This window comes from Cellulomonas chitinilytica, from assembly GCF_016862675.1.
Classification (GTDB): domain Bacteria; phylum Actinomycetota; class Actinomycetes; order Actinomycetales; family Cellulomonadaceae; genus Cellulomonas; species Cellulomonas chitinilytica.
Window position 1 is genome coordinate 114,675 of the sequence record NZ_BONK01000008.1, and the last position, 57,223, is coordinate 171,897.

55 protein-coding genes (2 of these 55 only partly in view) are annotated in these 57,223 nt (G+C 73.8%); 44 read left to right on the forward strand and 11 right to left on the reverse strand.

What is annotated here, in order from left to right:
* The 5 genes from cofD to Cch01nite_RS12685 all read right to left on the reverse strand — a co-directional run.
* Positions 1-265: the 5' portion of a 2-phospho-L-lactate transferase gene (cofD, locus tag Cch01nite_RS12665; protein WP_203754785.1), read on the reverse strand. 695 nt of this gene lie to the left of the window's left edge; 265 of the gene's 960 nt are visible here — the first part of the coding sequence; its start codon is at positions 263-265; its stop codon lies beyond the left edge, outside the window.
* Positions 262-1,041, reverse strand: coding sequence for a putative F420-0 ABC transporter ATP-binding protein (locus tag Cch01nite_RS12670; protein WP_203754801.1), 780 nt, complete (start codon positions 1,039-1,041; stop codon positions 262-264). Before Cch01nite_RS12670 ends, cofD begins: the two co-directional genes overlap by 4 nt.
* Complete coding sequence (locus tag Cch01nite_RS12675; RefSeq protein ID WP_203754805.1) at positions 1,032-2,114, reverse strand: putative F420-0 ABC transporter permease subunit; 1,083 nt, start codon at positions 2,112-2,114, stop codon at positions 1,032-1,034. The genes Cch01nite_RS12670 and Cch01nite_RS12675 overlap by 10 nt, the downstream gene beginning before the upstream one ends.
* Positions 2,111-3,112 (reverse strand): putative F420-0 ABC transporter substrate-binding protein, encoded by a 1,002-nt coding sequence (locus Cch01nite_RS12680; RefSeq protein WP_203754808.1) that lies wholly within the window; start codon positions 3,110-3,112, stop codon positions 2,111-2,113. Before Cch01nite_RS12680 ends, Cch01nite_RS12675 begins: the two co-directional genes overlap by 4 nt.
* A 193-nt stretch (positions 3,113-3,305) precedes the next feature.
* The gene (locus Cch01nite_RS12685; RefSeq protein ID WP_203754812.1) at positions 3,306-4,097 is read right to left on the reverse strand and encodes a PhzF family phenazine biosynthesis protein; all 792 of its coding nucleotides are present in this window, start codon (positions 4,095-4,097) and stop codon (positions 3,306-3,308) included.
* 93 nt (positions 4,098-4,190) lie between these two features.
* Between Cch01nite_RS12685 and Cch01nite_RS12690 the strand changes: the two genes are divergently transcribed.
* Genes Cch01nite_RS12690 through Cch01nite_RS12700 form a run of 3 tightly spaced genes read left to right on the forward strand, consistent with a single transcriptional unit; the run spans position 4,191 to position 8,722 of the window.
* Positions 4,191-4,952, forward strand: a complete 762-nt coding sequence (locus Cch01nite_RS12690; protein ID WP_203754816.1) for an SDR family NAD(P)-dependent oxidoreductase — start codon at positions 4,191-4,193, stop codon at positions 4,950-4,952.
* Positions 4,953-5,009: 57 nt separating this feature from the next.
* Positions 5,010-6,911 carry an ABC transporter ATP-binding protein gene (locus Cch01nite_RS12695; protein ID WP_373309930.1) on the forward strand — a complete coding sequence of 634 codons (1,902 nt, stop codon included), beginning with the start codon at positions 5,010-5,012 and terminating at the stop codon, positions 6,909-6,911.
* On the forward strand, positions 6,908-8,722 hold the full coding sequence (locus tag Cch01nite_RS12700; protein ID WP_203754819.1) for an ABC transporter ATP-binding protein: 1,815 nt from the start codon (positions 6,908-6,910) through the stop codon (positions 8,720-8,722). Before Cch01nite_RS12695 ends, Cch01nite_RS12700 begins: the two co-directional genes overlap by 4 nt.
* Before the next feature lie 96 nt (positions 8,723-8,818).
* Here the strand turns inward: Cch01nite_RS12700 and Cch01nite_RS12705 are convergent, their stop codons facing one another.
* Both Cch01nite_RS12705 and Cch01nite_RS12710 read right to left on the reverse strand, forming a co-directional pair.
* Positions 8,819-9,574 carry a MerR family transcriptional regulator gene (locus Cch01nite_RS12705; RefSeq protein WP_203754822.1) on the reverse strand — a complete coding sequence of 252 codons (756 nt, stop codon included), beginning with the start codon at positions 9,572-9,574 and terminating at the stop codon, positions 8,819-8,821.
* Positions 9,575-9,629: 55 nt separating this feature from the next.
* Positions 9,630-10,295 carry an HAD hydrolase-like protein gene (locus Cch01nite_RS12710; protein ID WP_203754824.1) on the reverse strand — a complete coding sequence of 222 codons (666 nt, stop codon included), beginning with the start codon at positions 10,293-10,295 and terminating at the stop codon, positions 9,630-9,632.
* Between the two features lie 89 nt (positions 10,296-10,384).
* On the opposite strand from Cch01nite_RS12710, the gene Cch01nite_RS12715 reads away from it, so the two are divergent.
* The 34 genes from Cch01nite_RS12715 (at position 10,385) to whiG (ending at position 47,761) form a co-directional block, all read left to right on the forward strand.
* Complete coding sequence (locus Cch01nite_RS12715; protein WP_203754827.1) at positions 10,385-10,942, forward strand: phosphoribosyltransferase; 558 nt, start codon at positions 10,385-10,387, stop codon at positions 10,940-10,942.
* Between the two features lie 138 nt (positions 10,943-11,080).
* Positions 11,081-13,171 (forward strand): pectate lyase family protein, encoded by a 2,091-nt coding sequence (locus Cch01nite_RS12720; protein ID WP_203754830.1) that lies wholly within the window; start codon positions 11,081-11,083, stop codon positions 13,169-13,171.
* A gap of 285 nt (positions 13,172-13,456) precedes the next feature.
* Entirely contained in the window at positions 13,457-16,726 is a 3,270-nt protein-coding gene (ileS, locus tag Cch01nite_RS12725; RefSeq protein ID WP_203754843.1) for an isoleucine--tRNA ligase, read from the forward strand.
* Entirely contained in the window at positions 16,723-18,108 is a 1,386-nt protein-coding gene (locus Cch01nite_RS12730; protein WP_203754845.1) for a bifunctional folylpolyglutamate synthase/dihydrofolate synthase, read from the forward strand. The genes ileS and Cch01nite_RS12730 overlap by 4 nt, the downstream gene beginning before the upstream one ends.
* Before the next feature lie 146 nt (positions 18,109-18,254).
* Positions 18,255-19,250, forward strand: coding sequence for a dihydroxyacetone kinase subunit DhaK (gene dhaK, locus Cch01nite_RS12735; protein WP_203754847.1), 996 nt, complete (start codon positions 18,255-18,257; stop codon positions 19,248-19,250).
* Between the two features lie 49 nt (positions 19,251-19,299).
* A complete protein-coding gene (dhaL, locus tag Cch01nite_RS12740) occupies positions 19,300-19,932 on the forward strand; it encodes a dihydroxyacetone kinase subunit DhaL (protein WP_203754850.1) in 633 nt (210 codons plus the stop codon).
* Complete coding sequence (gene dhaM / locus Cch01nite_RS12745; protein WP_203754853.1) at positions 19,929-20,642, forward strand: dihydroxyacetone kinase phosphoryl donor subunit DhaM; 714 nt, start codon at positions 19,929-19,931, stop codon at positions 20,640-20,642. The genes dhaL and dhaM overlap by 4 nt, the downstream gene beginning before the upstream one ends.
* Positions 20,643-20,681: 39 nt before the next feature.
* Complete coding sequence (locus Cch01nite_RS12750; protein WP_373309932.1) at positions 20,682-21,176, forward strand: GNAT family N-acetyltransferase; 495 nt, start codon at positions 20,682-20,684, stop codon at positions 21,174-21,176.
* Between the two features lie 80 nt (positions 21,177-21,256).
* Positions 21,257-21,913, forward strand: coding sequence for a TetR/AcrR family transcriptional regulator (locus tag Cch01nite_RS12755; RefSeq protein ID WP_239070433.1), 657 nt, complete (start codon positions 21,257-21,259; stop codon positions 21,911-21,913).
* Between the two features lie 58 nt (positions 21,914-21,971).
* Positions 21,972-23,759 carry an MDR family MFS transporter gene (locus tag Cch01nite_RS12760; protein ID WP_203754875.1) on the forward strand — a complete coding sequence of 596 codons (1,788 nt, stop codon included), beginning with the start codon at positions 21,972-21,974 and terminating at the stop codon, positions 23,757-23,759.
* Between the two features lie 9 nt (positions 23,760-23,768).
* Positions 23,769-24,161 carry a DUF4233 domain-containing protein gene (locus tag Cch01nite_RS12765; RefSeq protein ID WP_203754878.1) on the forward strand — a complete coding sequence of 131 codons (393 nt, stop codon included), beginning with the start codon at positions 23,769-23,771 and terminating at the stop codon, positions 24,159-24,161.
* A gap of 65 nt (positions 24,162-24,226) precedes the next feature.
* Positions 24,227-24,661, forward strand: coding sequence for a nucleoside-diphosphate kinase (gene ndk / locus Cch01nite_RS12770; protein ID WP_203754881.1), 435 nt, complete (start codon positions 24,227-24,229; stop codon positions 24,659-24,661).
* Between the two features lie 4 nt (positions 24,662-24,665).
* Positions 24,666-25,223, forward strand: coding sequence for a HEAT repeat domain-containing protein (locus tag Cch01nite_RS12775; protein ID WP_203754884.1), 558 nt, complete (start codon positions 24,666-24,668; stop codon positions 25,221-25,223).
* 62 nt (positions 25,224-25,285) lie between these two features.
* Complete coding sequence (gene smc, locus Cch01nite_RS12780) at positions 25,286-28,849, forward strand: chromosome segregation protein SMC (protein ID WP_203754904.1); 3,564 nt, start codon at positions 25,286-25,288, stop codon at positions 28,847-28,849.
* 95 nt (positions 28,850-28,944) lie between these two features.
* Positions 28,945-29,277, forward strand: coding sequence for a hypothetical protein (locus tag Cch01nite_RS12785; protein ID WP_203754907.1), 333 nt, complete (start codon positions 28,945-28,947; stop codon positions 29,275-29,277).
* Positions 29,278-29,419: 142 nt separating this feature from the next.
* Positions 29,420-30,682 (forward strand): signal recognition particle-docking protein FtsY, encoded by a 1,263-nt coding sequence (gene ftsY / locus Cch01nite_RS12790; RefSeq protein ID WP_203754909.1) that lies wholly within the window; start codon positions 29,420-29,422, stop codon positions 30,680-30,682.
* A gap of 181 nt (positions 30,683-30,863) precedes the next feature.
* Positions 30,864-32,180, forward strand: a complete 1,317-nt coding sequence (locus Cch01nite_RS12795) for an ammonium transporter (protein WP_203754912.1) — start codon at positions 30,864-30,866, stop codon at positions 32,178-32,180.
* A complete protein-coding gene (locus Cch01nite_RS12800) occupies positions 32,180-32,521 on the forward strand; it encodes a P-II family nitrogen regulator (RefSeq protein ID WP_203754917.1) in 342 nt (113 codons plus the stop codon). Before Cch01nite_RS12795 ends, Cch01nite_RS12800 begins: the two co-directional genes overlap by 1 nt.
* Before the next feature lie 22 nt (positions 32,522-32,543).
* Positions 32,544-34,343 (forward strand): [protein-PII] uridylyltransferase, encoded by a 1,800-nt coding sequence (locus Cch01nite_RS12805; RefSeq protein ID WP_203754920.1) that lies wholly within the window; start codon positions 32,544-32,546, stop codon positions 34,341-34,343.
* A 24-nt stretch (positions 34,344-34,367) separates the two neighbouring features.
* Positions 34,368-35,972 (forward strand): signal recognition particle protein, encoded by a 1,605-nt coding sequence (gene ffh / locus Cch01nite_RS12810; RefSeq protein WP_203754923.1) that lies wholly within the window; start codon positions 34,368-34,370, stop codon positions 35,970-35,972.
* 3 nt (positions 35,973-35,975) lie between these two features.
* Positions 35,976-37,073 carry an amidohydrolase family protein gene (locus Cch01nite_RS12815; RefSeq protein ID WP_203754936.1) on the forward strand — a complete coding sequence of 366 codons (1,098 nt, stop codon included), beginning with the start codon at positions 35,976-35,978 and terminating at the stop codon, positions 37,071-37,073.
* Between the two features lie 182 nt (positions 37,074-37,255).
* The gene (gene rpsP, locus Cch01nite_RS12820) at positions 37,256-37,702 is read left to right on the forward strand and encodes a 30S ribosomal protein S16 (RefSeq protein WP_203754938.1); all 447 of its coding nucleotides are present in this window, start codon (positions 37,256-37,258) and stop codon (positions 37,700-37,702) included.
* Entirely contained in the window at positions 37,702-37,941 is a 240-nt protein-coding gene (locus Cch01nite_RS12825) for an RNA-binding protein (protein ID WP_203754940.1), read from the forward strand. Before rpsP ends, Cch01nite_RS12825 begins: the two co-directional genes overlap by 1 nt.
* A 91-nt stretch (positions 37,942-38,032) precedes the next feature.
* Positions 38,033-38,602 (forward strand): ribosome maturation factor RimM, encoded by a 570-nt coding sequence (gene rimM, locus Cch01nite_RS12830; RefSeq protein WP_203754942.1) that lies wholly within the window; start codon positions 38,033-38,035, stop codon positions 38,600-38,602.
* Between the two features lies 1 nt (position 38,603).
* Positions 38,604-39,380 (forward strand): tRNA (guanosine(37)-N1)-methyltransferase TrmD, encoded by a 777-nt coding sequence (trmD, locus tag Cch01nite_RS12835; protein ID WP_203754944.1) that lies wholly within the window; start codon positions 38,604-38,606, stop codon positions 39,378-39,380.
* Positions 39,381-39,643: 263 nt separating this feature from the next.
* On the forward strand, positions 39,644-40,009 hold the full coding sequence (gene rplS, locus Cch01nite_RS12840) for a 50S ribosomal protein L19 (protein WP_203754946.1): 366 nt from the start codon (positions 39,644-39,646) through the stop codon (positions 40,007-40,009).
* Positions 40,010-40,141: 132 nt separating this feature from the next.
* Positions 40,142-41,017, forward strand: coding sequence for a signal peptidase I (gene lepB / locus Cch01nite_RS12845; protein WP_239070435.1), 876 nt, complete (start codon positions 40,142-40,144; stop codon positions 41,015-41,017).
* A complete protein-coding gene (gene rnhB, locus Cch01nite_RS12850; protein ID WP_203754948.1) occupies positions 41,014-41,898 on the forward strand; it encodes a ribonuclease HII in 885 nt (294 codons plus the stop codon). The genes lepB and rnhB overlap by 4 nt, the downstream gene beginning before the upstream one ends.
* A 61-nt stretch (positions 41,899-41,959) precedes the next feature.
* Positions 41,960-42,283 (forward strand): DUF2469 domain-containing protein, encoded by a 324-nt coding sequence (locus Cch01nite_RS12855; RefSeq protein ID WP_203754951.1) that lies wholly within the window; start codon positions 41,960-41,962, stop codon positions 42,281-42,283.
* A gap of 120 nt (positions 42,284-42,403) precedes the next feature.
* Positions 42,404-42,760, forward strand: coding sequence for a YraN family protein (locus Cch01nite_RS12860; protein WP_203754954.1), 357 nt, complete (start codon positions 42,404-42,406; stop codon positions 42,758-42,760).
* Positions 42,761-44,281, forward strand: coding sequence for a YifB family Mg chelatase-like AAA ATPase (locus tag Cch01nite_RS12865; RefSeq protein WP_203754957.1), 1,521 nt, complete (start codon positions 42,761-42,763; stop codon positions 44,279-44,281).
* A gap of 185 nt (positions 44,282-44,466) precedes the next feature.
* Entirely contained in the window at positions 44,467-45,705 is a 1,239-nt protein-coding gene (gene dprA / locus Cch01nite_RS12870) for a DNA-processing protein DprA (RefSeq protein WP_239070444.1), read from the forward strand.
* A gap of 143 nt (positions 45,706-45,848) precedes the next feature.
* Positions 45,849-46,781: a tyrosine recombinase XerC gene (locus tag Cch01nite_RS12875; RefSeq protein WP_308439251.1), complete on the forward strand. Its 933-nt coding sequence runs from the start codon at positions 45,849-45,851 to the stop codon at positions 46,779-46,781.
* A gap of 20 nt (positions 46,782-46,801) precedes the next feature.
* A complete protein-coding gene (gene whiG / locus Cch01nite_RS12880; RefSeq protein WP_239070447.1) occupies positions 46,802-47,761 on the forward strand; it encodes an RNA polymerase sigma factor WhiG in 960 nt (319 codons plus the stop codon).
* 55 nt (positions 47,762-47,816) lie between these two features.
* On the opposite strand, the gene Cch01nite_RS12885 is transcribed toward whiG, so the two are convergent.
* A complete protein-coding gene (locus Cch01nite_RS12885) occupies positions 47,817-48,683 on the reverse strand; it encodes a M23 family metallopeptidase (RefSeq protein WP_203754975.1) in 867 nt (288 codons plus the stop codon).
* Between the two features lie 392 nt (positions 48,684-49,075).
* On the opposite strand from Cch01nite_RS12885, the gene rpsB reads away from it, so the two are divergent.
* The 7 genes from rpsB (at position 49,076) to Cch01nite_RS12920 (ending at position 54,957) form a co-directional block, all read left to right on the forward strand.
* Entirely contained in the window at positions 49,076-50,035 is a 960-nt protein-coding gene (gene rpsB / locus Cch01nite_RS12890; RefSeq protein ID WP_203754978.1) for a 30S ribosomal protein S2, read from the forward strand.
* Positions 50,036-50,079: 44 nt separating this feature from the next.
* Positions 50,080-50,925, forward strand: a complete 846-nt coding sequence (gene tsf / locus Cch01nite_RS12895) for a translation elongation factor Ts (protein ID WP_203754981.1) — start codon at positions 50,080-50,082, stop codon at positions 50,923-50,925.
* Between the two features lie 127 nt (positions 50,926-51,052).
* Complete coding sequence (gene pyrH, locus Cch01nite_RS12900) at positions 51,053-51,796, forward strand: UMP kinase (RefSeq protein ID WP_203754984.1); 744 nt, start codon at positions 51,053-51,055, stop codon at positions 51,794-51,796.
* Between the two features lie 54 nt (positions 51,797-51,850).
* Entirely contained in the window at positions 51,851-52,408 is a 558-nt protein-coding gene (gene frr / locus Cch01nite_RS12905; RefSeq protein ID WP_203754987.1) for a ribosome recycling factor, read from the forward strand.
* On the forward strand, positions 52,408-53,253 hold the full coding sequence (locus Cch01nite_RS12910) for a phosphatidate cytidylyltransferase (RefSeq protein WP_203754990.1): 846 nt from the start codon (positions 52,408-52,410) through the stop codon (positions 53,251-53,253). The genes frr and Cch01nite_RS12910 overlap by 1 nt, the downstream gene beginning before the upstream one ends.
* Before the next feature lie 25 nt (positions 53,254-53,278).
* Positions 53,279-54,406, forward strand: a complete 1,128-nt coding sequence (gene rlmN, locus Cch01nite_RS12915) for a dual-specificity RNA methyltransferase RlmN (RefSeq protein ID WP_203754993.1) — start codon at positions 53,279-53,281, stop codon at positions 54,404-54,406.
* Positions 54,403-54,957 carry a DivIVA domain-containing protein gene (locus Cch01nite_RS12920; RefSeq protein ID WP_203754996.1) on the forward strand — a complete coding sequence of 185 codons (555 nt, stop codon included), beginning with the start codon at positions 54,403-54,405 and terminating at the stop codon, positions 54,955-54,957. Before rlmN ends, Cch01nite_RS12920 begins: the two co-directional genes overlap by 4 nt.
* Positions 54,958-55,026: 69 nt before the next feature.
* Here Cch01nite_RS12920 and Cch01nite_RS12925 read toward each other — a convergent pair whose 3' ends face one another.
* From Cch01nite_RS12925 to Cch01nite_RS12935, 3 genes are all read right to left on the reverse strand, one after another.
* Positions 55,027-55,848 (reverse strand): ABC transporter permease, encoded by an 822-nt coding sequence (locus tag Cch01nite_RS12925; RefSeq protein WP_203754998.1) that lies wholly within the window; start codon positions 55,846-55,848, stop codon positions 55,027-55,029.
* The gene (locus tag Cch01nite_RS12930) at positions 55,845-56,840 is read right to left on the reverse strand and encodes an ATP-binding cassette domain-containing protein (RefSeq protein ID WP_203755016.1); all 996 of its coding nucleotides are present in this window, start codon (positions 56,838-56,840) and stop codon (positions 55,845-55,847) included. The genes Cch01nite_RS12925 and Cch01nite_RS12930 overlap by 4 nt, the downstream gene beginning before the upstream one ends.
* Positions 56,841-56,948: 108 nt before the next feature.
* A protein-coding gene (locus tag Cch01nite_RS12935; protein ID WP_203755019.1) for a PadR family transcriptional regulator crosses the window boundary here: on the reverse strand, positions 56,949-57,223 show its 3' portion. The gene runs 424 nt beyond the window's last position; 275 of the gene's 699 nt are visible here — the last part of the coding sequence; the start codon falls outside the window, past its right edge — the gene reads right to left on this strand; it ends in the stop codon at positions 56,949-56,951.

A 57,223-nucleotide genomic window follows, 5' to 3' on the forward strand; every position in this document is an offset into this window, starting at 1 on the left:
ACTCCCAGCCGAGCCCGTAGGCGGCCAGGTCGTCGGACACGCGCCGCGACTCGTCGCGCCGCCCCCAGCCCTGGTCCTCGTGCACGGCGCCGCCGAGCGTGTACATGAGCGTGTCGAGGTCGGGGCAGACCCGCACGCCGTGCAGCCACAGGTCGTCGCCGGTGTTCGCCACGACCGTGACCTCCGCGGACGGCGCGAGCAGCGCGAGCAGACCGCGGGTGAACCGGGCGCCGCCGACACCACCGGACAGGACGGTGACCTTCATGCAGACACACCTCTCGCAGGTTCGTGGAACGCGATCACGGGCCGCCCCGTGCGCGGGTGCTCGAGCACGTCGGCCTCGACGCCGTAGACCTCCCGCAGGAGCGGCGGCCGCAGCACCTCGCGTGGGTGCCCGGCCGCCGCGAGCCGCCCCTGCGACAGCACGAGCACGTGCTCGCAGAACGCCGCCGCCAGGTTGAGGTCGTGCAGGGCGGCGACCGTCGTGGTGCCCAGGTCGCGGACGAACGCGAGCAGGCTCAGCTGGGCGCTGACGTCGAGGTGGTTGGTGGGCTCGTCGAGCAGCAGCAGGTCGGGCTCCTGGGCGAGCGCCCGCGCGACGTGCACCCGTTGCCGCTCACCCCCCGACAGCGTGGACCACGCGCGGTCGGCCAGCTCGGCGGCCTGCGCGGAGGCCAGGGCACGGTCGACCGCGCCGTCGTCCTCGTCGCGGCCCCACAGCGTGCGGTACGGGATGCGTCCGAGCGCGACGACCTCGCGGACCGTGAGGGGCGCGGTGCTCGTCGACTCCTGCTCGAGCAGGGCGATCCGGCGGGCGCGCGTGCGCCGTGGCAGGTCGTGCACGGCGGTGCCGTCGTCGACGAGGACCGCACCGCGCTCGGGGCTCAGCACGCCCGCGACGAGCCGGAGCAGGGTCGTCTTGCCGGCGCCGTTGGGGCCGAGGAGGCCCGTGAGACGCCCGGCGGGCGGGGTCGCGTCGATCCCGTCGACGACCCAGCGTCCGCCCAGGCGTGCGCTCAGGCGGTCCAGGGTCAGCTCCATGCGGCACCCCGTCCCCGGCGCAGCAGCACCGCGAAGACCGGCACCCCGACGAGGGCGGTGACGATGCCGACGGGCAGCTCGCGCGGGTCGAACAGGGTGCGCGCCAGGGTGTCCGCCCACACCAGGAACGTCGCGCCGACGAGGGCCGCGACGGGCAGCAGCCGCCGGTGCGCGGGACCGGTGAGCACCGACACGGCGTGGGGGAGCACGAGCCCGACGAACCCGATCGCGCCGCTGACGGCGACCATCGCACCGGTGAGCAGCGCGACCGCGGTCATCAGCCCCCACCGCGTGCGGTCCACGTCGACGCCGAGCGCCGCGGCGGCCGTGTCGCCGAACGTGAACGCGTCGAGCCGGCGAGCGCTCGCGAGCACGACGGCCCCGACGACGACCAGCGCGACCCCGGCGATCGCGACGGTCTGCCAGGTGGCGCCGGCGAGCGAGCCCAGCAGCCAGCTGAGGATCTCGCGGTAGGAGTCGCCCGTCGCCGTCCAGAAGATGACGAACGACGTCCCCGCCGCGCACAGCTGCGACACGGCGAGCCCGGCGAGCACGGTCCGCGCGGGGGTGAGCGAGCCGCCCGTGCGGGCCAGGGCGAGCGTCGCGACCAGGGCCGCGAGCGCCCCGGCGAACGCCGCCACCGGCAGCAGCAGGCCGACGCCGACGACGAGCACCGCGACCGCGCCGAGCGACGCGCCCGACGAGAGCCCGAGCAGGTACGGGTCGGCCAGCGGGTTGCGCGTGAGGGACTGCATGACCGCGCCTGCGAGCGCGAGGCCCGCGCCGACCGCGGCGGCGGTCAGGACCCGCGGCAGGCGCAGCTCCCAGACGATCGCGTCGTGCAGCCGGGGGACCGGCGTCACGTCCAGGCCGAGGTGGTGGGCGATGCTGCGGGCCACCTCGGTGACGGCGAGGTCGGCGGGACCGATCGTGACCGCGACGAGCACGGTCGCGACGAGGAGCGCGCCGCCGGCCGCCACGAGGATCGCGAGGGGGGCGCGGCGGCGTCCCGGAGGCGTGGCCGGGTCGGCGTCGCGCGCGGTGCCCCGCGTCGCGGGGAGCGAGGTGGTCACCCGCCGAGCTCGGCGAGCTGCTCGTCGAGCCGCACCACGGCCTCCGCGTTGCGGACCCCGGCCTCGGACGCGGCGAACGGCACCGTGAGGTACCGGTGCTCGCGCACGGCGGTGAGCTGGGACGTCGCCGGGTTGCCCTCGAGCAGCGCGATCTTCGAGTCCGCGGTGTTCCACGTGGCGTCGACCAGCACGATGACGTCGGGGTCGGCGGCGACGACCTGCTCCCAGCCGGTCGACGTCCAGGTGTCGTGCACGTCCGCGAACACGTTCGTGAGCCCGGCGGCGTCCATGATCATCTGCGGTGCCCCGATGCCGGCGCCGACGTAGGGCTGGTCGCCGCCCGAGCTGTACCAGAGCGCGGTCGTCGGCCGAGCGGGCTGCTGCGCCGACGCCAGCAGGTCGCGCTGGTCGGCGACGAGCGCCTCGGCCCGGTCGGTCACCCCGAAGATCGCGGCGACCTCACGGATCTCGTCGAACACGTCGTCGAACGTGAGCCGGTCCGGCATGTACCCCTTCTCCTTGCACGCCGCGGGCGAGACGTACGAGGCGATGCCCCGGTCGGCGAGGGTCGGCCGGTCACCCGCGCCGTCGGCGGAGAAGTTCGACTCCCACCCGCCGTAGACGAGGTCGGGGCCGAGGGCGAGCACCGCCTCCTGGCCGGGCACCTTGTCGGACACGACGGGGACCGACCGGTACGCCGCGGCGTACTCGTCGGGCACGGGTCCGTCGGCGAACGCCGTGCCGACCATCCGGTCCTGCAGGCCGAGCGCGAGCAGCATCTCCGTGGCGGTCGACTTGATGGTCACGACCCGCTCGGGCGGCGCGTCGACGGTGACCGGCGTGCCGCAGTTGTCGAGCGTGACGGGCGCGAACGTCGCGGACGCAGGTGCGCTCACCGCCGCGGTGGCCGTCGAGCCGTCGTCGGGCGCGCAGCCGGCGAGCGCCAGCACGGCGGCACCGGCGAGGACGGACACGGCAGGACGGACGCGGAAGGGCATGCGTGGGCTCCGGGGGTCGGCACCCGGACGGGACCGGGCGCTCGGACGGGGACGGCGCGGCCTACGCGCACGAACGGGGGCGGGTGCACGTCGCACCCCGGAGGACCGCCCACGTCCGGGCGGCACGACCACGGCCACGTCCGGCCGGGTTCCGTGGCACAGCGTAGGTCGCGGCCGGCCGGATCGGAACCCGTCAGACCTCGGCGTGGCCCTCGGAGTAGAAGACGACGGCCCCTTCGAGCTCCACACGCTCGCCGACGAGGGTGCAGGTCAGCGACCCGCCGCGCGCCGAGGCCTGGTAGGCCGAGAAGCGCGTGCCGCCCGTGCGGGTGGCCCAGTAGGGCGTGAGCGTGCAGTGCGCGCCGCCGGTCACCGGGTCCTCGGGGATGCCCTTGGCCGGGGCGAAGTAGCGGCTCACGAAGTCGTACCCCTCGTCGCCCGGGGCGGTGACGACGAGCCCTGTCGTGCCAGGCGTCAGCCTGCGGACGGCGCCGTGGTCCGGCACCATCGCCCGGACCGTCGAGGCGTCCTCGAACACGGCGAGCAGGTTGGACGCGTTCCGCCACACCTCGACGGGCGCCGCACCCAGCGCGTCGGCCAGCCCGGGCGGCTCCTCGACACGCGTGCTGCGGTGGGCGGGGAAGTCCATGACGTAGCCGCCGTCGGTGCGGCGGACCGTGAGCGGACCGCTCGCCGTGCGGAACACGACGCTCTGCCGCCCCGGCTCGAGCCGCTCCATGACGACCGCCGCGCTCGCGAGCGTCGCGTGCCCGCACAGGGGGACCTCGACGGTCGGCGTGAACCAGCGCATCAGGTAGCCGTCCCCGTCGGGGACGAGGAACGCCGTCTCCGAGAGGTTGTTCTCGGCGGCGAGCGCACGCATGACGTCGTCGGCGGGGAACGAGCCCACCGGCATGACGGCGGCCGGGTTGCCGGCGAACCGCGTCGTCGTGAAGGAGTCGAGCTGGAACAGGGGGATGCGCACGCGTCGGTCTCCTCGTCTGCTGGTCGTCGTCCACCGTAGGGGTCACGTCGAGGAATGATGGGCCCCCCGCCCCTCCGGACCCCAGGAGCCCGCATGACCACCGCCACCCGCCCTCGCCGCGCCGTCGTCACCGGGGCCTCGTCGGGCATCGGTGCCGCGACCGTCCGCAGCCTGCGGGCGCAGGGGTGGGACGTCGTCGCGACGGCCCGCCGTGGCGACCGGCTGGCCGCGCTCGCGGGCGAGACCGGCGCGGACACCGTGGTCGCGGACGTCACCGTGCCCGCGGACGTGGCCCGGCTCGCGGCGCACGTGCGCGACACCGGGGGTGCGGACGCCCTCGTGAACAACGCCGGCGGCGCCTTCGGCCTCGACCCGGTGGAGTCGGGCGACGTGGAGCAGTGGCGGGCGATGTACGAGCTCAACGTGCTGGGCACGCTCCAGGTCACGCAGGCGCTGCTGCCGGTGCTGCGGGAGCGCGACGAGGCGGACGTCGTGGTCGTCACGTCGACCGCCGCGTTCGGCCCGTACGAGGGTGGAGCGGGCTACACGGGCGTGAAGGCCGCCGAGCAGATGCTCGCGACGACGCTGCGCTGGGAGATCGTCGGCGAGCCGATCCGCGTCATCGAGATCGCGCCGGGTGCGGTCGCGACGGACGAGTTCGCGCTCGTCCGCTTCGGCGGGGACGCCGAGCGGGCGGCCGCCGTGTACGCCGGGTACCAGCCGCTGGTGGCGGAGGACATCGCCGACGCGATCGTGTGGACCCTGACGCGCCCGTCGCACGTCAACATCGACACCCTCGTGGTGCGGCCGCGCGCACAGGCGAGCAACACCAAGACGGCGCGCACGGGGGTCTGAGGGTCGCATCGCGGACACCCGCGGGCGAGCGGCGAAATCATTACGTAGGGTAACGGTGTGCCTTCAGCGTCGCCCGCACGCCCTGTCCCGCCCCCACCCCTCACCCGCCGCGACGGCGAGTCGACCACGCGCGTCCTGCTCCGCCTCGTCGCGTGGGCGCGACCTGCCCTCCCGCGCGTGCTCGTCGGCGGTCTGACCGCCCTCGCCGCGAGCCTGCTCGCTCTCGCGGTGCCGCAGGTGCTGCGCGCGATCGTCAACGGTCCGCTGCTGAGCGACGGGTCCCGGCAGGGCGTCGTCCTCGGTGCGCTCCTGGTGCTCGTCCTCGGCGTGCTCGAGGCGTTCTTCGTGTGGTGCCGCCGTGCGCTGATCGCCACGCCCGGCACGACCGTCGAGCGCGAGATGCGGACGTCGCTGTTCCGTCACCTGCTCGACCTGCCCGTCGAGTTCCACGACCGCTGGTCCGGCGGGCAGCTGCTGTCCCGGGCGATGGGCGACCTCGGCACGATCCGCCGGTGGACGGTGTTCGGGCTGGTCATGCTGGTGGTCAGCGCCGTCACCGTGGTCGTCGGCACCGTCCTGATGTTTCTCACGAGCTGGCAGCTCGGGCTCGTCTACCTCGTCGGCGCCGTGCCCATGGTGTGGCTCGGGTTCCGGTTCCGCGAGGACTACAAGGTCGTCGCGCGGCGGGCACGCGAGCAGGCGGGCGACCTCGCGACCGCCGTCGAGGAGTCGGTGCACGGGATCCGCGTGCTCAAGGCGTTCGGGCGCGGCGAGGACGCGCTCGACGACTTCTCCCGGCAGGCGTCCGAGCTGCGCGAGACGGAGGTGCACAAGGCCCGCACCCTGTCGCGCGTGTCGTTCGCGCTCGGGGCGATCCCGGAGGCCGTGCTCGCGGTCGCGCTCGCGATCGGGGTGTCGCTCGCGGCGCGGGGTGAGCTCAGCGTCGGCGCGCTCGTCGCGTTCTTCGCCACGGCGGCGTCCGTCAACAACCCCGTGGAGCGGCTCGGCCAGCTGCTCGCGATGACGTTCGACGCGAAGGCCGCGACCGACCGGTTCCTGCAGGTCGTGGACACCGGGTCCACGGTCCGCGACCCGGCGGTGCCCGCAACCCTGCCGGCCGCCGACCCCGCGGGCTCGCGCGTCGAGCTCGCAGGCGTGCGGTTCCGTCACCCCGCGGTCGTCGCGGGTCGCCCCGTCCCCGAGCAGGGCCGCGTGGACGACGTGCTCGCCGGCGTCGACCTCACGCTCGAGCCGGGGGAGACGATTGCGCTCGTCGGGCTCACCGGCAGCGGCAAGACGACGCTCCTGCAGCTCGTGCCCCGGCTGTACGACGTCACCGCCGGGTCGGTCCGCATCGACGGCGTCGACGTGCGGGACCTCGCACGGACCGACCTGCGCCGGGCGGTGGCGGTCGCGTTCGAGGAGCCGATCCTGTTCTCGGCGTCGGTCCGCGAGAACGTGCTGATGGGCGTCGACGAGCCCGGCGACGCCGACGCCGTCGTGACGCAGGCCCTCGAGGTCGCCAGCGCGGGGTTCGTGCACGCGCTGCCCGACGGGCTCGACACCGTGATCGGCGAGGAGGGTCTCAGCCTGTCCGGCGGGCAGCGGCAGCGCGTCGCGCTCGCCCGCGCGATCGCCGTGCGGCCCCGGGTGCTGCTGCTCGACGACCCGCTGTCCGCGCTCGACGTCGCGACGGAGGCCGCCGTGACGGCCCGGCTGCGCGAGGTGCTCACCGGCACCACCACGCTCGTCGTCGCGCACCGCCCCTCGACCGTCGCGCTCGCCGACCGGGTCGCGGTCCTCGAGGACGGCCGGATCACCGGCGTCGGCCGGCACCAGGACCTGCTCGCGGAGCACCCTCACTACCGGTACGTCCTCACCGCGATGCGCTCGCCGCGGGACGCGTCCGACGAGGACGTCGACGTGCTGCACGGGATCGGCACGGAGGTGGCCCGATGACCGCCCAGACCGAGCTGCCCACCGAGCGGCCCGACGTCCCCCGCGAGGAGTCGCGGCGGATCCGGCGGCGGTCGCTCGCCCTGCTCCGCTCGCTGCTGCGGCCGGTCTCCCGGCCGACGTGGTGGACCGTGGCGCTCGTCGTCGGGTCGCAGCTCGCGGCCGTGGCCGGTCCCGCGTTCGTCGCGTACGGCATCGACCACGCCCTGCCCGCCCTGACCGACGGCGACGCGGTGCCGATCACGCTCGCCTCGGGCGCGTACCTGGTCACCGCGCTGCTCGGCGGCCTGCTCACCGCCGCGGCCGTGCGCTCGACGGCCCGGGTCAGCCAGACGATCCTGCTCGACCTGCGCCGACGGGTGTTCCGGCACACGCAGCGCCTGAGCCTGGAGTTCCACGAGCGGTACACGTCGGGCCGCATCATCAGCCGCCAGACGTCCGACCTCGACGCGCTGCGCGAGCTGCTCGACGGCGGGGTCACGACCCTGGCGAGCAGCGCGCTCGCGATGGTGCTCACGGCCGTGTCGCTCGCGCTGCTCGACTGGCGCAGCGGCCTCCTGCTGCTCGCGGCGCTCCTGCCCGGGCTGGTCGTGACCCGCTGGTTCCAGGTCCGCTCCCAGGTGCAGTACCGCCGGCAGCGCACCGCGGCGGCGCGGCTCATCGTGCGGTTCGTGGAGACGATGACCGGCATCCGCGCGGTGCAGGCGTTCCGCCGCGAGACGCAGGTGGCCGCGACGTACGACGACCTCTCCGAGGACTACCGCGGCATCAACGCCGAGGCGATCCGCGTCAACGGCGTGTTCGACACGAGCCTGACGCTCATCGGCAACGTCACCGTCGCGGCGGTGCTGCTGGTCGGCGGCCTGCGGGCGCTCGACGGCGGTCTCGACGTCGGGGTGCTCGTCGCGGCCGTGCTGTACGCCAAGCGGTTCTTCAACCCGTTGTCCCAGATCGGCATGTTCTACAACGCGTTCCAGTCGGCCACGGCCGCGCTGGAGAAGCTCGCCGCGCTGCTCGCCGAGGAGCCCACCGTCCCGGACCCGGAGCGGCCCGTCCGGCTCGCGCGGCCGCGTGGCGACGTGCGGTTCGACGGCGTCGAGTTCGGCTACGGCTCGGGCCCGACCGTGCTGCCCCGGTTCGACCTGCACCTGCCCGCCGGTCGGACGGTCGCCCTCGTCGGTGAGACCGGCGCGGGCAAGTCGACGGTCGCGAAGCTGCTCGCCCGGTTCTACGACGTGCGCGCGGGGGCGGTGCTGCTCGACGGCGTCGACCTGCGGGACGTGGACCCGGTCGACCTGCGTCGCGCGGTCGTCATGGTGACCCAGGAGGCGTACCTGTTCTCGGGGTCGGTGGGCGCGAACATCGCGCTCGGTCGACCGGGTGCGTCGGCCGCGCAGATCGAGGCGGCGGCGCGGGCCGTCGGCGTGCACGACCTCATCGCGTCGATGCCGGACGGGTACGACACCGAGGTCGACAAGCGCGGCGTGCGGCTGTCGGCGGGGCAGCGCCAGCTCGTGTCGTTCGCGCGGGCGTTCCTTGCGGACCCCACGCTGCTCATCCTCGACGAGGCGACGAGCTCGCTCGACGTCCCGGGCGAGGCGCTCGTGCAGGAGGGCCTGCGCACGCTGCTCGCCGGCCGGACGGCGGTGGTCATCGCGCACCGGCTGTCGACCGTCATGGGCTCGGACCGGGTGCTCGTGGTCGACGGCGGCCGCGTCGTCGAGGACGGGTCGCCGGCCGAGCTGGTCGCGGGGGGTGGCCGCTTCGCGGACCTGCACGAGGAGTGGCAGCGGTCGCTGCACCGGGACGGGTGACCCGCGCCGACGGGCCTGCGCCGACGGCCCGCGCCGACGGGCCCGCGCCGACGGGCCTGCGCCGCCCGACCCTGCCCGGGCCGGGCGGCGGTCACCTCACAGGTGCCGGGCGGCGTACTCGTGCAGCGTGTCGCGGACGAACGTGGCGCCCTGCTCGCCGCCGTACGACGCGACGAAGCGGGCGTCGGAGACGTACATGTCGGCGAGCCCCTCGATGTACTCCCGGACCGGCGTCGACCCGTGCCCGGGCGTGCCGGGGATCGACGACAGCCACGCGACGTGCCGTCGGGCGAGGTCCTGGGCGTGCTCGGACCCGGGGTCGGTCCCGGCCTGCGCCGCCTGCGCCCACTGGGCGGACAGCTCCGCGGTCCGGGCCTTCCACGCGGCGCGCTCCTCGTCGCTCATCCCGCGCCACCAGGCGTCCGACGCGGCGTACGTGTCGGGTCCCCAGCGTTCCTCGACCTCCGCCTTGTACTGCGTGTGGTCGAACCCGTCGAACATGTCCTCGGCCATGAGCCGACCTCCTTCTTCTCGTGCGATGAGGGTGCGCTCCACGGAGGCGACCTGGCGGGCCAGCCGGTGCTGCTCGCTGCGCAGCCAGTCGAGGTGGCGGCGCAGCGCCGCCGACTCGTCCTGCTCGCGGTCGAGCACGCGGCCGATCTCGGGCAGCCCGAGGCCGAGCCCGCGCAGCAGCAGGATGCGCTGCAGGCGCACGAGCGAGCGCTCGTCGTACCAGCGGTAGCCGTTGTCGCCGACCCGGCTGGGCTCGAGGAGCCCGATCGCGTCGTAGTGCCGCAGCGTGCGGCTCGTGGTGCCCGTGAGCCGGGCGACCTCCTGGATCGAGGCCTCCATCCGCGCCCTCCCTTTCCGTGTGACCTCCACGGTAGGAGTTGACGCAGCGTCAACGTCAAGCGGCGAGCCGCTCCAGGCTCGCGAGCACCTCGGCGGCGAGGTCGGCCGGCTGGTCGACGAGCCCGACGGCCCCGGCGGCGGTCAGCTCGCCCGGCGCCGCGTACCCCCACGCGACGCCGAGGCAGTCGATGCCGTGCGCCCGGGCGCCGTGCACGTCGTGCTCGCGGTCGCCGACCATGAGGGTGCGTCTCGGGACGCCGCCGTGACCGTCGAGCGCCCGACGGACGACGGCGGCCTTTGAGGACCGCGTCCCGTCGAGGGACGCGCCCGCGAGGCCGTCGAGCAGCGGGGACAGGCCGAGGTGGTCGCAGAGCGTCGAGGCGTAGGCCTCCGGCTTGGCGGTCGCCACCACGAGCCGCAGGCCCGCGTGGCGCAGGCCGGCGAGCGCGTCGGGGATCCCGTCGAACACCGTGGCGCCGAGCATCGCCCCGCCGACGTAGACCCGGCGGTACGCCGCGACCGCGTCCGCGACCCTCGCCGGCGGGACGCCGTGCGCACGGAAGACGTCGGCGAGCGGCGGGCCGACGAACGACCGGAGGAGCGCCGGTGCCGGCACCGGCAGCCCGAGCTCGTCGTACGCAGCCGCGACCGACGCCGTGATGGTCGGCCCCGAGTCGATCAGCGTGCCGTCGAGGTCGAGCAGGACGAGTGGGGGCGTCATGCGGACGAGTGTCGCGGGTTACGTCGTCGGTCGTGGCCGGTGTCCGCCCCGCAACGCGTCGGCAACCTTCGCGACGTAGCCTGCCGACCATGGCGACGATGGAGACCGGCCCGGACCAGGAGCTCCCCGACGACCGCGAGGTGCTGGGCTGGGACCTGTTCGGCGTCGCGATCCAGGAGCTCGCGCAGTCGGTCGCCGACTCGGGGTTCGTGCCGGACGTGGTGGTCGCGGTGGCGCGCGGGGGACTGCCGCCGGGTGGCGCGCTCGCGTACGCGCTGGACACCAAGGCCGTCGGCACGCTCAACGTCGAGTTCTACACCGGCGTCGACGAGCGGCTGCCTGATCCGGTGGTGCTGCCGCCGCTGCTCGACACGGACGCGCTGACCGGCCTGCGGGCGCTCGTGGTCGACGACGTGGCGGACACCGGCGAGACGCTCGCGCTCGTGCAGGAGCTCATGGCGGAGCACTGCGCGGAGGTGCGGACGGCGGTGCTGTACGCGAAGGCGCGGTCGATCGTCGACCCGACGTACGTGTGGCGGCGCACCGACCGGTGGATCACGTTCCCGTGGTCGGCCCTGCCGCCCGTGACGGCCGCGGCGGAGGTCGGAGTGGTCGGCCGGCCGGCCGTCGTGGATCCGGTGGGCTGACCCGCCCTTCCGTCGGGATTGCGCTTTCCCCCTGGAGTCTGCGAGGCTGATCCCCGACCGGTGAGAAACCGGTTTCTCAGGTCAGGCACCGCGGGCCGACGACGACGGCGAGCCCGGCGGCAGGGACGAGGGAGTTCCATGCGCTCGACGATCCGCCACCACCCCGACCGCACGCCCGGGCTGCGGCGCCGGCACCGACGGGTCGGGACGGCGGCGCTCGCGCTGCTCGCCGCCGCGACCGTCGCCGCCGGTGCGGGGGCCGACCCCGCCGCCGCCGCGCCGCCTCTCACGGCCGGGAGCACCGGGAGCCACGAGGCGCCCGCGCGCGCCGTCGACCTCGGCCGCGAGGTCGTCGCCTCCGGCGACGGGTGGGCCTCCTGGTCCGGGCCGACCCGCCCCGAGGGCGTGCTCCGTCAGGCCACGTCCACCACGGGCGGGTCGGCGGCCGACGCCGCCCACGTGGACGTCGTGCGCACCTGGCAGGAGCTGCGCGACGTGCTCGCCGGCCGCCCGGGCGGCACCCAGACGGACGCCCGGACGAGCACCGTGCCGCGCATCGTCTACGTGGTCGGCACGCTCGACCCGTGGGTGCGGCCCGACGGCACCCGGCTCACGTGCCACGACCTCGAGCAGCAGGTCACCGTGCCGGGCACGGGGGTGCCGTTCTCGATGGCGGACTACGTCGCGGCCTTCGGACCGGGCGTCGACCCGAGCGGGCCGCTCGAGCAGGCCCGGGTCGCGGCGGCCGCCCTGCAGGCCGAGCGCACGCTCCAGCACGTCGGCTCCAACGTCACCCTCGTCGGGGTCGGCGACGACGCGACCGTGGTCGGCGCGTCCCTGCGGATCCGGGACGCGTCGAACGTCGTCGTCCGCAACCTCACCCTGCGCGACGCCTACGACTGCTTCCCGCAGTGGGACGCGAACGACTCGGGCGGCAACTGGAACTCCGCGTACGACAACCTGTCCGTCTGGACGTCGACGAGCGTGTGGGTCGACCACAGCACGTTCGACGACGGCGAGCACCCGCCTGCGAGCCTCGAGACGGTGTACGGGCGGCCGTTCGAGGTGCACGACGGCCTGCTCGACGTGACGCACGGCGCGGACCTCGTGACGATCTCGTACAACCACTTCGACCAGCACGACAAGACGGACCTCATCGGCTCGTCGGACTCGCGCACGCAGGACCGTGGCCAGCACCGCGTCACGCTGCACCACAACCGGTGGACCGACATCGGGCAGCGGGCGCCACGCGTACGGTTCGGCGACGTCCACGTGTACAACAACCTGTACGAGCAGGTCCGGGCCGAGCTGTACGCGCCGGACGAGGCGTTCTTCCAGTACTACCTGGGCGCCGGCAAGGAGAGCAGCATCGTCGCGGAGAACAACGCGTTCGAGCTGCTCGACGGCTCGGACCCGGCGACGGTGGTCGCCGGCTGGGGCGGCACCCAGCTGCGCGAGACCGGCTCGCTGGTGAACGGGGAGCCCGTCGACCTGCTCGCGGCGTTCAACGCGACGACGACGGCGCCCCTGTCGCCGGACGTCCGCTGGGACCCCGCCGACGCCTACGCCTACACGCTCGACGCCACCGCCGACGTGGCCGCGACTGTCCGGGCCGAGGCCGGTGCGGGCGTCCTCGACTCGGGCACGCCCGTCGCGTCCGGCCCACCCGGGACGCCCGTGGTCCGCGACGACGACGGCTGGGACACCGGCCTGCGCGACGGGGACTACACGGTGTCGGCCGACCTGTGGTGGGGGCAGAACGGCACGGTCGCGAAGCTGTACGAGAACGGCGTGCTCGTCGCCGCGCAGCGCCTCACCGGCACGTCGCCCGCGCCGCAGCACGTCGCGTTCCCCGTGACGGGCCGCGTCGACGGGACCTACGAGTACGTCGTCGAACTGCTCAACCCGTACGGCGAGACCCGGTCCCGCCCGCACACGGTCGTCGTGCGCGACGCGGCCCCCGGGCGCGCCGTCGTGTCCGCGACGCGGTCCGGCGCCGGCCTCGTCGTCACCACCACGCTCTGGTGGGGCACGAACGGCGACGAGTACGTGCTCACGCTCGACGGCGTCGAGGTCGACCGGCAGGCGCTCGTGCCCGCGACGCCCGGTCGCCAGACGGTCCGCTCGACCCTCACCGACGTCGCCCCGGGGACGCACGTGCTGGTCGCCGAGCTGCGCAACGCCGCCGGGTCGACCCCGACCGCGCCGGTCACGGTGACCGTCCGGTGACCCGCGGGGTGCCGCCCGGCCCGAGGTCCGGGCGGCACCCGTGCGTTACCCTGGGCCGCACAGGCGTCGACCCGGCCATCACCGGCGAGCCTCCGGAAGAACGGGCCGCGCTCGCGGCCTCAGTAGAACCGGACGGGGCAGGCCCGTCACAGCCGTCGAAGAGTGGTCGACGACCCGGGATCGAGCATCCGGGGGAGCCGGCAAGCGAGGTGGTACCGCGGTGGTCCCCTGACCGGGGGGCGATCGTCCTCGCGGCCGTGAGCGACATCGACCAGGAGACCCTCGGTGACTCCCGCCGCCAAGTACCCGCTGCACAACCCCGACTCGCCCGTCCCGGCGTCGCCGGACCTGCCGAACCTCGAGCGCGACGTCCTGAAGTTCTGGGAGCTGGACGGTACGTTCCAGGCCTCGATCGACCAGCGCGCCGCGGGCGAGCACGGCAGCAACGAGTACGTCTTCTACGACGGCCCGCCCTTCGCGAACGGCCTGCCGCACTACGGGCACCTGCTCACCGGGTACGCGAAGGACGTCGTGCCCCGCTACCAGACGATGCGCGGGCACCGGGTCGAGCGGCGGTTCGGCTGGGACACCCACGGCCTTCCGGCCGAGCTCGAGGCGCAGCGCGTGCTCGGCATCACCGAGAAGGCGCAGATCGAGGACCTCGGCATCGCGAGGTTCAACGACGCGTGCCGCGCGTCGGTGCTCAAGTACACCGGCGAGTGGCGCGAGTACGTGACGCGGCAGGCGCGCTGGGTGGACTTCGACCACGACTACAAGACGCTCGACACCACGTTCATGGAGTCGGCGCTGTGGGCGTTCAAGCAGCTGTACGACAGGGGCCTGGCCTACGAGGGCTACCGGGTGCTGCCGTACTGCTGGGTCGACGAGACCCCGCTGTCGAACCACGAGCTGCGCATGGACGACGACGTCTACGCCTCCCGGCAGGACCCGGCGCTCACCGTCGGCCTGCGCCTGGAGACCGGCGAGCTCGCCCTCATCTGGACCACCACGCCCTGGACGCTCCCCAGCAACCTTGCGATCGCGGTGGGTCCGGACGTCGAGTACGTCGTCGTCGAGCCCGCGCCCGACTCGCCGTTCGCCCAGGCCAACCCCGGCGAGCGCGTCGTGCTCGCCCACGCACGGCTCGCCGCGTACGCCCGCGAGCTCGGCGAGGCCACGGTCGTCGAGACCGTCCTCGGCGCCGACCTCGCGGGTCGCCGCTACACGCCCGCGTTCGACTACTTCGCCGGGCGCGAGAACGCGCACCAGGTGATCGTCGGCGACTTCGTCACGACCGAGGACGGCTCGGGCATCGTGCACATGGCCCCCGCGTTCGGCGAGGACGACATGGTCGCGTGCGAGGCCGTCGGCATCGCCCCGGTCGTGCCCGTGGACTCCCGCGGCCGGTTCACCACCGAGGTCGACGACTACGCCGGCCAGCAGGTGTTCGAGGCGAACAAGCCGATCATCGCGGACCTGAAGAACGGCACGGGCCCGCTCGCGCGCGTCAGCGCGCAGGACCGCGCCGTGCTCGTCCGCCACGAGACGTACGAGCACTCCTACCCGCACTGCTGGCGCTGCCGGAACCCGCTGATCTACAAGGCGGTGTCGTCCTGGTTCGTGCGCGTCACGGAGTTCCGCGACCGCATGGTCGAGCTCAACCAGGAGATCACCTGGACCCCGGAGCACATCAAGGACGGCCAGTTCGGCAAGTGGCTGTCCAACGCGCGCGACTGGTCGATCAGCCGCAACCGGTACTGGGGCACGCCGATCCCGGTGTGGGTGTCGGACGACCCGCGCTTCCCGCGCGTCGACGTGTACGGCTCGCTGGCCGAGCTCGAGGCGGACTTCGGGCGCCTCCCGACGAACGAGGCGGGCGAGCCTGACCTGCACCGCCCGTTCATCGACGACCTCACGCGCCCGAACCCGGACGACCCGTCCGGGCAGAGCACCATGCGCCGCATCGCGGACGTGTTCGACGTGTGGTTCGACTCCGGGTCGATGCCGTTCGCGCAGGTGCACTACCCGTTCGAGAACGCGGACTGGTTCGAGCACCACTACCCGGGCGACTTCATCGTCGAGTACATCGGGCAGACCCGCGGCTGGTTCTACACGCTGCACGTGCTGGCCACGGCGCTGTTCGACCGGCCGGCGTTCCGCAACGTGCTGTGCCACGGGATCGTGCTGGGCGACGACGGCCGCAAGGCCAGCAAGTCGCTGCGCAACTTCCCGGACCCGGCGCAGATGTGGGACGTGTACGGCTCGGACGCGGTGCGCTGGTCGCTCATGTCGTCGTCGATCCTGCGCGGCGGCAACCTCGTGGTCACCGAGGAGGGGATCCGCGACGGCGTCCGCCAGGTGCTGCTGCCGCTGTGGAGCACGTACTACTTCTTCACGCTGTACGCGGGTGCCGCGGGCGGGGGAGCGGGCTACCAGGCGAAGCCCGTCGACGCCGCGCGCGCCGAGCAGCTCCCGCCGATGGACCGCTACGTGCTCGCCCGCACCCGCGACCTCGTCGCCCAGGTCACCACGCATCTCGACGCGTACGACATCGCGGCGGCGTGCGAGGCGGTCCGCGAGCACCTCGACGTGCTGACCAACTGGTACGTCCGCACGCAGCGGGACCGGTTCTGGGCGGAGGACGCGGACGCGTTCGACACGCTCTGGACGAGCCTCGAGGTGCTCACGCGCGTCATGGCGCCCCTCGCGCCGCTGGTCACCGAGGAGGTCTGGCGCGGCCTGACCGGCGGGCGCAGCGTGCACCTGGAGGACTGGCCGACGCCTGACGGCCTCGTGCACGACGACGCGCTCGTCGCCGCGATGGACGAGGTCCGGGCCGTCGTGTCCACCGCCCTGGGGCTGCGCAAGGCCGCGGGCGTCCGCGTCCGGCAGCCGCTGCGCACCCTCACGGTCGCGGTCGACGACCCGTCGGCCCTCGACCCGTACGTCGCGCTGCTCCTCGGCGAGCTCAACGTGAAGGCCGTCGACCTCGTGCCCGCCGACGCGGGTGCCGCCGAGCGGTTCGGCATCACGCAGCGGCTCGCGGTGAACGCCCGTGCGGCGGGCCCCCGCCTGGGCCGTGGGGTGCAGGCAGTCATCAAGGGTGCGAAGGCCGGCACATGGCGCACGGATGCGCAGGGCGGCGTCGTCGTCACCATCGAGGACGGCACCGACGTCCCGCTCGAGCTGGCCGAGTACGAGCTGACGACCGTCGTGGCGTCCGCCGGCGAGGGCGCCGAGCCCACGGCAGCGGCCGCGGTGCTCGCCGGCGGCGGGTTCGTGGTCCTCGACCTGGCGCTCGACGACGACCTGCGCGCCGAGGGCTACGCCCGCGACGTCGTCCGTGCCGTCCAGGACGCGCGCAAGGCCGCCGGCCTGCAGGTCGGCGACCGCATCGTGCTGACCCTCGACGTCCCCGGCGAGCACGTCGCCGCCGTCGAGACGCACCGGGACTTCATCGGCCGCGAGACGCTCGCGGTCTCCATCGAGGTAGCGACCGCCGCCACGCTGCAGGTCGGCGTGGCGGCCGTCGAGGCAGGCGGGTACGAGGCATGAGCAACCACGGCGGAGGCGCCGACCACCTGCACGCCCAGCAGGCGCGCGAGGCACGGACGGCGGCCGACGAGGTCTACCAGGCGATCCTGGCGCGTGCGCCCGAGCACGACATCGACCCGACGCTCGACCGCGTGCGGGCCGTCTGCGAGCTGCTCGGCGACCCGCAGAAGGCGTACCGGACCATCCACCTGACCGGCACGAACGGAAAGACGTCCACGAGCCGGATGGTGGAGCGGCTGCTGCGCGAGCACGGGCTGCGCACCGGCCGGTTCACGTCGCCGCACCTCACCCGCGTCAACGAGCGCATCGCGATCGACGGCGAGCCCATCAGCGACGAGCGCTTCGTCGAGGTGTGGCAGGACGTCGCGCCGTACGTGCACCTGGTCGACACGCAGTCGGCCGAGCGTGGCGAGCCCCGGCTGTCGTTCTTCGAGGTGTTCACCGTCATGGCGTTCGCGGCCTTCGCCGACGCACCCGTCGAGGTCGCCGTCATCGAGGTCGGGCTCGGCGGCCGATGGGACTCGACGAACGTCGTCGACGGCGAGGTCGCGGTCGTCACCCCGATCGCCATGGACCACGAGCGCTACCTCGGCGACACGCTCGTCGAGATCGCGTCCGAGAAGGCCGGCATCGTCAAGGACGGCGCGACCCTCGTGCTCGCGACCCAGCAGGAGGACGTCGAGGGCGTGCTGCTCACGGCCGCCGCCGAGCGGGGCGCGCGGGTGGTGCGCGAGGGCGTGGACGTCGCGGTCCTCGAACGGACCGTCGCGGTGGGTGGCCAGCTGCTCACGCTGCGCGGCATGGGCGGCGTGTACGCCGACGTCTTCCTGCCGTTGCACGGCGCGTTCCAGGCGCACAACGCCCTGCTCGCGCTCGTCGCCGTGGAGGCGTTCCTCACCGGCGGAGCGGCGCTGGACGGGTCGGTGGTCGAGGCCGCGTTCGGCGACGCCAGCTCGCCCGGCCGCCTCGAGATCGTGCGGTCGAGCCCGACGATCATCGTCGACGGCGCGCACAACCCGGCCGGCGTCGAGGCGCTCGTCGAGGCCGTCGAGGAGGCGTTCCACTTCCAGCGCATCGTCGGAGTGGTCGGTGTGATGGCGGACAAGGACCCCGAGGGCATCCTGTCGGTCCTGGAGCCGGTGCTCGACGAGATCGTCGTGACTCGCGCGTCGACGTCCAGGGCGCTCGACCCCGAGGACCTGGCGGAGGTCGCGCGCGACGTGTTCGGCGAGGACCGCGTCCACGTGGTCGAGCGGCTCGACGAGGCCGTCGACCTCGCGGCCGCCCGTGCGGAGGCAGACGTCGAGCGTGGCGCCGCGGTGCTCGTGACGGGCTCGATCGTGCTGGTCGCGGAGGCGAGGATCCTGCTGGGCCGTCCCTGACGGGCATCGGTGGCGGCTGCACGAACGTGCAGCCGCCACGCACGTCCTCCCCTTGACGACCCTGTGACCCCCCGTGAGGGTGAGGTACGTCGGGGACGTCGTCGTCCCGACGGCTTCGCAGGGGAGCCCGGAGAAAGGGAACCAGCGTGAAGAAGCTCATCAACGACCCGCAGCACGTCGTCGCCGAGTCCCTGGAGGGCTTCGCGGCGGCGCACGCCGACCTCGTCGCGGTCCACACGGACCCGCCGTTCGTCACGCGTGCGGGCGGCACGACGGCCGGCAAGGTCGGGCTCGTCAGCGGCGGCGGGAGCGGGCACGAGCCGCTGCACGCCGGTTTCGTGGGCGTCGGCATGCTCGACGCGGCCGTCCCCGGGGCGGTGTTCACCTCCCCGACGCCCGACCAGATCGCGCCGGCGCTGCAGGCCGCCGACGGCGGCAAGGGCGTCCTGGCGATCGTGAAGAACTACACGGGCGACGTGCTCAACTTCGAGACGGCCGCCGAGCTCGCCGACGCCGAGGGCGTCACGGTCCGGTCGGTCGTCGTCAACGACGACGTGGCCGTCGAGGACTCGCTGTACACCGCGGGCCGTCGCGGCGTGGCCGGCACGGTCGCCGTCGAGAAGATCGCCGGTGCCGCGGCCGAGCGCGGCGACGACCTCGACGCGGTGGTCGCGGTCGCCGAGAAGGTCATCGCGAACGTGCGGTCGATGGGCGTCGCGCTCACCGCGTGCACGGTCCCGCACGCGGGCAGGCCGAGCTTCGACCTGCCCGAGGACGAGATCGAGATCGGCATCGGCATCCACGGCGAGCCCGGTCGGCACCGCATCCCGCTGGCGAGCGCCGACGAGATCACCGAGGCGCTGCTCACGCCGGTCGCCGACGACCTGGGTCTGCAGGGCGGCGAGAAGGTGCTGCTCTTCGTCAACGGCATGGGAGGCACGCCCGCGTCCGAGCTGTACGTCGTCTATCGTCGGGCACGCGCGTTGCTCTCCGAGCGCGGGGTGGAGGTCACCCGCTCGCTGGTCGGCAACTACGTGACATCACTGGAGATGCAGGGCGCGTCGGTCACCGTGCTGCGGCTGGACGACGAGCTGACGGCCCTGTGGGACGCGCCTGTCCATACGACCGCCCTGCGCTGGTGACGACGGCAGGCCGGCCGGGCTGGTCGACGACGGGCGAGGGAGCGTGGGCATGACGCTGGACGTGGCGTGGGCGGTGGACTGGGTCCGACGGTCCGCCCAGGCGGTCGCCGAGCACCGGGACGAGCTCGTGGAGCTCGACCGGCAGATCGGCGACGGCGACCACGGCGAGAACCTCAACCGCGGGTTCACCGCGGTCGTGGCGAAGCTCGACGCGCTCGAGGAGACGCCGGCCGAGATCGGCGACGTCCTCAAGCTCGTCGCGACGACCCTGATGTCCACCGTCGGGGGAGCGGCCGGCCCGCTGTACGGCACGGCGTTCCTGCGCGCGGCCAAGGCGACGGCCGTCCCCGAGCTCGACACGAAGGGTGTCGTCGCGCTCCTCGAGGCGGCCCTCGAGGGCATCGTCGTGCGCGGCAAGGCCCGGACCGGCGAGAAGACGATGGTCGACGCGTGGACCCCGGCCTCCGAGGCCGCCGCGGCGGCGTCCGACGCCGGGGCGTCGCCCGCGCAGGCCCTCGAGGCGGCCGCGCAGGCGGCGGCCGACGGCGCGCAGGCCACGATCCCGCTCGTCGCGACGAAGGGCCGGGCGAGCTACCTGGGGGAGCGGTCGGCCGGGCACCTCGACCCGGGTGCGCGTTCCACGGAGCTCATCCTGCAGGCCGCGGCGCAGGCGGCCGCGTGAGCGAGCGCGAGCCCGCCCCCGTCGCCCTGGTGCTCGTGTCGCACTCCCGCACGCTCGCCGAGGGTGCGGTCGAGCTCGCCGGGCAGATGGCGCCCGGCGTGCTGCTGCTGGCCGCGGGCGGCACCGAGGACGGCGGTCTGGGCACGAGCTTCGACGCCGTCGAGGCCGCCGTCACGCAGGCCGTCGCCGACGGCCGGTCCGCGGTGGTGCTGGCCGACCTGGGCTCCGCGGTGCTGACGGCGGAGTCGGTGCTCGACCTCGCCGACCCGGACGTGGCCGCCCGGGTCCGGGTCGCCGACGCACCGTTCGTGGAGGGCGCCGTGGCGGCCGCGGTGACGGCCCACGGCGGGGCCGACCTGGAGCGCGTGCTGGCCGCGGCGGAGCACGCCGGCACGATGTTCGGCGGGGACGCGCCGCCGGCGGCGAGCGCGTTCGAGGGTGCGGTGGACGACGGTGTCGTGCGCGGGGCGGTCGTCCTGCGCAACCCGCTGGGCCTGCACGCGCGGCCGGCGGCGATCGTCGCGCGCATGCTCGCGGGGTTCGACGCGAAGGTCCGGGTCAACGGCGCGAACGCGGCGAGCGTCCTCGAGCTCATGAAGCTGGGCGCGACCGAGGGTGCCGAGCTCCGGATCGAGGCGGAGGGCCCGCAGGCCGCGGAGGCCCGCGACGCCCTGGTCGCGGCGGTGGACGAGGGGTTCGGCGAGGTCTGACGGGTCGAGGCACGTCGCCGGTGGGAGATGATGCCGGGCGTGACGCTCACCATCCTGTCGGCCCGCGGCGTCGACCTCACCGTGCGCCGCGCGGCGGCCGCCGACGTACCCGCGGTCGTCGCTCTCCTGGAGCGGGATCCCGTCGCCCGGGCGCGAGGGGACTACGAGGACGTCGTGGACGCGTCGGCCTACCTGCGCGCGTTCGACCGCATCGACGCCGACCCGGCCCAGCTCCTCGTCGTCGCGGACCTGCCGGACGCCCCGGTCGTCGCGACGATGCAGCTGACGTGGATCCCCGGTCTGGCGCGCGCGGGTGCGACGCGCCTGCAGGTCGAGGCGGTGCGGGTCGACGAGGAGCACCGGAGCAGGGGGATCGGTGAGGCGCTGGTCCGGTGGGCGTGCGAGGAGGGGGAGCGGCAGGGGGCGACGCTCGTGCAGCTCACCTCGGACCGTACGCGCGACCGGGCTCACGCGTTCTACGAGCGTCTCGGTTTCGTCGCGTCGCACGTCGGGTTCAAGCGCCGGCTGGGCTGACGGCCACGCCGGGGTGATCTTGGTCGCGTTGGGCAATTTGCACGATCTGCAAAGTTGCATTGGGTGTAATGTTGCACCTCGTGCAGCAAGCCGACGTGTCCGTGGACGCCCCCGAGCAGGACGAGCGACCGACGCTCGCCGAGCTCGCCGGCGCCCTCGGCCTGCGGGAACGCAAGAAGCGCGCACGCCGTGAGGCCCTCATCGAGGCCACGCACCGGCTCGTCGAGCGGGACGGGCTGGACGCCGTGACCGTCGAGGCCATCTGCGAGGCCGCAGGCGTCTCCGTCCGGACGTTCTTCAACTACTTCGACTCGAAGGACGACGCCGTGCTCGGCCACACGCCGTGGCCGCTGCGCACCGAGGCCGCGGACGAGTTCGCGGCCGGCGGCCCCACCGGGCACCTGCTCGCCGACCTCGAGCACCTCGTCGCCGCCGTGCTCGACGACCCGCCGATGGGCCGGCAGAGCCTGGCCCGCGCCCTCGAGCTCGCCAGCCGTGAGCCGCGGCTGCTCGCCAAGCACCTCGCGTGGATGGAGCAGCACAAGGGCCAGCTCGTCGAGCTCGTCGAGCGCCGGCTCGGCGACGAGCCCGGCCACCCGCCGGACGTCGTCGCGGCGTTCGCGATGTTCCTCACGCACGCGACCTTCATGCGCTGGGACGCCGCCGGCGGTCAGGGCCGGGCGCCCGACCACGTCGCGTCCGTCGTGCGCGAGCTGCGCAGCCTGCTCACCGACTGACCTCCCGCACGCCCTCGACATCCCCCACCGCACCGCCCCCACCACGCAAGGAATCCGCATGGCCACCGCCACACTCGACACGAGCGCGCCCGACAAGCCGCTCATCGTCCTCACGCCCCGCACCGTCTGGCTCATCTTCGGTGCGCTCATGGCGAGCATGTTCCTGTCCTCGCTCGACCAGTCGATCGTCGGCACCGCGATGCCGACCATCGTCGGCGAGCTCAACGGCGTCGAGCACCAGGGCTGGGTCGTCACCGCCTACATCCTGGCGATCGCGATCGTCATGCCCCTGTACGGCAAGTTCGGCGACCTGTGGGGGCGGCGCTGGCCGTTCCTCGTCGCCGTCGCGCTGTTCATCGCCGGGTCCGCGGTCGCGGGCTTCGCGCCGTCGTTCGGCTGGCTCGTCGCCGGCCGCGGCATCCAGGGCCTCGGCGGCGGCGGCCTGATGATCCTGTCGCAGGCGATCATCGCCGACATCGTCCCCGCCAAGGACCGCGGCAAGTACATGGGTCCGATGGGTGCGCTGTTCGGCATCGCGGCCGTCATCGGCCCGCTGCTCGGCGGCCTGTTCACGCAGCACGCCGACTGGCGCTGGTGCTTCTGGCTGAACATCCCGATCGGCATCGCGGCGTTCGTCGTCGCGTGGTTCACGCTCAAGCTCCCGAGCCACCGCTCGGAGAAGAAGATCGACGTCGCGGGCGTGTTCTTCCTCGTCGTCGCCACGTCCGGGCTCGTGCTGGCGACGAGCTGGACCAGCTGGACCGGGAACAAGGTCTACGACTGGAGCGATGCCGGCCTGATCGCGCTCGTCGCAGGCACGCTCGTGTCGATCGCGGCGTTCATCCTGGTCGAGCTGCGCGCGAGCGAGCCGATCCTGCCGCTGCGCCTCTTCAAGAACCCGACGTTCACCATCGCGACGCTCATCGGCCTCATCCTCGGCGCGGGCATGTTCTCGGCCCTGGCCTTCCTGCCGACGTTCCTGCAGATGTCGACGGGCGCGGGCGTCACCGAGTCCGGCTTCCTCATGCTGCCGATGATGGTCGGCGTCATGCTCACCGCGATCGGCTCGGGTGTCGCGATCACGAAGACCGGCCGCTACAAGATCTACCCGGTCGCGGGCCTCGCCATCACGGCGGCAGGCGTCGCGTGGCTCACCCAGATCACCGGTGACATGTCGATGTGGCTGTTCGGCGCGATGATCTTCGTGCTCGGCGCCGGCATGGGCCTCGTCATGCAGACGATCGTGCTGGCCGTGCAGAACTCGGTCGACCCGCACGAGATCGGCACCGCGACGAGCTCGAACAACTTCTTCCGCGAGATCGGCGCTGCGGTCGGCACCGCCGTGTTCAGCACCATGTTCACGTCGCGCCTCACGTCCAACCTGGCCGACGTGTTCCGGGACCTGCCGGCGGGCTCCGGCGGTGACGCGTCGAGCCTCACGCCGGCGGCGGTCCAGGAGCTGCCGGAGCCGTTCCGGACCGGCGTGGTCGACGCGTTCACGAACTCGCTCGCCCCGGCGTTCTGGTACGTCGTGCCGATCGTGCTCGTCGGGCTCGTGCTCGCGCTGTTCCTCAAGGAGGTCAAGCTCTCCGACGTCGCCGGCATGGTGGCGCGCGGCGAGGCGCTCGCGGCCGACGGCTCCGGTGCGCCGGTCGTCGACGGTGCCGAGGTCGACGGAGCGGTCGTGGTCGACACGCTGTCGGCGCCCGCCCACGAGGCGGACGTCACGGACGTGCCCGGCCCGCACGCCGCACCGGACGACGCCGCAGGTGACGACCTCGACGCCGAGCTCGCGGCCCTCGAGGGCGACGACGTCGCGGACGGCGACACCGCGGCCCGCCGGTAACCTGGCCCGATGAGCTCGACCCCGCCGGCCGTGCGCCGCAAGCGACCCGCGAAGCCCCAGTTCACGCAGACGATCCTCGTGCTCGAGGCGGTGCTGGTGTTCTTCGCGACGCTCGTGGCGTACGGCCTGCGGGTGTCCGACGTGGCGACCGTGTGGTGGGTCGGCGGCGGGCTCACCCTCCTGCTGATCGTCCTGTCCGGGTTCGTGTCCCGGCCCGGGGGCTACGTCGCCGGGTCGGTGGCGCAGGTGCTCGTCCTGGCCGGTGGGCTGGTCGTCCCGATGATGTACGTGGTCGGCGTGGTGTTCGTCGTGCTGTGGGTCGTGGCCCTGCGGCTCGGCGGGCGCATCGACCGCGAGCGGGCGGAGTACGACGCCGCCCACCCGGGCGCCGTCGGCCCCTGAGCGCGCGTCCGACCCGACGCCGGACGGCCACCGGGGGTTCACGCGGGGCCCGTTAGGGTGACGCCATGACTGACGCACCCGCCACGCAGCGCACCCTCGTCCTCGTCAAGCCCGACGGCGTCCGCCGCGGCCTGGTCGGCGAGATCGTGCGGCGGATCGAGGCCAAGGGCTACACGCTGGTCGCCACCGAGCTGCGGGAGGCCGACGAGGCGCTGCTCGCCGAGCACTACGCCGAGCACGCGGGCAAGCCGTTCCTCACGCCGCTCGTCGAGTTCATGCGCTCCGGCCCGGTCCTCGCGCTCGTCGTCGAGGGCCACCGTGCGATCGAGGGCTTCCGTTCGCTCGCCGGCGCGACCGACCCGACCGTCGCCCTCCCCGGCACCATCCGCGGCGACCTCGCACGGGACTGGGGCCTCAAGGTCATCCAGAACCTCGTGCACGGGTCCGACGGCGAGGAGTCCGCCGCCCGCGAGATCGCCCTCTGGTTCCCCGCCCTCTGAGCCGATGACCGGGCGCCCCGCCGACCGGGTCGCCGACGCCTGCGCCGCCCACGGCACCGCCGCGGTCGTCGACTGGTGCGCGGGGCTGCTGGCGGGGCGGCCGGTCGACGACGGCCTGTCGCTCGACCTGATCGGCGGTCCGGGCGCCGCCCGCCTCGTCCACGACGCGCAGACCCCCGGCGGGCTCGACCACTGGGCCCGGATCTGGGCCGCCCGGGCTCTGCGCTACGCCTGGGACGACGCGCCGGGCGTGCACGCAGCGGTCGTCGCCGCGCTGCGCGACCCGCAGTGGCGGGTCCGGGAGCACGCCGCCGCCCTGGTCCGCGAGCACGAGCTCGGCGAGGCCGCCGAGGGGCTGCGTGACCTGCTCGACGACGACGTGCCGCGGGTCCGCGCGGCGTCGGCGCGGGCGCTGGCCGTCGTCGGCGAGCACGACGACCTCGAGGCGCTCGCCTCCGCCGCTCCCGAGCCCGACGCCACGGTCCGGCGGGTCCGTGACCGGGCACGCCGGCAGCTCGCCGACCGGCTCGACCTGCCCGACCCGGGCGCGCACCGGACCTGAGCCGCACCGCCGACCGGGTGGGCCTCCCCGGAGGCGCACCGCCCGCGCCTTAGGCTGCGTGGGTGCACCTCAAGACCCTCACCCTGCGGGGGTTCAAGTCGTTCGCCTCGGCGACGACGCTGAACTTCGAGCCGGGTGTCACCTGCGTCGTCGGGCCGAACGGCTCGGGCAAGTCCAACGTCGTCGACGCGCTCGCGTGGGTCATGGGGGAGCAGGGCGCCAAGTCGCTGCGCGGCGGCAAGATGGAGGACGTCATCTTCGCCGGCACGTCCGGCCGCCCGCCGCTCGGCCGGGCCGAGGTGTCGCTCACCATCGACAACGCCGACGGCGCCCTGCCGATCGAGTACTCCGAGGTGACGATCTCGCGGACGCTGTTCCGCAGCGGCGGCTCCGAGTACGCGATCAACGGCCAGGGCTGCCGCCTGCTGGACATCCAGGACCTGCTGTCCGACTCGGGCCTGGGCCGCGAGATGCACGTCATCGTCGGGCAGGGACAGCTCGACGCCGTGCTGCGGGCGACCCCGGAGGAGCGTCGCGGGTTCATCGAGGAGGCCGCGGGCGTCCTCAAGCACCGCAAGCGCAAGGAGAAGGCCCTCCGCAAGCTCGAGGCGATGCAGGCCAACCTCACGCGCCTGGCCGACCTCACCGGTGAGATCCGCCGCCAGCTCGGCCCGCTCGGCCGGCAGGCGGAGGTCGCGCGCAAGGCCGCGGTCGTCCAGGCGGACCTCCGCGACGCGCGTGCCCGGCTCCTCGCCGACGACCTCGCGCAGCTCACCGCCACGCTCGAGCAGGAGATCGCCGACGAGACGGCCGTACTCGCGGAGCGTGAGCGGGTCGAGCGGCTCCTGTCGGAGCAGCGTGCGCTGCTGGCGACGCTCGAACGGCAGGCGGCGGAGGCGGCGCCCGCGCTGAGCGAGGCGAGCGAGGTCTGGTACCGGCTGTCGTCGCTGCGCGAGCGCCTGCGTGGCACGTCCTCGCTCGCCGCCGACCGGGTGCGCCTCCTCGGGTCGGCGGGTGCGGAGCGCGGCGGCGGGTCGGACCCCGACGACCTCGCCCGCCAGGCCGAGCGGGTGCGGGCGGCCGAGGCCGAGCTCGCGGCCGAGGTCGAGCTCGCGCGGGTCGCCCTGGAGGCGGCGGTGACGGCGCGCCAGGAGGCCGAGCAGGAGGCCGGCGCGGCCGAGAAGGCGCTCGCGACGGCACTGCGGGGCGCGGCCGACCGCCGGGAGGGTGTCGCCCGGCTCGCAGGGCAGGTCGCCGCGCGCCGCAGCCGTGTCGAGGCCACCCAGGCCGAGCTCGGCCGCCTCCGGGAGACCCTGGCGGCCGCCGAGCGACGCGGCCAGGAGGCGTCCACCCAGTTCACCGCCCTGGAGTCGCAGGTCGCCGGTGTCGAGGAGGGCGAGGAGGGCCTGGACGCCGAGCACGAGGCCGCGGCCGAGGCGCTCGACGACGCGTCCGCGCACCTCACGTCGCTGCAGGAGCAGCTGGCCGCCGCGGACCGCGACGAGTCGGCCCTGACGTCACGGGCGGAGACGCTCGAGCTGAGCCTGCTCCGCAAGGACGGTGCCGGCGCGCTGCTCGCCGCGGACGGCCTGACGGGCACGATCGGCTCGGTCGCGGCGCTCCTGCAGGTCGACCCGCGCGACGAGGAGGCGATCGTCGCGGCGCTCGGTGCCACGGCGGACGCCGTGGCCGTCGAGTCGGTGGACGCCGCCGTCGACGCGCTGCGCTACCTGCGGACCGAGGACGCCGGCCGGGCGACCCTGCTCGTCGCGGGCGGCGACACGGCCGCACCCCGGCCGCCGGTCCCGGACGGCGCCGACCGTGCGACGGACCTCGTGCGCGCCCCGGCGCACGTGCGGGCGACCGTCGAGACGTTGCTCGTCGACGTCGTCGTCGTGGACGACCTCGCGACGGCGCGCGCGGTCGTCGCGGCCCGCCCCGACCTCGTCGTGGCGACCCGCACCGGGGACGTCCTGTCCCGCCACCGTGCAGCGGGCGGCTCGGCGACCGCGCCGAGCGCGCTGCACCTGCAGGCCGCCCTCGACCAGGCCCGCTCGGGTGCCCAGGAGGCGGCCAGCACCGCCGAGCGGCTGCGCTTCGAGATCGCGGCGGCGACCCAGGCGCAGACGCAGGCGCAGGCGGCCTACGAGGCGACGCTCGAACGGCTCAACGAGTCGGACGCGGCCCTCGCCGCGGTGGCCGAGCAGCTCGGGCACCTCGGCTCCACGGCCCGTGCGGCGCGTGCCGAGGCCGAGCGCGTCGAGGCGTCGCTCGAGGCCGCCTCCCGCACGCTCGAGTCCGACACGGCCGACCTCGCCGAGCTCACCGCACGGCTCGCCGCCGCCGAGGTGGAGCCCGCCGAGAGCGAGGCCGCGATCGTCGACGGGGGAGCGCTGCGGGACCGGCTCGCGGAGCTCGCGACCGGTGCCCGCAGCCGCGAGACGGAGGCACGCCTCACGTTGCGCACGAGCGAGGAGCGCGCCCGGGCGCTGTCCGGCCGGGCCGAGTCGCTCGAACGGGCGGCTCGCGCGGAGCGTGCGGCACGCGAGAAGGCCGCCGAGCGGGAACGTGCCCGCGCCCGTCAGGTCGCGGTCGCGCTCGCGGTCCGGGACGGCGCGCAGCAGGCGCTCACGGTGCTCGACGAGTCGCTGCGCCGGGCGTCGGCCGAGCGGGACGCCGCCGAGCAGGCGCGCGCCGAGCGGGACGCCCTCCTGACCGCCACCCGCACCGAGGCCGACGCACGTGCCGCGGAGCTCGGCCGGCTCACGGACGTCGCGCACCGCGACGAGGTCGCCCGCACCCAGCAGCGTCTGCGCATCGAGCAGCTGCAGACGCGGGCCGTCGAGGAGCTCGGGCTGGACCCCGTCGTGCTGCTCGAGGAGTTCGGTCCCCACCAGGACGTGCCGGTCGTGCACGCGCCGGGCGCCGACGTGGACCCGGACGCACCCACGGCTGTGCCCTACGTGCGCGAGCAGCAGGAGAAGCGCCTCCGGGCCGCCGAACGGGCGCTGTCGCTGCTCGGCCGCGTCAACCCGCTGGCGCTCGAGGAGTTCGCCGCGCTGGAGGAGCGCCACCAGTTCCTCACCGAGCAGCTCGCGGACCTCAAGAAGTCCCGCCTCGACCTGCTGGAGATCGTCAGGGAGATCGACGAGCGCGTCGAGCAGGTGTTCGCCGACGCCTACCGCGACACCGCCGCGGCGTTCGACGTCGTGTTCCCGCGGCTGTTCCCGGGCGGCGAGGGACGCCTCGTGCTGACCGACCCCGACGACATGCTCACGACCGGCATCGACGTCGAGGCCCGACCCGCGGGAAAGAAGGTCAAGCGGCTGTCGCTGCTGTCGGGCGGGGAGCGCTCGCTCACCGCGGTGGCGATGCTCGTCGCCATCTTCAAGGCCCGGCCCAGCCCGTTCTACGTGATGGACGAGGTCGAGGCCGCGCTCGACGACGCCAACCTCGGTCGCCTGCTGGAGATCTTCCGCGAGCTGCAGGAGGACTCGCAGCTCATCGTCGTCACGCACCAGAAGCGGACGATGGAGATCGCGGACGCGCTGTACGGCGTGACGATGCGGGGTGACGGCGTGACGACCGTGATCAGCCAGCGCATGCGGGAGGACGTCACCGTCTGACCCCTCGTCGGGCCGTTGTGGAGATTGTGTGCGGCTTGGTGGGCGGACGGGTGGGCCGTGGCGCCTCGGGCCGCCCGGCGACGGAGACTGGGGACGTGCCCGTTCTCGTCGCTGTTCTCGTCGCCCTCGTCGTCGCCGCCGCCGTCCTGCTCGTCGCCAGCGCGGTGGCCGGGGGTGCGTCGGACGACGGACGCGGCCCGCTGCGCAGCTTCCGGGCCGGGCTCGCCGCGCGCCGGCACCCCGACGAGGAGCAGCGTGCGGCGGCGATCGCCGCGTCCGCGGAACCGGTCGACGTCTCGCTCGACGAGCTGCTGAGCGCGAACGCCGAGCACGGCGCCGCCTACCTGGACGTCGACGAGCTCGGTGCCACGCTGCACCGCGCGCGCGAGCGCGCCGCCCGCGTGCTTCCGCTGACGCGCCGCGGCTGAGGCCACCCGGCCGAGTCCGCCGAGTTCACCCCGGCCGAGCCCACCCGGCCGAGGGGCCCGACGACCTCGGGCGCCGCCGCGTCGACGCGCCGGACGACGGACCGGCTCGCGCGGGCGACCGGACGGACGACAGACTGTCCCGGTGAACCCCGACACCCTGACCTGGCTGCTCGCGGCCGGCGTGCCGATCGCCCTCGCTGTCACCGTCGTCACCGCGGTGGTCCGACGCCGTTCCGGGTCGGGCATCGGCCCGGAGGGACCGACCCGGCCGTCCGATCCGACCGAGGCGCAGGGAGCGGCCACGTCGACCGCCGTCCTCGACCGGCCGGCCCCGGGTGTCGCCGAGGCGCCTGCCGCGGAGGCTGCGCCGGTCGAGGTGGCACCGCCGGTTCCACCCGTCGAGGTGCCGACCGGCGAGGTGCCGGCGGCGGAGGCCGCCGTCGAGCCCGAGCTCGAGGTCCCGGCGCCCGTCGCGGGGCGGCTCGCCCGTCTCCGGGGCCGGCTCGCCCGCTCGGGCTCCCCGCTGGGTGCGCGCCTGCTCGCCGTGCTGTCCCGCGACCACCTCACCGAGGACGACTGGGACGAGCTCGAGGAGACGCTGCTGCTGGCCGACGTCGGTGCCGGCCCGACGTCGGACCTCATCGAGGCGCTGCGCACCCGGGTCCGCGTCGAGGGCCTGCGCGAGCCCGCCCAGGTCCGTGCCCTGCTGCGCGAGCAGCTGCTCGCGCTCGTCGACCCGTCCCTCGACCGGACCCTGAGCACCACGCCGTCGACGGCGGCCGACGGGTCGCACGTGCCCGCGGTGGTGCTCGTCGTCGGCGTGAACGGCACCGGCAAGACGACGACGGTCGGCAAGCTCGCCCGCGTCCTCGTCGCCGAGGACCGCACGGTGCTGCTCGGCGCGGCCGACACGTTCCGCGCCGCGGCCGCCGACCAGCTCCAGACGTGGGGGTCGCGCGTCGGCGTGCACACGGTCCGGTCGGACCGGGACGGCGCCGACCCGGCGGCGGTGGCGTTCGACGCGGCTCGGCAGGGCCGCGCCGAGGGCGTGGACGTCGTCCTCGTCGACACCGCCGGACGTCTGCAGAACAAGGCCGGCCTGATGGACGAGCTCGGCAAGATCACGCGCGTCCTGACGCGGGAGGCGCCGCTCGCCGAGGTGCTGCTGGTGCTGGACGCGACGACCGGGCAGAACGGCCTCAACCAGGCGCGTGTGTTCGGCGAGGTCGCGGGCGTGACGGGCATCGTCCTGACGAAGCTCGACGGCACCGCCAAGGGCGGCATCGTCGTGGCCGTCCAGCGTGAGCTCGGCGTGCCCGTGAAGCTCGTGGGTCTGGGCGAGGGGCCGGACGACCTCGCGCCGTTCGACCCGGAGGAGTTCGTCGACGGGATCCTGCAGGGCTGACGGTCCGGCGACCGGGACGGTCTGTCCCGCACCGTTGGACGTCCGCCCAGGCCGAAACGGACTGTTTACACGGATGTGCGCCTTGTCACACGCCCGTAACGCCGCACGTGTTCGCGAGTAACCGGCCTCCCCGAATGTTGTCCACGTCCGGCCGCCCGGTCGGAGAGTGGAGAAGTGAACGATGGACTTCACCTTGGACACCGGCAACACGGCCTGGATGCTCATCTCGTCCGTGATCGTCCTCATGATGACGGTGCCGGCCCTGGCGTTCTTCTACGGGGGCATGGTCCGCGGCAAGTCGGTCCTCAACATGCTGATGATGAACTTCATCGCGGTCGGGACCGTCGGCCTCGTCTGGATCCTGTACGGGTACTCGATGACGTTCGGTGGGAGCACCACCGGCGTCGGCCAGTTCGTCGACAACCCGTTCGAGTACTTCGGCCTCGTCGGTCTGACGGACGACAAGAGCCTGATGGCGGCGTCCGGCGTGCCTGCGCTCGTCGCCGTCGCGTTCCAGGCGACGTTCGCCGTCATCACGGTCGCGCTGATCTCGGGCGCGATCGCGGACCGGATCAAGTTCGGCAGCTGGATCGCGTTCACGGTCGTGTGGGTCACCGCGGTGTACTTCCCGCTCGCCCACATGGTGTGGGGCGGTGGCTTCCTCGGTGTCGGCGGCAAGGTCTCCGAGTGGCTCTCCACGCCGATCGACTTCGCCGGCGGCACGGTCGTGCACATCAACGCCGGTGCCGCAGGCCTCGCGCTCGCGCTCCTGCTCGGTCGTCGCAAGGGCTGGCCGACGTCCCCGATCCGCCCGCACAACCTGCCGTACGTGATGCTCGGCGCCGCGCTCCTGTGGGTCGGCTGGTTCGGCTTCAACGCCGGCTCCGAGTTCGCCGCCGACGGCACCGCGGGCCGCGCGTGGATCAACACGTTCGTCGCCACCTGCGCCGCGATGCTCACCTGGCTCGTGACGGAGAAGATCCGCGACGGGCACGCCACGTCGCTCGGTGCCGCCTCGGGTGTCGTCGCAGGTCTGGTCGCGATCACGCCGGCCGCCGCGGCGGTCGACTCGTTCGGCGCCATCGCGATCGGCGCCATCGCCGGCACGGTCTGCGCCCTGGCCGTCGGCCTGAAGTTCAAGTTCGGCTTCGACGACGCGCTCGACGTGGTCGGCGTCCACCTGGTCGGTGGCATCACGGGCACCGTCCTGATCGGTCTCCTGGCCACGAACAAGCAGGGCGGCTGGTACCCCGACGGTGCGCAGAACGGCCTCCTCTACGGTGGCGGTGCGACGCAGCTGATCACGCAGATCCTGGTCGCCGCGATCGCTGTCGTGTTCTCCTTCGTGCTGACGTACGTCATCGGCAGCATCATCAAGGCCGTCACCGGCCTGCGGGTGAGCGAGGAGGACGAGGTCTCCGGGGTCGACCTGGCACTGCACGGCGAGACGGCGTACGAGACCCTGGACGGTTCCCGGGTCCTGACGGAGGTGAACTGATGACGAAGCTCGTGACGGCGGTCATCCAGCCGCACCGGCTGGATGACGTGAAGTCGGCCCTCGAGGCCGCCGGTGTGCGCGGTCTCACGGTGAGCGAGGCGAGCGGCTACGGCCGTCAGCGCGGTCACACGGAGGTCTACCGCGGCGCGGAGTACACCGTGGACCTCGTGCCGAAGGTCAAGATCGACGTCCTGGTGGCCGACGAGGACGCCTACGGCGTCACCGAGGTCGTCATCAAGGCGGCGCAGACCGGCAAGATCGGCGACGGCAAGGTCTGGGTCGTGCCGGTCGAGGACGTGGCTCGCGTCCGCACCGGCGAGCACGGCGACGACGCGCTCTGACCAGGACGGTCGCACGCACCGCATGACACAGCAACGGCCGCCCGCGGGGGGCGCGGCCGAGCACGGTTCGACCGAGGTCCCGCACCCCGACACCACCGGGGTGCGGGACCTGCGTGCCGAGCGGCTCGAGCTCGCGGCCCGCCTGACGGGCCCGCACGCCGACGGGGTCGCCCGTCGCACCGCGATCGTCGAGCTCGTCCGCGCCCGCCTCGCCGAGCTCTGGGAGGAGGCGACGGAGGGCGAGGACGTCTCCGGAGTCGCGCTCGGCGCCGTCGGGAGCATCGGGCGCGGCGACGCGAGCCCCGTGAGCGACCTCGACCTCCTGCTCGTGCACGAGGGGCGGGGACACCCGCCCGAGCAGCTCCAGGCGATCGCGCAACGGCTCTGGTACCCGATCTGGGACGCCGGGCTCGACCTCGACCACTCGGTGCGCTCGCTCGCGCAGTGCCGCCAGGTCGCGTCCAAGGACCTGCCGGCGGCGGTCGGCCTGCTCGACCTGCAGCCGGTCGCGGGCGACGCGGTCGTGATCGCCCGGGCGAGGTCCGCCCTGCTGGAGGACTGGCGCGACGCGGCCCGCCGGCGGCTGCCGGAGCTGCTCGGCTCGACGCGCCAGCGCGCGGACCGCCACGGCGAGCTCGCGTACCTGCTGGAGCCCGAGCTCAAGGAGGCCCGCGGCGGGATCCGCGACGCGGTCGTCCTCAGCGCGCTCGCGGCGACCTGGCTCACGGACCGACCGCACGGGGCCGTCGACAGCGCGTACGCGCACCTGCTCGACGTGCGCGACACGGTGCAGGTCGCGACGCGGCGGCACACGAACCGCCTGCTGCTCGCCGACCAGGACGAGGTCGCGGCGCTCGTCGGCTTCGACGACCGCGACGACCTCGTGGCGAGCATCGCGGAGGCGGGACGGGTCATCTCGTACGCCCTTGACACGACGGCCCGCAACGCCCGCCAGGCGCTGCAGCGCCCGGCCCGCAAGCCCGTGCTCGTGCGTGGCCGGCGGACGGCGCCGCGGCTGCGTGCCATCGCGGAGGACCTCGTCGAGCACGACGGCGAGATCGTGCTGGCGGTGGACGCCCGACCCGCCGACGACCCGCTGCTGTCGCTGCGCGCGGCGGCGACCGCGGCCCGCACCGGTCTGGCCCTGTCGCCGGTGACGGTCGCGAGCCTGACGGCGACACCGCCGCTGCCGACGCCGTGGCCGAAGGTCGCGCGGACCTACTTGCTGCAGCTCCTCGGCTCGGAGCAGGCCCAGGTGCCGATCTGGGAGGCGCTCGACCTGGCCGGTGTGGTGACGACGTGGATCCCGGAGTGGGCGGCGGTGCGGAACCGGCCGCAGCGGTCGCCCGTGCACCGGCACACCGTGGACCGGCACCTCGTCGAGACGGTCGCCCGGGCGGGCCGGGTCCGCCGCGAGGTCGAGCTCGGGGACACGCTGCTGCTCGCGGCGCTGCTGCACGACATCGGCAAGCGGGCCGGGGCCGGCGACCACTCCGTCGAGGGCGCCCGGCTGGCGGGTCCGATCGTGGTCCGCATGGGCTTCGGCGAGGACGTGGCGGCGGACGTCGCCCGCCTGGTCCGGGAGCACCTCACGCTCGTGGACCTCGCCACGACGGCCGACCCCGACGACCCGGCGACGCTCGCCCGCCTGCTCGACGCGGTCGACCACCGGGCCGACCTGCTCGAGGTGCTGCGTGCCCTCACGGAGGCGGACGCGTCCGCCGCCGGGCCTGCGGCGTGGAGCGCGTGGCGCGGCACGCTCGTCGACGACCTCGCCGCACGGGCCCGGCGCACGCTGGCAGGTACCCTGGACCGTCCGTGATCCCTGACGTGTGAGGACCGCCCGGTGTTCGCCACCCTGTCCGACCGACTGACGTCGACCTTCAAGAACCTGCGCACCAAGGGCCGTCTGTCCGAGGCGGACATCGACGCGACCGTGCGCGAGATCCGTCGTGCGCTGCTCGACGCCGACGTGGCGGTCCCGGTCGTCCGCTCGTTCACGGGCGCGGTCCGCGAGCGCGCGCTGTCGGTCGAGGTGTCCGGCGCGCTCAACCCTGCCCAGCAGGTCGTGAAGATCGTCAACGAGGAGCTCGTCGCGATCCTCGGCGGCCAGACGCGCCCGCTGACGTTCGCGAAGCGGCCGCCGACGGTCATCCTGCTCGCGGGCCTGCAGGGTGCCGGCAAGACGACCCTCGCGGGCAAGCTCGCGCTGCACCTCAAGTCGCAGGGGCACACCCCGCTCCTCGTCGCGGCGGACCTGCAGCGGCCGAACGCGGTCACGCAGCTGCAGGTCGTCGGCGAGCGCGCCGGCGTGCCGGTGTTCGCGCCGCACCCGGGAAACCAGGGCTCGGACGACGTCATGCCGTTCGGCGCCGACCCGGTCGCGGTCGCCCGTCAGGGCCTCGAGACGGCCCGGACCAAGCAGCACGACGTCCTCATCGTCGACACGGCCGGCCGGCTGGGTGTCGACGCGGAGCTCATGCGCCAGGCGTCGGACATCCGCGACGCGGTCGAGCCCGACGAGATCCTGTTCGTCATCGACGCGATGATCGGCCAGGACGCGGTGACGACGGCGCAGGCGTTCGCCGACGGCGTCGGCTTCACGGGCGTCGTGCTCTCGAAGCTCGACGGCGACGCCCGCGGCGGTGCGGCGCTGTCCGTCACGTCGGTCACCGGCAAGCCGATCCTCTACGCGAGCACGGGCGAGAAGCTCACCGACTTCGAGGTGTTCCACCCGGACCGGATGGCGTCGCGCATCCTCGACATGGGTGACGTCCTCACGCTCATCGAGCAGGCCGAGAAGGCGTTCGACGCCGAGCAGGCCGAGAAGATGGTCGGCAAGATCACCTCCGGCCAGGACTTCACGCTCGACGACTTCCTCGTCCAGATGCAGCAGCTGCGCAAGCTCGGCCCGCTGAAGAACATGCTCGGCATGCTCCCCGGCATGGGCCAGATGCGGGAGGCCATCGACTCGTTCGACGAGAAGGAGGTCAACCGCATCGAGGCGATGATCCAGTCGATGACGCCCGCCGAGCGGCACAACCCCAAGATCATCAACGGCTCGCGCCGCTCGCGCATCGCCAAGGGCTCCGGCACCACCGTCACGGACATCAACCAGCTCATCGAGCGGTTCGACAGCGCCCAGAAGATGATGCGCCACATGGCCAAGGGCGGCGCGATGCCGGGCATGCCGGGGATGGGCAGCCTCCCGGGCACCGGCAAGAAGTCCCGCGGCCGGGTCGCCGCGCCTGCCCCTCGTCGCGCCAAGGGCAAGTCCGGCAACCCCGCGAAGCGGGCCGAGCAGGAGCGCGCCGCGCTCGACCGTTCGGCGGCGGCCCCGGCGAGCGCCCCCGGCTCGGCGTTCGGGCTCGGTGCACCGCAGGAGCCGGAGCAGGTCGACCCGTCGGCCCTGCAGCTGCCCGCGGGGCTGGACAAGTTCCTCGGTCGCTGACCCGTGTCCGTCCTGCACCTGCGCGGCACCGTCGTCCTCGACGACGAGCGTGAGGTCGGCGAGGCGTGGGTGGTGGGGGACCGGCTGACGTTCGCACGTCCGGCCGCCCCGGTCACCGCCGTCCTCGAGGGCTGGGTGCTGCCCGGTCTCGTCGACGTGCACTGCCACATCGGCCTCGCTGCCGACGGCCCGGTCGACGACGGGACCGCGGAGAAGCAGGCGCTGGCGGACCGCGACTCGGGCGTCCTGCTCGTGCGCGACGCCGGTTCGCCGGCCGACACCGGCTGGGTGCACGACCGGGACGACCTGCCGAGGCTGATCCGCGCCGGCCGCCACCTGGCCCTGCCGAAGCGTTACCTGCGGAACTACGGCCGCGAGCTCGCGTCGGTCGCCGACCTGCCGGCCGCCGTCCGCGAGGAGGCCGCGCGCGGCGACGGCTGGGTCAAGCTCGTCGCCGACTGGATCGACCGCGACCTCGGCACCGACGGCGACCTGCGCCCCCTGTGGCCCCGCGAGGTGCTCGTCGAGGCGGTCGCCGCGGCGCACGCCGCCGGGGCCCGGGTCACGGCGCACACGTTCGCCACCGAGTCGCTCGACGACCTCCTCGACGCCGGTGTCGACTGCCTCGAGCACGCGACCGGCGCGACCCCGGACCAGGTCGACCGGATCGCGGCGGCGGGCATCCCGGTCACCGCGACGCTCCTGCAGATCGCGCAGTTCGAGTCGATCGCCGCCCAGGGAGCCGACCGCTACCCGCGGTTCGCTGCCCGGATGCGCGCCCTGCACGCCCACCGCTACGACCTCGTGCGGAGCCTGCACGAGGCCGGTGTCCCGGTGCTCGTGGGGACCGACGCGGGCGGCACGATCGGTCATGGCCGGATCGCCGACGAGGCGGCGGAGCTCGTCCGGGCGGGCATCCCTGCGCGAGACGTCGTGGCGGCAGCGAGCTGGCGGACGCGTGCGTGGCTCGGTGCTCCCGGGCTCGAGGAGGGGGCGAGCGCCGACGTCGTCGTCTACGGTGCCGACCCGCGGGCGCAGATCGAGGTGCTCGGGCACCCGACCGCGGTCGTCCTGCGGGGCGTCCCGACGACGACGGGCTGACGCGCCGCCGGTGGTCGTCGTGGTTGGGCCGCCCTGCGCGATCTGGCACAATGGTCCGCTGTACCCGACGGATGCAGCCCCTCTACCTGCGCCCGTCGTGTCCTCGGTCAGACCGGCGCGCCCCACCCCACGGGGCGAGCGCCGAGAGACCACCACAGCAGACCTCAGGAGAAGACCACACCGTGGCCACCAAGATCCGTCTCAAGCGTCTCGGCAAGATCCGTGCGCCGTACTACCGCATCGTCGTCGCCGACTCGCGCACCAAGCGCGACGGTCGCGTGATCGAGGAGATCGGCAAGTACCACCCCACCGAGGAGCCCTCGTTCATCGAGGTCAACTCCGACCGTGCCCAGTACTGGCTCGGCGTCGGCGCGCAGCCGACCGAGCAGGTCGCCGTGCTCCTCAAGATCACGGGTGACTGGCAGAAGTTCAAGGGCCTGCCGGGCGCCGAGGGCACCCTGCGGACCAAGGGCGACAAGGTCGACCCGAAGGCCGCCATCGAGGCCGCCGCCGCGGACGCCGAGAAGGTCAAGGCGAAGGCGTCGGAGAAGAAGGCCGCCGCTGTCGAGGCTCCGGCCGAGGCCGCCGCTGACGCCGAGGTCGAGGCCACCGAGGACGAGCAGGCCTGATGCTCGCCGACGCGCTGGAGCACCTGGTGCGGGGCATCGTCGACCACCCGGACGACGTGCGGGTGAACGCCTCGTCGTTGCGTCGCGGTGAGCTTCTCGAGGTGCGGGTGCACCCCGAGGACCTCGGTCGCGTCATCGGGCGCGGCGGGCGCACCGCCCGGGCCCTGCGCACGGTCGTCGGCGCGCTGTCGCCGGACGGCGCGGTCCGCATCGACGTCGTGGACGTCGACCGCCGCTGACGGGTTCGCCCGTCCAGGCTTCACGAAGGCCCGGCCCCGTACCCTGGGGCCGGGCCTTCGCCGTCATCCCGTCCCTCCCGAGAGGATCCCCATGCTGCTCACCGTCGCGCGGATCGGCCGTGCGCACGGCCTGCGCGGGGAGGTCGCGCTCGACCTGCGGACCGACGCTCCCGAGGACCGGCTGGCCGTCGGCACGCGCCTGCAGACCGAGCCGGCGTCGGCCGGGCCGCTCACCGTGGCCCGGACCCGGGTCCAGCAGGGGCGGTGGCACGTGACGTTCGAGGAGATCGCCGACCGGACGGCGGCGGAGGGGCTGCGCGGCGTCGAGCTGGTCGCCGAGGCGAGCGTGGACGATGACGAGGACGCGTGGTACCCGCACGAGCTCGCCGGCCTGCGGGCGGAGTCGACGGACGGACGGGTGCTCGGCGAGATCGTCGGCCTGCAGCACCTGCCCGCGCACGACGTCCTCGTCCTGCGCGAGCCCGACGGGGCCCGCACGCTGGTCCCGTTCGTGCGGGCCATCGTGCCCGTCGTGGACGTCCCCGGCGGCCGTGTCGTGCTGGACCCGCCGGGCGGCCTGCTCGCGTCCGACGCCGAGAACCTCGTGGTCTCGGACGAGACGCGGGGCGAGCCGGACCACGAGCCGGGTGCCGAGGACTGACGTGCGCATCGACGTCGTCTCGATCTTCCCCGACTACCTCGCACCGCTGGACCTCTCGCTCGTGGGCAAGGCGCGCACGGGCGGGCTGCTCGACCTGCGGGTGCACGACCTGCGGGACTGGACCACGGACCGGCACCGCACCGTCGACGACACCCCGTTCGGCGGGGGTGCCGGCATGGTGATGCGGCCCGACGTGTGGGGGACCGCGCTGGACTCCGTGCTCGACGACGGTGCGCACCTGCTGGTGCCGACCCCGTCGGGCGCACCGCTGACGCAGCGGACCGCCGAGCGTCTCGCCGAGGAGCAGCACCTCGTGGTGGCGTGCGGCCGGTACGAGGGCATCGACGCCCGGGTCGCGGAGCACTACCGGGCGCGACCGGGGGTCCGGGTCAGCGAGTTCTCGATCGGTGACTACGTGCTCAACGGCGGTGAGGTCGCGGCGCTCGTGCTCGTCGAGGCCGTCGCACGGCTGCTCCCCGGGGTCGTGGGGAACCCGGAGTCGCTCGTGGAGGAGTCGCACGGCGCTGCGGGCCTCCTGGAGTACCCCGTGTACACGAAGCCGCCGCAGTGGGCGGGGCTCGACGTGCCCGACGTCCTCCTGTCCGGTCATCACGGTCGCATCGCCCGGTGGCGGCGCGACCAGGCGCTGCGCCGGACCGCGGGGCGCCGGCCGGACCTCGTGGCAGCGCTCGACGTCGCGGCGCTGGACCGTGCCGATCTCGCGACGCTGGCGGAGCTCGGGTGGGTCGCGCAGGACGGCCGGCTCGTCGGACCCTGACCCTCGACCGGGTGCGCGCCCGGCTGCGGGCGCCGGCGGCCGCAGCCCCGGATTGGTGGCGTGCGCTCCCGCTGTGGCAGACTTGCCCGTTGGTGCGCGCCGGTCGCGTCTCTGCCACAGGGGAGACGACCCACGACCACAGAGAACAGGTCCACGACCTGTCCCCGAACGCACCGGACCAGACCATCGGGACGCCTGCACCGTGGTGCGCGGCGCCCTCGACGACGTTCCTGACCTGTGGCAGGGCGGGGAAGTGACTCACCATGCACACGCTCGACCAGCTCGACGCAGCCTCGCTGCGCAGCGACATCCCGGACTTCCGCCCCGGGGACACCCTGAAGGTCAACGTCAAGGTCGTCGAGGGCAACCGCTCCCGCATCCAGGCGTTCCAGGGTGTCGTCATCGCCCGTCAGGGCGACGGCGTCCGTGAGACGTTCACGGTCCGCAAGATCAGCTTCCAGGTCGGCGTGGAGCGCACGTTCCCCGTGCACTCCCCGACGCTGGACTCGATCGAGGTCGTCACCCGCGGTGACGTCCGTCGCGCGAAGCTGTACTACCTGCGCAAGCTCCGCGGCAAGAAGGCCAAGATCAAGGAGAAGCGCGAGAGCGTCCCCGCGAAGAAGGCCTGAGCCTTTCTCCGCACGTCGACGGGCGGTCACCCTGAGGGTGGCCGCCCGTCGCTTTCTGTGAATGTCCGTTCTGGGCGGTACCGCATGGTGGTTCGTTACCCGCGGACGGCGCCCGCGTGCGAGAGTGTGCGGGTGATCGAGCGCCCGTCCGAGGACATCGAGGACCCGACGAGGCCCTTCACCTGGCCCGCGATCGGCGGTGCCGCACCGGCCGGTCCCGCGGCGTCGGGCGACGTCCCGCACGGCGCGACCACGCCGCCGGAGCAGCCGGAGCAGCCCGAGGGCCGGCGGTCGCGTCGGACCGCCTCGCACCGGCACGCCGAGTCGAAGCCCCGCAGCGGCGCGATGGCGATGCTGCGCGAGACCGTGATCATCCTCGTCAGCGCGCTGGTGCTGTCGCTCGTCGTGAAGACGTTCCTCGTGCAGGCCTTCTTCATCCCGAGCCCGTCGATGCACGACACGCTGATCGAGGACGACCGCATCCTCGTGAGCAAGCTGACTCCCGGCCCGTTCGACCTGCACCGCGGCGACATCGTCGTGTTCAAGGACCCGGGGGGCTGGCTGCCGCCGGGCGGCGAGGCGGACGCCGTCGGGGTGCGTCGGGTGGTCAACGACGCGCTGACGTGGGTCGGCCTGTACCCGCAGGACGCCGGCGAGCACCTCGTGAAGCGGGTCATCGGGCTCCCGGGCGACCACGTGGCGTGCGCCGAGGTCGGGCAGCCGATCACCGTCAACGGAGTCCCGCTCGACGAGCCCTACCTGGCGCCGGGCGCGGTGCCGAGCGACATGACGTTCGACGTCGTCGTGCCGGCGAACAGTCTGTGGGTCATGGGCGACAACCGGCAGCACTCCGCGGACTCGCGCTGGAACCAGGGCAAGCCCGGTGGCGGCTCCGTGCCGATCAAGAACGTCGTCGGCGTCGCGTTCGTCACCGTGTGGCCGCTGGACCGGGCCACGATCCTGCGCAACCCGAAGGCGACCTTCGAGGACGTGCCTGACCCGTCATGACCCTGACCGTCGACCCCGTCGGTCCCGGCACGGTCGACGAGCCGGGACCGGTCCGCACGCCCGGGACGCGCTCCCGGACGGCCGCACGGCCCGTCACCCGCCCTGGACCGCACCTGCGGCACGAGCGCCTGCTCCTGCGTGAGGGCGCGACGCTCGTCGCGGGGATGGACGAGGTGGGCCGCGGCTCGTTGGCCGGGCCGGTCAGCGTCGGAGTCGTCGTGGTCGACGCGGGCACCCGGTCCGCGCCGCGTGGCGTCGCGGACTCGAAGCTCCTGACGCCGGCCGCCCGGACGGCCCTGCTGCCCGCTCTCGGTCGCTGGGGCCTGGCGCGGGCCGTGGGCCACGCGAGCGCGGCGGAGATCGACGACCTGGGCATCATCGCGGCGTTGCGGCTCGCGGGGTCCCGGGCCCTGTCGGCGGTCGTCGAGGTCGTCGGCCACGTGGACGTCGTGCTCCTCGACGGTTCGCACGACTGGCTGACCCCGCCCGCCGCGGTGCCGGACCTGTTCGCCGCCGTCGAGGACGTCGTCGCGGCGCCCGTGCCGCGCGTCCGCATGCGCGTCAAGGCGGACCGGACGTGCGCGAGCGTCGCGGCGGCCAGCGTGCTGGCCAAGTGCGAGCGGGACGCGCTCATGGTCGGGCTGGCCCCACACCACCCCGCGTACCGGTGGGACGAGAACAAGGGCTACGCGTCGCCGGACCACCTGGCCGCGCTCCGCGAGCTCGGCCCCAGCGAGCTGCACCGACGCTCGTGGCGACTGCCCGGCGTCGGCCTCGACGACGACGGGCTCGTGCCCGGCGACGACGAGTCGGACCTGACCTTCGACGACCTCGACCTGGACGACGTGACGGACCGGGCGGAGTCGGACGACACGGACTGACGGCACTCCGGGAACGCCGCGCTGCGGCCCCGGACGGCCGCCCATGGGGGATGATGGCCCGGTGAGTGCGGAGGACCTGGAGAACTACGAGACCGACATGGAGCTCGCGCTCTACCGTGAGTACCGGGACGTCGTGGGGCTCTTCTCGTACGTCGTCGAGACGGAGCGCCGGTTCTACCTCGCGAACCAGGTGGACCTGCAGGTGCGGTCCGCCGCGGGCGAGGTGTACTTCGAGCTGAGCCTCGCGGACGCGTGGGTGTGGGACGTGTACCGGTCGGCGCGGTTCGTGAAGTCGGTGCGTGTCGTCACGTTCAAGGACGTGAACGTCGAGGAGCTCGCGAAGGCGGAGCTCGACCTCGGTGGCAGCGCCGGCTTCGGTCGGTAGCGGCGCCCCGCTCGGCGAGCCGCCCACAGCCCGGCGCCGGCGCGCAGCCCGCACCGTCCGCGCACGCAGGTCGACGGCCACGTGCCGCCACCGGGCACTCTCGTGCCGGGAGGTGGTCCGGTGCGTGCGAAGGACGCGGTGGGACGGTACGGCGAGGACGTGGCTGCGGCGCACGTCACCGCGCAGGGATGGCAGGTGCTCGAGCGGAACTGGCGGGTCGTGGCCGGTGAGCTCGACCTGATCGCGCTCGACGGGGACGAGCTCGTCGTCGTCGAGGTCAAGACGCGGCGCTCGGCAGCGTTCGGCCACCCCGCCGAGGCGGTGACGCGGCACAAGCTCGCCCGCGTCCGGCGTCTTGCAGCGCAGTGGCTCGCGTCGCACGACACCCGGCCCGCGTCGGTGCGGGTCGACGTCATCGCGGTGCTCCTGCCGCGACAGGGGGCCGCTCAGGTCGAGCACCTCGTCGGGGTGGTCTGAGTGGTGCTCGGTCGGACGCTCGCCGTCGCCCTGGTGGGACTGCGCGGACACGTCGTCGAGGTCGAGGCGCACCTCGCTCCGTCGCTGCCGGCGTTCACCCTCGTCGGGCTGCCCGATGCGGCGCTGGCGGAGTCGCGTGACCGTGTCCGCGCCGCGGTGTCGTCGTCGGGCCTGGCGTGGCCGCAGCGGCGGATCACCGTGAACCTCTCGCCGGCGACGCTCCCCAAGTCCGGGTCGACGTTCGACCTCGCGATCGCCGTCGCGATGCTCGCCGGCGCCGAGGCGGTGGACCCGCTGCGCGCCGTCGGGGTGGTCCACCTCGGCGAGCTCGGCCTCGACGGACGGCTGCGGCCCGTCCGGGGAGTGCTGCCGGCGGTCGCCGCCGCGGTCGCCGCGGGCCATCCCCGGGTCGTCGTGCCGCGGGGCAACCTGGCCGAGGCGCAGCTCGTGCCCGGCGCGCAGGCGATCGGTGCGGACAGCCTGGCCGAGGTCGCAGCCGGCTACGGCGCCGACGTCGAGGTCCCCGACGTCGTCCCGGTCGCTGCCGAGCACGCGTCGTCCGCGCCGCGTCCCGGCCTGGACCTGGCGGACGTGATCGGTCAGCCCGACGCCCGGCAGAGCCTCGAGGTGGCCGCCGCCGGTGGGCACCACCTCCTCATGGTCGGCCCGCCCGGGACCGGCAAGACGATGCTCGCCGCCCGCCTGCCCGGCCTGCTCCCCGACCTCTCGGAGGCGGACGCGGTCGAGGTCACGGCCGTGCACTCGGTGGCCGGCACCTTCGACCCGGGGGAGGGTCTGCTCCGTCGACCTCCGTTCGAGGACCCGCACCACACCGCGACCCCCGCCAGCGTGGTGGGCGGTGGGTCGGGTGTGCCCCGCCCCGGTGCGGCGTCCCGCGCGCACCGGGGAGTCCTGTTCCTCGACGAGGCGCCGGAGTTCACGACGGCGGTGCTGCAGACGCTGCGGCAGCCGCTCGAGCACGGTGAGCTCGTCCTGCACCGTGCCGCCGGCGCCGCCCGGTACCCGGCGCGGTTCCAGCTCGTGCTCGCCGCGAACCCGTGCCCGTGCGGCAAGGCGGTGGGCAAGGGGCTGGGCTGCACCTGTCGCTCGGAGCAGCGCCGCCGGTACTTCGGCAAGCTCTCCGGGCCGTTGCTCGACCGAGTCGACCTGCAGGTCGAGCTGGGACCCGCACGGCCGGGCGGCGAAGCAGGGGAGCGGTCCGCCGCCGTGGCGGCACGCGTCGCAGCCTGCCGGGCCGCTCAGGCGGTGAGGCTCTCCGGAACGCCGTGGCGCACGAACGCGGAGGTGCCTGGCGCGTGGCTGCGCGCCCGCCTGGGCGCCGACCGGTCGCTCACGACCGAGCTCGACCGCGCCGTCGACCGGGGGACGCTCAGCCTGCGTGGCGTCGACCGGGTGCTGCGCGTCGCGTGGACGCTGGCCGACCTCGCCGGCCGGGACGCGCCGGCGCGGACGGACGTCGGGCAGGCGCTGCTCCTGCGCACTCGCGGGCACGGCGCATGACGACCGCCGCCACGCCGCCCGTCGGTACGCCGACCGAGGCTGAACCGCATGTCCGTCCGCCGGCGGTGGCCGGACCACGTGTCCGCCCGCCGGCGGTGGCCGGACCACGTGTCGGTTCGCCGCCGGTGGTCGGACCACATCTCGGTCCGCCGGCCGTGGCCGGACCACGTGTCGGTTCGCCGGCGGTGGCCGGACCGCCTGTCGCTGCGCCGGCGGTGGCCGAGCCGCGCATCGGTCCGCTGCCGGACGTCGCTGACCGCGAGCTGAAGGCGCGGGTCGCATGGAGCGGGCTCGCCGAGCCCGGCGACCGGATCGCCGGGGCGCTGGTCAGGGCGCTCGGTCCCGCGGACGCACTCGAGTGGCTCAGCTTGTCGGGCGACGACCGGCCGGTGCCGTGGGGCCCGCTGGAGGAGCGCGTCGGTCCGCTGCCGACCGCGCAGCGCGGCCGGCTCGAGCGTTCCGTGCGGCGATGGGCGACGCGACTGCCGACCGTCGAGCCCGAGCGCGACCTCGAGGTGCTGACCCGCATGGGCGGTTCCGTCCTCGTCCCGGACGACGCCCGATGGCCTGTCGGGCTCGACGACCTCGGCGACGAGCGTCCTTTCTGCTTGTGGGTCCGCGGCGTTCCCGATCTCGCCCGGGCCTGGCGGCGTGGTGTCGCGCTCGTCGGGTCGAGGGCGGCGACCACTTACGGCGAGCGCGTCGCGTTCGACCTCGCGGAGAGCCTGGGCGCGCGGGGCGTGACGGTCGTGTCGGGCGGCGCGTACGGCGTTGACGCGGCATCGCACCGGGGGGCGCTCTCGGCCGGTGGCGCGACGAGCGTCGTGCTCGCCGGGGGTGTCGACCGGGCCTACCCGCTCGGCAACGCGCGGCTCTTCGAGGCGGTCGTCGGCGCAGGCGGGTCGGTGGTCGCGGAGCTCGGTCCGGGCCGGGTGCCGACGAAGAGCCGGTTCCTGCAGCGCAACAGGCTGATCGCGGCGGGGAGCAGGGCGACGGTCGTCGTCGAGGCGGCGTGGCGTTCCGGGGCGATGAGCTCGGCTCACCACGCCGCGCGGCTGCTGCGGCCGGTCGGGGCGGTGCCGGGGCCGGTCACCTCGGCGGCGTCCGCGGGATGTCATCGGCTCCTGCGTGACGGGATCGCGGTGTGCGTCACGGATGCCGACGAGGTCGCCGAGCTCGCCGGCAGCGCTGGGTGCGACCTCGTCGACGAACGGGTCGAGGCGCCACGACCGGGTGACGGCCTCGACCCTGTGACTCGCCGCGTGCTCGAGGCGCTCCCTCGCCGGGTTCCGACCGATCTGGCGACGGTCGCGTCCTCCGCGGGAGTGACGACGGCGGAGGCGCGAGCCGCGCTGGGACTGCTCGAGCTCGACGGTTCGGCCGTACGTTCGAGTGCCGGCTGGCGCATGGGGACGCGAGGGTGAGCCGCACAGCGGGTGAAAAGAGGTTCGTTCGACGGAATTCATGGCCCGCGAATCGGACATGCACGGCGGAATCCCCCGTGACTAGGCCTCTTGGGTGAGAGTCCCGCTTGTTTATGTGATGTGTTTCAGGTCACCGTAGGCCCATGAACATGACCGAGGTCACTCTGACGGGCGCATCTCGTGCGCGCCTGCTCGGTGATTTCTCGGCATATCTGAGCGCGCAGCGGGGATGTTCCGAGCACACCGTGCGGGCATATCTCGGCGACGTCGAGCAGATGCTCGCCTACGCCTCCCGGCACGGCCGCGACTCGCTGGGTGCGGTCGACCTGGGTGTGCTGCGGGCGTGGCTGGCGTCGATGGCGCAGGCGCGCCGCAGCCGGTCGACGATCGCACGCCGGAGCGCGGCGGTCCGGACCTTCTTCGCGTGGGCCGTGCACCACGGCCTCATCGAGCAGGACCCTTCGCTGCGCCTCGCGACGGCGCGCGTCTCGCAGCTGCTGCCGACGGTTCTCCAGCTGGGACCGGTGGCGCGGATGATCGACGCCGCTCGGGACCGTGCGCAGGACGACGAGCCGGCGCACCTGCGGGACTGGGCGGCGCTCGAGCTGCTCTACGCGACCGGTGTGCGGGTCGGCGAGCTCTGCGGTGCCGACGTCGACGACATCGACCTCGACGAGCGCCTGATCCGCGTCGTCGGCAAGGGCGACAAGGAGCGCGTCGTCCCGTTCGGCCGGCCTGCACGCATCGCGGTGTCCGCCTGGTTGCAGCGTGGCCGGCCCCTCCTCGCGCGTCCCGACTCCCCGCCGGCGCTGCTGCTCGGTCGTCGTGGCGGTCGGGTCGACCAGCGTCAGGTCCGGGCGACGGTGCACGACGCGGCGGCCCTCGCCGGTGTCGAGGACGTCGCCCCGCACGGGATGCGCCACACCGCGGCGACCCACCTGCTCGACGGCGGGTCCGACCTGCGCAGCGTGCAGGAGCTCCTCGGCCACGCGAGCCTCGCCACGACGCAGCGTTACACCCATGTCTCGGCCGAGCGGCTCCGCTCGGCATTCGAACTGGCGCACCCCCGCGCATGAAGGTACGAACGGAGTCGACGATGGCGTCCTCACTCGATGCGGTCCACGTCCTGAGCGCCCGCTTTGCGGGCACCGCCGCCGAGGGCGTGATCCCGCAGCAGCGCATCGCTTCCGACGCCTCGGACCTCGGGGAGGACGGCGACGTCGCCGTGCTCGACGCGGACCTCGAGCTCGTGCTCGAGGGAGTGCCGTCGCAGCGCGGCGCCGTCTTCGACGACCCGGACGTCGCCGCGATGTGGGACGCGTTCAAGTCGACGGGTGCTGCGCGTGCTCGGGAGAGCCTGATCCTGCACTACGCGCCGCTGGTGTCCGCCGTCGCGGGCCGTGTCGGGATGCGGCTGCCGAGCACGGTCGAGCAGGCCGACCTCGTGTCGTACGGCATGTTCGGCCTGATCGACGCGATCGAGAAGTACCAGACCGACCGCGCGGTGAAGTTCGAGTCGTACGCGTCCTCCCGCATCCGCGGGGCGATCATCGACGAGCTGCGGGCGATGGACTGGGTGCCCCGGTCGGTCCGCACGAAGGCCCGTGCGGTCGACCGTGCCTACGCCGAGCTCGAGGCGACGCTGCACCGCGCCCCGACCGAGCAGGAGGCGGCGGCGCACCTGGAGATGTCGGTCGGGGAGCTGCGTGCGGTCTTCTCGCAGCTCGCGACCGTGAACGTGGCGGCACTCGACGAGCTGCTCGGTGGCGGCGACGACCGTCCTGGCGGTGCCTCGCTGGGTGACACGTTGGGTGACGAGCGCACGCTCGACCCGGCGGGGGCGATCGACGCCGCCGAGACGAAGTACCTGCTGGCCCGTGCGATCGAGCAGCTCGGCGAGCGGGAGCGCATCGTCGTCGTCCTCTACTACTACGAGGGCATGACGCTCGCGGAGATCGGCCGCGTGCTCGGTGTCACGGAGTCGCGGATCTCGCAGATGCACACGGCCGCGATGCTGCGGCTGCGCACCCGGCTGCTGGACGCCGAGCGCGTCTGACCGACCGAGGGCGGCAGGCCGGCCCGCTCGTCCGTGAGCACCGCCGCGCCGGTCCTCACCGCCGCGCGTGTCGCATGGCTGCGCCCGTCTGCACCGCCCCGCGGGCGGGCTGTGCCGCCTGGCTGGCCTCGTCGGGACCAGCGCTGCTGTCGAGCGGGCCGTCGGACAGCAGGACGATCGGGCCGGGGGCGCCGAGGACGCCCATCGGGTTGAGGTAGACGCTGCCGCGGCGCACGCCCCAGTGCACGCACGACGCGGGCGCGCAGTGCGACCCGGTGCCGGCGAGCGTGGCGACCGGGTCCCCGGCCGCGACGGCGGTGCCGACGGGAACGGTGGCGACCGCGGGCTCGAGGCTCGAGCGGAGGCCGCCGGGATGGGTCACCACGACCACGCCGCGTCCCGCGATCTCGCCGGCGAAGGTGACGACGCCGGCGGCCGGCGCGAGGAGCGGCGTCCCGGCGTCGGCTGCGAGGTCGACGCCGCGGTGCCCGGCGGCCCACGGTGCGGGTGGGGACCGGAACGGATCCCTCACGTGCAGCGGTGCGGGGACGGGAGGCCGGAACGTGACGACGCCGTCGAGGGACTGCGGCGCCGCGGCGCTGCCCGCGATCACGACGGCGAGCCAGCAGAGCACGGCGCCGAGACCGGCGAGCGCGACCTGCCGACGGCGACGGCTCCGACGCGCGACGCTGGCGCGCGCCGACGGCAGGATCACGTCGGGCGGCCGTCGTGCGCCCTGGCCTGCCGCGCGCGAGTGCCTGCGGGAGCCGGTGGAGCCCGGCTGCACGCGGGAGCCGGTGGAGCCCGGCTGCACGCGGGAGCCCGTCCGGCGCGGGTGTCTGCCGGCGTCCGCCGGGCCGGGGCGTGCGCCGGACCCCGTCGTCGCGGGTGTCGAGGGGGAGCGGGTCGTCGTCGAGGTCATGGCACGCACCGTGGCAAACCCGACCGGGGGTCGTGGCGGGGGTCACCCCGGGTCGTGGAAGACGCGCGGCCGCCAGGGGGCTGTGGGCGGCTCGAGTCGGGGGCGTCGGAGGCACGCCACCCGATCGGCTAGACTTCGGGTGCGACCGGTCCGTGCCGGTCGACATCGCGCGCCATCTTCCCGATGTCCGCCTCGCCTCACGGCGAGGACAGGCTCGGGGTCGGACGCTGCACCGGTCCGGGCACCGCACATCACGTGCGACGCCCGGCGCAGCCACCGGCATGGCGCCAGGGGCTCCGACCACGTGGTCGGGCCGACAACCGAGATGCGGGCCCGTTCGCCGGGTCCGCCTGCACGCGTGCACCTCGCGGTGCGCGCCGGAAGGACGTGCCATGGCCGTCGTGACCATGCGCCAGCTGCTCGAGAGCGGTGTCCACTTCGGGCACCAGACCCGCCGCTGGAACCCCAAGATGAAGCGCTTCATCTTCACCGAGCGCAACGGCATCTACATCGTCGACCTGCAGCAGTCGCTGTCCTACATCGACCGCGCGTACGACTTCGTCAGCCAGACCGTCGCCCACGGCGGCAGCATCCTGTTCGTCGGCACCAAGAAGCAGGCGCAGGAGCCCGTCGCCGAGCAGGCCGCCCGCGTCGGCATGCCGTACGTCAACCAGCGCTGGCTCGGTGGCATGCTCACCAACTTCACCACCGTGCACAAGCGTCTGCAGCGCCTCAAGGAGCTCGAGCAGATCGACTTCGACGACGTCGCGGCCTCGGGCCTGACGAAGAAGGAGCTGCTCGTCCTGCGTCGCGAGAAGGACAAGCTCGCCAAGACGCTCGGCGGCATCCGTGACATGGCCAAGGTCCCCTCGGCCGTGTGGATCGTCGACACGAACAAGGAGCACCTCGCGGTCGACGAGGCGCGCAAGCTGGGCATCCCGGTCGTCGCGATCCTCGACACCAACTGCGACCCCGACGTCGTGGACTACCCGATCCCGGGCAACGACGACGCGATCCGCGCCGTCCAGCTGCTCACCCGCGTGATCGCCGACGCCGCCGCCGACGGTCTGCTCAAGCGTCACTCGGGTCGCACCGCGGCCGCCGAGGGCGCCGAGGCCGACGCCGAGCCGCTGGCCGAGTGGGAGCGCGAGCTGCTCGCCGGTGCCGAGGCCGACCTCCAGCAGGGCGAGTCCGCTGCCGCTCCGGCCGCCGTGCAGGCCGAGGCCCCCACCGCCGCCGACGTCGTGACGACGGACGCGCCGGCCGAGGAGGCCGTGGCCGCCGCCGAGGCGACCGAGACCGTCGAGGCTGCGCCCGAGGCGCCGGCCGAGGGTGACGCCGCGTCCGAGTGACGCGTCCGTCCCTGAACTCCACTTCGACCAGAACGGAATCACTGATGGCGAACTACTCGCTCGCAGACATCAAGGCGCTGCGCGAGAAGACCGGTGCCGGCATGCTCGACGTCAAGAAGGCGCTCGAGGAGGCGGAGGGCGACGCCGACAAGGCGCTCGAGATCATCCGCGTCAAGGGCCTCAAGGGCGTCGGCAAGCGTGAGGGCCGCGCGGCGTCGGACGGCCTCGTGGCCGCCCACGTCGGCCCGACGGCGGACGGCGAGGGCCAGACGGGCGTGCTCGTCGAGGTCAACTCCGAGACGGACTTCGTCGCGAAGAGCCCGAACTTCGTCGCGCTCGCCGAGCGCGTCCTCAACGCCGCGGTCGGCTCGCCGGCCCGCGACGCGGACGCCCTGCTCGCGACCGAGGTCGACGGCTCCAGCGTGCAGTCGATCGTCGACGAGACGGCCGCCACGCTGGGCGAGCGCGTCGTCGTGCGTCGTCTGGCCCGTCTGGCCGGCGAGCACGTCGAGGTGTACCTGCACAAGGTCAACAAGGACCTGCCCCCGCAGGTCGGCGTCCTCGTCGCGACGGACGAGGCGGGCGCCACGGTGGCCCGTGACATCGCGACGCACATCGCGGCGTTCTCGCCGACGTACCTCACGCGTGCGGACGTCCCGGCCGAGACGGTCGAGAGCGAGCGTCACATCGCCGAGGAGACGGCCCGCAACGAGGGCAAGCCCGAGGCTGCGCTCCCGAAGATCATCGAGGGTCGCCTCAACGGCTTCTTCAAGGAGAACGTGCTCCTCGAGCAGGCGTTCGCCAAGGACAACAAGAAGACGGTCGCCCAGGTCCTCACCGAGGCCGGCGGCACGCTGACGGGCTTCGTGCGCTACCGCGTGGGAGCCTGACCCCATGTGACGAGGTGGCCCCGGCCCTGCAGGGTCGGGGCCACCGTCGCAACGGGCATCGCAACCGGGCATCGCAACCGGGCACCCGCGGGTGCCCACCCGTGCAGGACGCATCGAGGGAGACACCGTGAGCCAGGACGTGACCGCGACCGACGAGAACGCCCCGGCCCGACGCGTCCTGCTGAAGCTGTCCGGCGAGACGTTCGGTGGCGGTGACGTGGGCCTTGCGGCCGACGTGGTCCAGCGCGTCGCGGCCGAGATCGCCATCGCGGTCCGGGCAGGCGTGCAGGTCGCGATCGTCGTCGGCGGCGGCAACTTCTTCCGGGGCGCCGAGCTGTCGCAGCGCGGCCTGGACCGGGCCCGTGCGGACTACATGGGCATGCTCGGCACGGTCATGAACTGCCTCGCGCTGCAGGACTTCCTCGAGCAGGCGGGTGTCAGCACGCGCGTGCAGACCGCCATCACGATGGGCCAGGTCGCCGAGCCGTACATCCCGCTGCGGGCCATCCGGCACCTCGAGAAGGGCCGCGTGGTGATCTTCGGCGCGGGCGCCGGGATGCCGTACTTCTCCACGGACACCGTGTGCGTGCAGCGCGCCCTGGAGACGCACTGCCAGGAGGTCCTCATGGGCAAGAACGGCGTGGACGGCGTCTACACGGCCGACCCCCGCAAGGACCCGACGGCCGTGAAGCTCGACACCCTGACGTACACGGACGCGCTGGTCGGCGACCTCGCGGTCATGGACCAGACGGCGCTGAGCCTGAGCCGCGACAACGACGTGGTGATGCGCGTGTTCGGGCTCGAGGAGCCGGGTAACGTCACACGCGCCCTGCAGGGTGAGAAGATCGGCACGCTGGTCACGGCGGGCTGACGTCCTGCACGCCCCCAGCCTGACCCCCCAGACCGCACGCACGAAGGAGCACCGGTGATCGACGAGACCCTCCTCGAGGCCGAGGAGAAGATGGACAAGGCGGTCGAGGTCGCCAAGGACGACTTCGCGACGATCCGCACCGGCCGCGCCAACGCCGCGATGTTCTCGAAGGTGTTCGTCGACTACTACGGCAGCCCGACGCCGTTGCAGCAGCTGGCGTCGTTCAACGTGACCGAGGCGCGCACCATCCTCGTGTCGCCGTTCGACAAGTCGTCGATGGTCGCGATCGAGAAGTCGCTGCGTGACTCCGACCTGGGGGTGAACCCGTCGAACGACGGCAACGTCATCCGGGTGGTGCTTCCGGCGCTGACCGAGGAGCGCCGCCGCGACTTCGTGAAGCTCGCGAAGGGCAAGGCCGAGGACGCGCGTGTCTCGGTGCGCAACGTGCGCCGCCGCGCCAAGGAGGAGCTGGACCGCATCGTCAAGGACGGCGAGGCGGGCGAGGACGAGGTCGCGCGGGCGGAGAAGGAGCTCGAGGTGCTCACCAAGAAGCACGTCGACCTCATCGACCACCTGCTCTCGTCCAAGGAGAGCGAGCTCCTCGAGGTCTGATGTCGGAGCACACCGCACTCGCCGCACCGCGCACGCCGCGACCGGGCAGGGACCTCCCCGTCGCGATCGTGGTGGGCGTGGCGCTGCTCATCGGCGTCGTCGCGTCGCTGTTCATCCGCAAGGAGGCGTTCGCCGTCGTGGCGGTCGTCGCCGTGTGCGCGGGCCTCTGGGAGCTCGCCCAGGCGTTCACGCGCCGAGCGATCCACCTGCCGCTCGTGCCGCTGATCGTCGGCGCGGTCGGCATCCTCGTCTCGGCGTACACGGCCGGGCCGGAGGCGATGTTCGTCGCGTTCATGCTCACGGTCGGCGGTGTCGTCATCTGGCGGGTGCTCGACGGCAACGGCGAGGCGGCGCTGCGGGACGCGAGCGCGGGTGCGTTCGCCGCCGCCTACCTGCCGTTCCTCGCCGGCTTCGTCATGCTGATGCTCGCGGCGCCGGACGGGCCTGCGCGCGTGATGCTGTTCATCCTCCTGGTCGTCGCGAGCGACACCGGGGGCTTCGTCGTCGGGACGCTGCTCGGCAAGCACCCGCTGGCGCCGTCGGTGAGCCCGAAGAAGTCGTGGGAGGGCCTGGTCGGCTCGATCGTCCTGGCCTGCGTGGTCGGCGTCGTCGGTGTGCAGGTCGGGTTCGGCGGCGAGCCGCTGGTCGGCGTGTTCCTCGGGTTGGCGACGGTCGTGACAGCGACGCTCGGCGACCTGGCCGAGTCGCTGCTCAAGCGCGACCTCGAGCTGAAGGACATGGGCCGGCTCATCCCGGGTCACGGCGGTCTGCTGGACCGGCTGGACTCGCTGCTGCTCACCTGCCCCGCCGTCTACCTGATCCTCTCGGTCCTGCTCCCTGCGTGACCCCGACCCGAAGGAGGGGGACGCCATGACCGGCACACCCGTCCGCCTGGACCTGTCGTCGCCGACCCGCGGACCCCGCGGCAAGCCGCCGAAGCACTTCGTCGACCTCACGCCGGAGCAGCGGGTCGCCGCCGTGACGGAGCTGGGCGAGAAGCCGTTCCGCGCCAAGCAGCTCGCGACGCACTACTTCACGCACCTGACGTCCGACCCGGCGCTGATGACGGACCTGCCGAAGGCGAGCCGCGACAAGCTGGTCGAGGGCTTGTTCCCCACGCTGCTGACGGCGCACCGCACGCAGACGGCCGACCAGGGGACCACGGTCAAGACGCTGTGGCACCTGTTCGACGGCGCCAAGGTCGAGTCGGTCCTCATGCGGTACGCGAACCGCACGACGCTGTGCATCTCGAGCCAGGCGGGCTGCGGGCTCGCGTGCGCGTTCTGCGCGACGGGCCAGCTCGGCCTGACGCGCAACCTGTCCACGGCGGAGATCGTCGAGCAGGTGCGGTCGGCCGCCCGCTCGCTGGCGGACGGTGAGGTTCCCGGTGGTCCGACGCGCCTGACGAACGTCGTGTTCATGGGCATGGGTGAGCCGCTGGCCAACTACAAGGCGGTCATGGAGACGGTGCGCCGGCTGGTCGCGCCGACGCCGGACGGCCTGGGCATGTCGGCGCGGAACGTGACCGTCTCGACGGTGGGCATGGTCGCGTCGATGGACAAGCTCGCCGACGAGGGCATCCCGGTGACGCTGGCCCTGTCGCTGCACGCGCCGGACGACGAGCTGCGCAGCGAGCTCGTGCCGGTGAACACCCGGTGGAACGTGGACGAGGCGCTCGACTCGGCGCACCGCTACTTCGAGAAGACCGGGCGGCGGGTGTCCATCGAGTACGCGCTGATCCGGGACATCAACGACCACGCGTGGCGGGCGGACCTGCTCGGCGAGAAGCTCAACGCGCGCGGCCGCGGCTGGGTGCACTGCAACCCGATCCCGCTGAACCCGGTGCCCGGCTCCAAGTGGACGGCGAGCGATCCCCGGGTCGAGCAGGAGTTCGTGGCACGCTTGCGAGCGCACGGCATCCCGACGACGATCCGGGACACCCGGGGCAGTGAGATCGACGGCGCCTGCGGGCAGCTCGCAGCGGAGGAGGACGAGTGAGCGACGGCATGTTCCGCACCGTCACGGGGTTCAAGCAGGGCTACGACCCCGACGAGGTGGACGAGTTCTTCTCGCACGCGCGTGCCGTGTACGAGAAGGGTCCCGCGGGCGCGCTGGCCAGCAAGGACGTGCGCGCCGTCGCGTTCGACATGGTGCGCGGCGGGTACGTCACGTCGGCCGTCGACGCGGCGCTCGACCGGCTGGAGGCGGCGTTCGTCGCCCGGTCGCGTGCGGAGTTCGTCGCGCAGCGGGGGCAGGAGGCGTGGATGGCCCGGCTCGGTGAGCAGGCGCGCACGCTGTACGGCCGGCTGGGGCGTCCGGACGGGGACCGCTTCGCGCCGCCGGAGGGCCGGCACCAGGGGTACGAGCCCGCGGACGTCGACGCGCTGTGCCACCGGCTCGTCGCGTACTTCGACAAGGGCGCGCCGCTGACGGCCGGCGAGGTCCGGGCGGCGACGTTCCGTCGGCGCAACGGCGCCAACGGCTACGGCGAGCCCGCGGTGGACGCCTTCTTCGCGCGTGCGGTCGAGGTGCTGCTCGGCGTCGAGTGAACGCACCCGGACGTCACGACGGCCGCGCACCCGGGCGAGGGTGCGCGGCCGTCGTCGTCGGGGACGAGGTCAGCCGTCCTCGCGGCGGAACGTCCGGGTCCCGAACCAGAGCCCGACCGCGGCCAGCGCGAGCGTGAGCGCGGAGCCCCACAGCGCGGTCGGTGTGCCGATCTGCCCGTCGAACTGCGCCCGGATGCCCGAGACGACGTGCTTGATCGGGTTGAGGTTCGACAGCGTGTTGAGCCACGCGGGCGCCGATGCGGCCGTGATGGGCAGCAAAATGCCCGACAGCAGCAGCAGGGGGAGCGCGACGCCGTTCATGAGCGGGGCGAGGGCGTCCTCGCTCTTGAGGTTGAGCGCGACCGCGTACGAGAAGGACGCGAACGACGCGGCCAGCAGCGCCGCGGTGACGACGCCGAGCACGATGCCCCAGAACGGTGCCTCGAGCCCGAACAGGAACGCGACGGCGACGAGCACGATGCCCTGCACGAGGACGACGAGCACGTCGCGCAGCACGCGGCCGAGCACGAGCGCGGACCGGGGTGCGGGGGAGACCCGTTCGGCCTCGATGACGCCGTCGCGCCACTCGCCGATGAGCCCGAAGCCGACGAACAGCGCGCCGAACATCCCGAGCTGCACGAGCAGGCCGGGCACGAACAGCTGGTAGGCGTTGGTGGCGCCGAGCGCGGGGGCGAGCGGTTCGAGCAGCGGCCCGAACAGCGAGAGGTACAGGATCGGCTGGAGCAGCCCCATGACGCCCCACACGGGGTTGCGCAGCGAGATGCGCATGGCGCGGCGGAACACGGTGAGCGTGTCGCGGACGAACGTGCTGCGGCCGCGGGCCTCGTCGGCGAGAGCGGACGTGGCGGGGGTCGACGTCGTGGTGGTCATGCGGCGGCTCCGTCCTGGGCGTCGGGGTCGGGGTTCGGCTGCTCGCCGTCACGCAGCGAGCGACCGGTGAGGGTGAGGAACACGTCGTCGAGCGTCGGGCGGCGCAGCTCGACGCCGTCGAGCTCGAGCTGCTCGGCGTCGAGGGTGCGCAGGAGGCCCATGAGCAGCGTGCGGCCCTGCGGGACGCGGACCTCGACGAGGGTGCCGTCGACGGTCGGTGCGGAGGCGCCGGGGAGCTGGGCGGCGATGGCGGCGACGCGTGCGGCGTCGGACGCGGTCGACGCGGTGAGGACGACGGCGTCGCCGCTGACCTGCTGCTTGAGCTCCTCGGGGGTGCCCTCGGCGACGATCGTGCCGTGGTCGATGACGAGGATGCGGTCGCAGAGCGCGTCGGCCTCGTCGAGGTAGTGGGTGGTGAGGAAGACGGTGCTGCCGCGCTCGTCGCGCAGCCCGCGCACGTGGGTCCAGAGGTTGGCCCTGGCCTGCGGGTCGAGGCCGGTGGTGGGCTCGTCGAGGAACACGAGCCGTGGCGTGTGGATGAGGCCCATGACGATGTCGAGGCGGCGGCGCTGCCCGCCGGACAGGGTGGAGCACTTGCGGTCCCAGAGTCCGTCGAGCTCGAGCTGGCCGAACAGCTCGCGGCCGCGGGCGGCGGCGGCGGCGCGGTGGACGCCGTACAGCTGGGCGTGGTCGACGACCTCCTCGCCGGCGCGGGCCTCGCCGGACGTGGAGCCGGACTGGGCGACGTACCCGATGCGGCGGCGGACGGCGCCGGGGTCGCCGCGCAGGTCGGCCCCGGCGACGGTGGCTTCGCCGCGGGTGGGGGCCAGGAGCGTGGTGAGCATCCGCAGGGTGGTCGTCTTGCCGGCTCCGTTGGGGCCGAGGAAGCCGACGATCTCGCCGGCCTCGACGTCGAGGTCCACGCCGCGCACGGCGTCGACGTCACCTCGTCGGGTCTTGTAGGTGCGGGCCAGGCCGCGGGCATGGATCATGCGGGTTCTCCTTCGGGGCTGAGGCCACCAGTATTCAAGAGTGACTATTACTCGTCAACCTTGACTATTACGTGATTCGTCGACCGCGCGGCGGCACGGGGGGAGAGATCAGACCACGCGGGCGAACGGCGGCTCGCCGGCCGCGATGACACCCACCCCGACACCGGCCTCCCGGGCGGCGTCGACCTGGGCCTGCGTCGGCGTCCACGTCGGCGGCTCGCCGACGAACGAGTACGCGCCGGCACCGACGCGCTCCAGGTAGTCCCGTGCCCACACGAGCTCGCCGCGCAGCCGGGCGGCCAGGATCCTGGCGACCTCCGACGCGCTGTCGGGGACGTCCGGGGCGGCGACGATCTGCTCGACCTGCGCCTCGGCGTACGCGA

Excerpts from the sequence above, each read along its gene's own strand:
- Cch01nite_RS12670 (WP_203754801.1), bottom strand. The coding sequence starts at position 1,041 with ATGGAGCTGACCCTGGACCGCCTGAGCGCACGCCTGGGCGGACGCTGG.
- Cch01nite_RS12680 (WP_203754808.1), bottom strand. The coding sequence starts at position 3,112 with ATGCCCTTCCGCGTCCGTCCTGCCGTGTCCGTCCTCGCCGGTGCCGCC.
- Cch01nite_RS12690 (WP_203754816.1), top strand. The coding sequence starts at position 4,191 with ATGACCACCGCCACCCGCCCTCGCCGCGCCGTCGTCACCGGGGCCTCG.
- Cch01nite_RS12700 (WP_203754819.1), top strand. The coding sequence starts at position 6,908 with ATGACCGCCCAGACCGAGCTGCCCACCGAGCGGCCCGACGTCCCCCGC.
- Cch01nite_RS12705 (WP_203754822.1), bottom strand. The coding sequence starts at position 9,574 with ATGGAGGCCTCGATCCAGGAGGTCGCCCGGCTCACGGGCACCACGAGC.
- Cch01nite_RS12710 (WP_203754824.1), bottom strand. The coding sequence starts at position 10,295 with ATGACGCCCCCACTCGTCCTGCTCGACCTCGACGGCACGCTGATCGAC.
- Cch01nite_RS12715 (WP_203754827.1), top strand. The coding sequence starts at position 10,385 with ATGGCGACGATGGAGACCGGCCCGGACCAGGAGCTCCCCGACGACCGC.
- Cch01nite_RS12720 (WP_203754830.1), top strand. The coding sequence starts at position 11,081 with ATGCGCTCGACGATCCGCCACCACCCCGACCGCACGCCCGGGCTGCGG.
- Cch01nite_RS12730 (WP_203754845.1), top strand. The coding sequence starts at position 16,723 with ATGAGCAACCACGGCGGAGGCGCCGACCACCTGCACGCCCAGCAGGCG.
- dhaL (WP_203754850.1), top strand. The coding sequence starts at position 19,300 with ATGACGCTGGACGTGGCGTGGGCGGTGGACTGGGTCCGACGGTCCGCC.
- Cch01nite_RS12760 (WP_203754875.1), top strand. The coding sequence starts at position 21,972 with ATGGCCACCGCCACACTCGACACGAGCGCGCCCGACAAGCCGCTCATC.
- Cch01nite_RS12765 (WP_203754878.1), top strand. The coding sequence starts at position 23,769 with ATGAGCTCGACCCCGCCGGCCGTGCGCCGCAAGCGACCCGCGAAGCCC.
- ndk (WP_203754881.1), top strand. The coding sequence starts at position 24,227 with ATGACTGACGCACCCGCCACGCAGCGCACCCTCGTCCTCGTCAAGCCC.
- Cch01nite_RS12775 (WP_203754884.1), top strand. The coding sequence starts at position 24,666 with ATGACCGGGCGCCCCGCCGACCGGGTCGCCGACGCCTGCGCCGCCCAC.
- Cch01nite_RS12795 (WP_203754912.1), top strand. The coding sequence starts at position 30,864 with ATGGACTTCACCTTGGACACCGGCAACACGGCCTGGATGCTCATCTCG.
- Cch01nite_RS12800 (WP_203754917.1), top strand. The coding sequence starts at position 32,180 with ATGACGAAGCTCGTGACGGCGGTCATCCAGCCGCACCGGCTGGATGAC.
- Cch01nite_RS12805 (WP_203754920.1), top strand. The coding sequence starts at position 32,544 with ATGACACAGCAACGGCCGCCCGCGGGGGGCGCGGCCGAGCACGGTTCG.
- Cch01nite_RS12825 (WP_203754940.1), top strand. The coding sequence starts at position 37,702 with ATGCTCGCCGACGCGCTGGAGCACCTGGTGCGGGGCATCGTCGACCAC.
- rimM (WP_203754942.1), top strand. The coding sequence starts at position 38,033 with ATGCTGCTCACCGTCGCGCGGATCGGCCGTGCGCACGGCCTGCGCGGG.
- rplS (WP_203754946.1), top strand. The coding sequence starts at position 39,644 with ATGCACACGCTCGACCAGCTCGACGCAGCCTCGCTGCGCAGCGACATC.
- rnhB (WP_203754948.1), top strand. The coding sequence starts at position 41,014 with ATGACCCTGACCGTCGACCCCGTCGGTCCCGGCACGGTCGACGAGCCG.
- Cch01nite_RS12875 (WP_308439251.1), top strand. The coding sequence starts at position 45,849 with ATGAACATGACCGAGGTCACTCTGACGGGCGCATCTCGTGCGCGCCTG.
- whiG (WP_239070447.1), top strand. The coding sequence starts at position 46,802 with ATGGCGTCCTCACTCGATGCGGTCCACGTCCTGAGCGCCCGCTTTGCG.
- Cch01nite_RS12885 (WP_203754975.1), bottom strand. The coding sequence starts at position 48,683 with ATGACCTCGACGACGACCCGCTCCCCCTCGACACCCGCGACGACGGGG.
- rpsB (WP_203754978.1), top strand. The coding sequence starts at position 49,076 with ATGGCCGTCGTGACCATGCGCCAGCTGCTCGAGAGCGGTGTCCACTTC.
- tsf (WP_203754981.1), top strand. The coding sequence starts at position 50,080 with ATGGCGAACTACTCGCTCGCAGACATCAAGGCGCTGCGCGAGAAGACC.
- Cch01nite_RS12910 (WP_203754990.1), top strand. The coding sequence starts at position 52,408 with ATGTCGGAGCACACCGCACTCGCCGCACCGCGCACGCCGCGACCGGGC.
- rlmN (WP_203754993.1), top strand. The coding sequence starts at position 53,279 with ATGACCGGCACACCCGTCCGCCTGGACCTGTCGTCGCCGACCCGCGGA.
- Cch01nite_RS12925 (WP_203754998.1), bottom strand. The coding sequence starts at position 55,848 with ATGACCACCACGACGTCGACCCCCGCCACGTCCGCTCTCGCCGACGAG.
- Cch01nite_RS12930 (WP_203755016.1), bottom strand. The coding sequence starts at position 56,840 with ATGATCCATGCCCGCGGCCTGGCCCGCACCTACAAGACCCGACGAGGT.